Consider the following 57671-nt stretch of genomic DNA (forward strand, 5'->3'; position numbering starts at 1 on the left):
AACTTAATAAATTTAGTTGTACGATAACCACGACTAATTTTATTAAGTCCAGCAAATGCTGGTAATATATTAAAAAAAGTATTTAATGGTGTTACATTTCCTTTTAAATAATCATAAACTTGATTAATAGTAAAATCAGTTAAAAATTCTACACCAATAGCACTAATACTAGCAATTAAATCACTTGCACCTAATCCAAGTGCTAAATCTTCACTTAAACCACCAGTAAAAGGAGCAAGTGCTACTGCTATAACTTGTACACCAATCATTTCTAAAATTTCTCATCATAAACTTTTATGTTCTTGTTGTTGACTAATTCTAGTATGTTTGGGTTTATTTATTTTTAAGAGTGTGGCTGTATTTGCTGTACCAATAGGCATAATTAATGTCCTTATTATTTAAGAGTTATTTTTATAGGATTTGTTGAACCTTGATAATTTGCATCATTAATATCTGCAGTAATAATTACATATAAATCTCCTGCTTTTTGATTTTGATTACTTACATCAGTTTTGCCTTGTGCATCACTAAAATATTTAATATTTGCATGTACTAAATCTAATGCTGGATTCAAACCAGTAATTTCTCTTGCATTTTTTATTGCTGTATCTAGTAATTGATTTTTTCTATTCGTATTAGCAGTAATATCAGTTGTTAAAATTGTAAGTTTACTACTTAAATCTGTTTTAGTAATAATTCCACATAGCATTCAACGTGATGTTGTTTCTTTTTTTGACATATAAGGAATTAATTGACCTAGTACTTCACCACCAACTTTATATGCTCTACCAAGTTTGCCATCAGCAATTTCTTGAACATAAACAATTGTTTGTTGTAACATATATCTTTTCATTGCTCTTGATGTTGCTAAAATAAAAGGTATAATTTGTTTTTTATTTTCACTATCAGTAAATGTCATATAATCATCCATTACAATTTGACATAATACACCTTTTATATATAAATCATTACCATTTAATCTTAGTTGTTGAGCAATTTGGTTATCTGTAATTAAACCTTTATTATTAGCCAAATAAACAATAGTATCATAAAGATTATTTGTAATAAAGAAACGACAATTTGCACTATTTCTTAATTGAAATAAAGTATTTCAAGCAGATAACATTGCCTGTATATGCCCTGTTGGTGATGTGTCACTAATTATTACTTTAGTTCCGTTATCGCTAATTACTTGTATATCATCAGTTGCTAATTTATCTGCTAAATCATTAGCGACTTCATATTGCATACTTTCTAATAAATTTTGTCCATTTTCAGCATTTAAGTCAATTGCTGCAATAGTTTCACCAGCAACATATAATTTTTCAATTATTTTTGGAATAGTATCAGTTTGTGCATAAGTTACATCTATTCTTTGACTTTTATCATTTCATGCAATAACTTTAATTGATGGGTCTTTTGGAACTTTAATAATAAATTCTATTTTAGTAGAATTAACTATTTCAATAGGAAAAAAGTTTGCTCATGGACTATTTGATTGTTTGAAAAATTCAATAAATTCTGGTGCTTCAACTAGTTTTTCTGTATTATTTAAGTTTGTTTGAATATTAATTGCCATTTTTATTTTCCTTTCTGTTATAAATTATTTTTCTTTTTATAATCCAATAAACTACTTTTTATTGAATTCGATTGATTTGTTAATATTGTTTCTTGTTTACCACCTGTATTAATTGGTTCTTTAAATACTGGTTGTTCTTTAATCATTTTTTTAATAGTGTCTTCTACTTTTGAATTTTCTATATTACTTGTTTTAAATTTTAAAAAATCATAAAATTCTTTTTTAACTTGATATTTTTTAAATATATTAAGCATTTCTTTTTCTTTAATTTCTTCATTAAGTTTATTTAACTTATTTTCTAATTCAACAATCTTAGTTTCTTGTTCTTTTTGCAAATCATTATTTTCAGTTAAAGGTTCAGTTGTTTCTTGAACATTAGTTTCATTTTCTAACATTTACATTACACCTTTATTTATTTTCTTTATTAATTTTTTCATTTAATTTTGCTAATTTTTTTTGATGTTTTATTACTTTATTATTTGCTCGAACATGTTTTGGAGTTGTAATAAATCGTTTAAATCAAACAATTAATTCTCTGCAAATTAATGTTCCTACACTTGTTCCAATAATGATTAATTCATGCAATAATTCTTTCATTTCAATATTTTCCTTTCAATTATTTATTTTTTAATTATTCGTCAAATTGACCACCATTAATTCTTTCAACCATTGACTGATAATTACTTATAATAGTTACTAATAAAGAAATTTCTTTATTTAATTGTTCCATCCTTTCTTTATGTATTTTTATTTCGTGATTATAATATTCAATTAATTTTTCTTTATTCATAAATTACTCACCTCCTTTATAAACTGTCATAATATGTAGTTGGTCTATATACTGGTGATATTCTATCTACAACATCATTAATTAATCTTGCATTTTCACTAGTAAATGTTGTTTCTTGCATTTCTTCAACATGATTAGTTGTTTCCATTGGTAGTAAATTATGGATAATTTCAGATGCACCAGCAATAATAGTCGGAACTGCATAAGCATTCATAAAATCATTATTAATACCCATAGCAACACCACTACTAATCAAACAACCACCAGTTGCCATATTTGCTATTTTACGTATAGTTTCAAATTTACTTGGTATTAATTCTGTAATTCCAGCAACCAAATTTGCAATACCATATGAATTTAAAGATATATAAGTATCTCAATCCATTAAAGATTGGTCATTAACATTATTGTTAGTTACTGATAATGTTAATGCTGGTCATGGCGGAGTTTCTGTAGTGGTTGTAGTTGGGGTGATAGGATTTATTGTTTCAGTAAATTTACTATAATTTGCTAAACCAATTGTTCCTAATCCTAATGCTATTTTTTTACTTGAATTTAATAGTTTACTTTTTAAATTTGGCATTTGATTTAAATTTCATATATCAATTCCTAATTTTTTAGAAAATAATAAAGCATTTATACTACCTAATATTGGATTACCAATAAGTTGACCATAGTATGCAGAAGTTCCTATCATACCAAATAATGGACTTGCTCCAGTTCTTATTAATTTTAATAAAGTGTAATTACTTGATTGTACAGTTATGTCATTTGGCATTTTCTTCTACTCCTTCTACTTTCTGTTTAATAAAAACTTCTATTCAACCTTGATAATTAAAGTTATCTCCAACTAAAATTGCAGTATTAGCATGTGGTTGAGAAACAATTAAATATTTAGCAATGACATTGGGATATTTTCATAAAATCAATGCTTTTATATCATTACTATCTGTTAAATCTTTGGGATTTGGTGAAAATATTTCTATTTTATCTTCACCAAATAAATCTTTTAATTTAATCATTATCAAATTCTCCATTTTCAATTCTTTCTTTTAAAGAAAAGACATATTCTGTATAAGTTCTATGTGGATTTTTATCATTTATAATTTCTGGAATGGCAACCCTTTTTAGGACTATTTTTTGGTAGACATTTGTTTTTGATAACTAATTGGAGTTAGGTAGTTTAGAGTACTGTGAATTCTTATGTTGTTATATCAATTGATGTAATCAAATAATTCTAATTTTAATTGGATTAATGATGTAAAATTTTTATCATTAATAAATTCAATTTTGAAAGTTTTAAAAGTTGCTTCAGCAACAGCATTGTCATAAGGACATCCTTTTTTGCTTAAAGATCGAGTTATGTTGAAAGCTAATAAAAGCTTATCAATAGTTTTATTATTGAATTCATTACCGCGATCAGTATGAAATATTTCAATATCTTTTAAACAGTGATTTGATTGCATAAATGCTTGATATACTAATGATGCATCTTTTTTAACTCCAACACTATGTCCAATAATTTCGCGGTTAAATAGGTCGATTAATAGGCAAATATAGTTTCATTTACCATTAACTTGAACATAAGTTAAATCACTAACAATAACTTCATTTTTAATTCTATTATTAAAGTTTCTATTAACAAGATTGGTTATTTGACTATCATTGACTTTATTATGATAATTTTTGAATGATAATTTAGTGTATTTTGATATTAAATTATGCTTATTCATAATTTCTTTAATTTTTCTGCGTGATAAATAAATTTCTTGGTTTGCTAGTATGACTTTTAATCTTCTAGTACCATAAACTTCTTTATTTTCTTTAAAAGCACTAATAACAGCTTGTTCATAAATATTATTTTGAATTTTATTTTTTTTCTTTAAATTAAAATAATATGTTGATTTAGAGAGTTTTAAAAAATGACACATTGTGCGAATTTTATATTTAGATTTATTATTTGCAATAATCTCTACTTTCTGCCTATTATTAGTGCTGCTTGCTTTAAAATATCAATTTTCATTCGTAACTGTTTTAATTCTTTATTTGCTTGAATTAATTGTTTTTCTAAATCTGAAAGATTATCTTTAGTTTTAAAACTACCTGAATTAGTAAATTGCTTAATTCAATTGTAAGTAGCTGCTCTTGTAACATTGTATTCTTTAACAAGGCAAGATACTGATTTGCCACTTTGATATAAAGCTACTATTTGTTTTTTAAATTCATCTGAATATGAGTTAATAGTGACCATAATTATAATTCCTTTCTTTTAACTAATTTGTTCACTTGTCTATGTAATTAGTGTCCAATAAAGTGTAACCCATCCATTTCATCGATATCTAAAATTAATTTTTCTTTATATTCATTAATATATTTTTGGACAATTTTTCTTCTTATATTTTCAACTTTTATCATATGTTTATCACAAAAATATCTTACTTGAACATTATCTTTATCTAATTTTGTTGGTAAATTATTACAATTTGTTATATGTTTACCAAGTTCATTAACTTCACTAAAACAACATGGTATATTTTCTTTATTGATTATCAATGTCTCCTAAATTTCTTCAACTTCTTCTATTTCATTTATTAACTGATTCTAATCAACAACTATTACAGGTATTGGATAAAAAGTTTTCTTTTACTTTATTGCACATAGAACATTTATCTTCATATTTCATATTATTTCTCCTTATTTTTAATTTGATTAGCAATTTCACTTAATATTTTTAATACTTTATATTCATTTTTTAATTCTTTACTAATAAATATTAAAAATATTATTAGTGTTATGCTTGTTATTAATATTGGTATTATTAATAAAATTTTTCATAATATCATTTTTTACTCTTTTCATTTTTTAAATCATTTAACATTTATTGAACAAAATGCACGATTTTTAGGAATATTTAAAGTGTTAAAAATTTGACCAGTTACAATAATTTCATCGTTTTTGTTTAATAAAATACAGCGTCTATAAAATTTTGGGTTGTTAAAAATTAAAGTAACATAGTTTAATCCATTTCATTGACCTCGAACACTATAATATAATTCTTTATTACCTTTTTCGTAATATTTTGTTTCAATAGTGTTACTCAGTTTTACTGTTAATTTGACATAATTGGCTTTCTCTTTCATTTTTATAATTCCTTAAATAATATTTAATATGCTTATATGCATCTTGTTCATGTTTTGTTAATTTTATATTTCCTTTATAATTTTCTATTTTGTTTTTATTTTTTGGTTCACTTTCTAAATAATCTCAATTCATAACATCTTCTGCTAATACTATTAAAGCACCAATAATTTTAGGAGTTGCTAATGGATTTGTTAATAATTGTTTTGAATTTAAAAAGAAATTTTCTACAATAACTAATATTTTTTTATTATCAAAATGTTTTTTAATTAATAAAAAGTATTCTTTAAATAGATTTTTGCTTTTTAAAACTGTTTTAGTTTTAAATGTTTCATTAAAAACAATATTATTAGTTTCATTTGAGTATATAATAATTCCATTACTACCAATACCAGCAGGGTCAATTCCAATAATTAAGTCATATTGCATTAATCAAATTAACCTCTAACAATTGTTTTAATAATTTCTAAATCACAATTACTTCAGCAATATTTACATTCTTCGATAAACTCTTTATGTCCACAAACTAAATTATTTTTTTGTAAACTATCAATTTGTTTGATTAATCCTACTTTATATTCAATAATCTTTTTTTCCATTATGTAAATCATCCCTTTTCAATTATTTTTGCTGTTTGTTTAAGGTATTTAGGTATTTTGTTATAACAACTGTCACATATTAAATAAGGTATTGGTCAATTTTTATATTTAATAGTTTTAGTAGAATTATTAATACATTCTTTTCAAACTTTATCCATACAAACTCTTAATTCACATTTTTTATTTTTATTATTCATAGTTTTTTTCTTTATAAATAAAATATCTTTTCATTATGAGTTGAAATATGTTTATAAGAAGTGACTATATAATTAATTGACAAATCATTATGGTTATATGGATTATTTAGTTTAAAACCTTTTCTGTTTTCTTCTCATGTAACATTATATTTAAAACAAGGATTAGTAATCTTTGTTTTACTATCAGTTATTTCACCAATAAATCAACTATTATGCTGTTCATAAAATGTTAATGGTTCAAGTTTTATATCATTAAGATAATATTCTTTGGGTGTTTCTGGTTTATTAACAGTTATTTTCTGTTCAGAAATATATGGTTCTAATAATTTTGTTAATTCATCACCATTTAATTCTCTTTTAATATTTTCAGAATTAAAAACCCAATATGTGTAATTATTATCAACAATAAAAGAATTATTTTTAATCATTCATTTTGGAAGTGATAATTTATATTCAACATAATCAATAAGAATAGATTGTGGTTTATCTTTAACAATTTGTTCTTTTTTAAATTCTATTTGCATAATAATCCTTTCCTAATATGTCCTGTTGCTTCTAGCATAAAGGACATATATTTTGATTTTTAAATTATTAATAATACTATTATTAGTTTTATTCATTCCAGAAATTCTGGGCTCAAAAATAAATTGTGAAATTTTAAAAAACATTGAGGCATTCGATTCAATATTTATTTAATTTATGTTTAATAAATTAATATTTTAATTGAACCGGCACCGCTCAATTTTTTTTACAAGTTTGAAATTTATTTTCTCGCCCAAAAAAATTTTTCAAAAAAAATAAAAAATAAAACCAACACTTGCTCACTGGGGAGTGGCAAGGTTGGTTAAATAAAGAATAGAATTAATACAATAGGTCCCTACAACAGGTCTATATATACTAGTTTCCAATTCGCTCCCACCCCAAGAATTACCATTAAATGGTTAGTATATTTTATTAGGTATCACTCCACTTTTTATTTATCCATGCAAGTCCACATGTTCTAGCTACTATTTTTAACAACTGTGTTGTAGTTCACTTTTTTAGTTCCCTAACACGTGTTGATAATAGCGTTAAAGAAGATTATTAATTATTAACTTTCTCCTACTTGGTCACTGCGTGTAGTAGATATTTAAAGGATGTTAATAATAAAAATTTTAAAATTTTACAATTACAAAAAAAAGACAAGAATTTTATTCTCGTCTTTTGTCATTTATTTTTAATTCAAGGATTTAAAAAAGAAAGGAGCTATTTTTAAAACTTTTTAGTTATCGACATCTTCGACACGCTCCCAAAATCTTATAAAGTTATTTATAATTAATTATTAAATTAAATAATAAAAAAAGCACAATTGTGCATTTAATTTATGGTGGAGATGGCGGGGATCGAACCCGCGTCCAAAAGTTAACTGACTAACTGTATCTACAGTTTAGTATAATTTAGAAAAATCACTATTTAATAATAAATTATACGAAATTATGAATAGCTAGTTAATGGAAATTCGAAAAAATTTATTAACATCATTTTTTCTAGTTTATCCTTATGATACGTTACTAATATTGATAAACTTGCTATTAGCAACGGTAGTATTTACTTCTTAAGTAATTAAGCAGGTAAAACTGCTTGATTTCCTAAACCAAATCCAAAGTTGTTTAACTTTGTTGTGAATCAGTTAGGTACTACGGTTTTAGTTTGTTTTCCGGTTATGAAACCTCGTAGTATTATGGTCTACCAAACCACTGCCACAATTAGTTGTTCACTCCTGTCGAAACCAGAACATCCCCGTTAATATTATACATTACTTTCTAATATAAAGCAATTTTTGGTTTTCTTAAAAATTACTAATAATTCTTTCAAATTTTCATCATAAATTATAAAATCTAAAAATTAAAATTTGGCAATTTATCAATGCTATTATTAATTCGAGAATTAATAGCAAAATTATCATGAATTATTACTTTTGAAACATTTCATTGTGATAAATTTTGATCAAACGTTATTGCACCAGCAAACATAGAATGATGCATAGTTATTACATTTGAAACATCTCAACCCGAAATATCTTGATTAAATGATGAAGCACTTTGAAACATCTGTTTTGTACTTGTTATTTCTGATGGTAACTGATCTGGTACTTTTTGAATTGTTTTTGGCATTCTGACAACTTGAATTTCTTTTTTCTCATTTTTATAAAATCCAATTTGAATGATTTCAGTAGTTTGGATGGGTTACACTTTATTGGACACTAATTACATAGACAAGTGAACAAATTAGTTAAAAGAAAGGAATTATAATTATGGTCACTATTAACTCATATTCAGATGAATTTAAAAAACAAATAGTAGCTTTATATCAAAGTGGCAAATCAGTATCTTTCCTTGTTAAAGAATACAATGTTACAAGAGCAGCTACTTACAATTGAATTAAGCAATTTACTAATTCAAGTAGTTTTAAAACTAAAGATAATCTTTCAGATTTAGAAAAACAATTAATTCAAGCAAATAAAGAATTAAAACAGTTACGAATGGAAATTGATATTTTAAAGCAAGCAGCACTAATAATAGGCAGAAAGTAGAGATTATTGCAAATAATAAATCTAAATATAAAATTCGCACAATGTGTCATTTTTTAAAACTCTCTAAATCAACATATTATTTTAATTTAAAGAAAAAAAATAAAATTCAAAATAATATTTATGAACAAGCTGTTATTAGTGCTTTTAAAGAAAATAAAGAAGTTTATGGTACTAGAAGATTAAAAGTCATACTAGCAAACCAAGAAATTTATTTATCACGCAGAAAAATTAAAGAAATTATGAATAAGCATAATTTAATATCAAAATACACTAAATTATCATTCAAAAATTATCATAATAAAGTCAATGATAGTCAAATAACCAATCTTGTTAATAGAAACTTTAATAATAGAATTAAAAATGAAGTTATTGTTAGTGATTTAACTTATGTTCAAGTTAATGGTAAATGAAACTATATTTGCCTATTAATCGACCTATTTAATCGCGAAATTATTGGAAATAGTGTTGGAGTTAAAAAAGATGCATCATTAGTATATCAAGCATTTATGCAATCAAATCACTGTTTAAAAGATATTGAAATATTTCATACTGATCGCGGTAATGAATTCAATAATAAAACTATTGATAAACTTTTATTAGCTTTCAACATAACTCGATCTTTAAGCAAAAAAGGATGTCCTTATGACAATGCTGTTGCTGAAGCAACTTTTAAAACTTTCAAAATTGAATTTATTAATGATAAAAATTTTACATCATTAATCCAATTAAAATTAGAATTATTTGATTACATCAATTGATATAACAACATAAGAATTCACAGTACTCTAAACTACCTAACTCCAATTAGTTATCAAAAACAAATGTCTACCAAAAAATAGTCCTAAAAAGGGTTGCCATTCCATTTTTATATCTGATAAGTCTATTTTACTAGTTGTTTGCTCTTCTCCATTACTATCAACGTAAATTGTATCTTGTTGTTGTACTATTGTATATTTATAACGATTTGATTGTCTATTTGAATTTGGTGGTTTAGGTAATAAAATCTTTGGATTAAATTGTGATTTTATTTTTTTTCTTTTTCATTTTCTTCCTCGTTTTTTGCTTCTATATCAGAAGTATACAAAATACCAGCAGTGGCTCCACCAACTAAAGTAGTACCACCAACAATGGCAGTAATAATTTTCTTTTTTTTACTTTTTCAGACATAAAAAACCTCTCTTAAATTCTTAATTTTTTTATAATGGCATGACCATATTTTATATAATTTTATGTAATAAATTATTTAATATGCTTAAATTTTATTTCAATAGTGATTTGTTAAAACATTTTGAAAATATTAAAAAAAATAAAAATCCCACTTCATAATTACATTTTATTTATGGTCTAAAAAATAATCATGAAATAGGTTATTTTATTATTTATTATAATAAATTCAATATTAAATCATATATAAATAGTTTTCTATAAAACCAAGAAATATTTTTATATATTAATATTTTAATTAAAATTTCAGGCTTTATATAAAATTCCTTGAGAACCACCAGCATAAATTGAACCATCTGGACCAACAGTTAATGCAAAAATATGATCATTAGTATTTTTTATTCCAGATAATTCAGAAAATGAATCTTGCTGTGCTAATTTTTTATATACTTTATTTGAATCAATACTAGCATATAAATCATTATTTTTATCTAAGAGTAAACGTTTAATCTCATGATTTGGATTCGTTTCTAAAATTGCATTATACGTTCTATTTTTAATTTTATATACATTGCCAATTCAAGAACCAGCATAAACAATAATTTCATTATCAACTACTAAACTACTTATCTGATTAGCATCTGATCTTTGCTCAAAAATACTAAATTGACCACTAATTCCATCGGTTTTATAAATCTTACCACCATAATTAACACCAGCATAAATTGAACCATCTGGACCAATTGCTAAACTTCTAATATAATCTCCATTTGTCCCAAAAATCAAACTAACATTACCAGTTTGACCAATACTATATACACCAATGTCATTACCAGCATAAACAATACCAGTTGTTTTATTAATTGTTAAGCATGAAATTCAACGTGGTGAATTTTCTGATAATATAATTTTTGAAAAATTATGGATAACATCACTTTTATAAACTGCACCATTATCACTACCAACATAAACATTATCTTCGGCATCAACCACTAAATTTCTAAGAGTTGAACCTCTTTCTATTTCTAACATTAACTCCAATCCCGTTGGTGTAAGCTTATAAACTTTATCTTCTTGTGTCCTAAAAATATTACCTTGTGAATCAACACCCAAATCATAAATATTTTCATCTGCTAATTTTTGAGGAACAAAATTAATAATATTATATTGTAAAGTTACTTCACCTACATAGTTATTCTTACCAATGATCGTAACAGAACTTACACTATATTTTTTAATATCAAAATTTTCAATAGTTAGTAATGCAGCTTTTTTATTTACTTCTTTAATTCCTATTAATAAACTCATTTTAGATGGCATTAGATCTTTTCCACTATTAACTTTTCCCAAATTATATTCAGTAATGATATCAGCTAAGTCAATTGCACTATATTGTTTTTCTAAAATTGTTTTATTTTTAATATTATTATTTTCAAATTTAGTTTTTTGTGAAGTTGTTTTTAAAACATCCTCAGTTAAATTTCCTATGGTTGTTGATAATGTTAAAGCACCTACTGCTGCTAATAATGTTTTCATATTAAAAACCTCCTTTTTATTTTTATAATTAATTTATAGAAACATTAAATTAATTATAAAAATAAAAAATAATTATAAATTAAATTTTAATTTATACATATACAATATGTATAATTAATATTTTAAAACTTTAAAAAGAAACTACAATTATTTTAATAATTAACACTTTAAATATAATATCTAAAAATAAAATTATTTTGTAATTAAAACATGATGCTTTTCTGTCACTCAATAATTTGAAGAAAATAACGTAATAAATATTAAACTAATAACAGTTAATAACGCAATACTATTACCAATATAAAACATTATTTCGTTATTTAAAGTAATTAAATTATAATTAATAAAACTATCGAGTAAATCAACACTACAAGTTAAAATAGCTATACATGATGCATAAATTCCTGTGATAGGCATTAATTGTCGATAATTTCAATCTAAAACCAAACTATATACAACAAAACTACAAATACCAAAAGCAATATTGGATAAAATTTGTGAAATCAAAACTGCGTAAATATTATTAGTTACTAAACTAACCATAATACTTACTATATAAATCCCAAAACCAAAATATAAAGCAATATTAGTACTGAAAAAATAATATAATCATCATCCCAATAAAAAAACACTAATTACTTGTGGCAAAGTAGTAAATAAAGTTTTATAAACATGCCATCTTTGATCAATATTACTTATTCTATAATTAAAAAATTGAGAATTCATTAAATAATAAATTAAATAAATAGTTAATCCAAACATAATTAAAATTATTATTTTTCATTGAGAAAAAGTTTTAATTTTTTTTAAAACTATTTCATTGTGCATACCCATATTTTTTGGATCTTCTCGTAAAAGAAAAGACATGAAAAAAGTCAAAATGAAAAAACACAAAGCAGCAATAATGAAATAACTGATTTTTGAAATTGTAATAGTTGAAATATTAAATGTGAGCATATTAATTGGTATAATAATTAAACTTGCCAATAATCCCGGAACAATAAGTATAGTAAAAGTTAAAAAAGCATGTGATTTTACAAAATATTGTTCATTGAACATTAATTCATGAACTCCCAATGATGCAGTACTCATTCCTAACGCAATATTTAACAAAATCAAAGATCATAAATTTGGTACAATTAAAACTAAACAGCAAGTAACCAAAAGTCAACTATGCATTCATCAAATATACAACTTTCTTTTTTTAAATTTTGCAGTAAAAAAAGTAGCTGGTATAGCAAAAATAATTACAGTAAGCGAAATAATCACTGTAATACTAATTGCTTCAGTTACTAAATTAGTTAATGATAAAACTAAAAAATTATTAATAGCTTTTAAACTATTAATACCAAGATAAAGAAAAAAATAATAACTAATAAATAATCATTGTCACTTATTTATCTTTTGCTTAAAAAGAAAAAATAAATAAAAACTTGTAAATAAACAAAAGATTATTAAGAAAGGTAATCATATTATCATAGTTTTTTCCTTTCTTAATTAAATTATTATTTTTTGATTTGTCTTACTGCATCACGATTTTTAATCGTCTCTCTTTTATCATAATTTTTTTTACCACGAGCCAATGCTATTTCTAACTTTGCTATACTTTTACTATTTAAATATATCATTGTTGGAACAACAGTTAAGTTTTTTTGCTTTTGTTCTTGTTGAATTTTTTTAATTTCACGAGCATTTAAAAGTAATTTTCTTTTTCTTAATGGATCAAGTATATAACTAGTAGTAAATTTATAAGTATTAATGTTCATATTAATAATATAAGCTTCATTATTACTAAAAGTTACATAACTATCCTGTAAAGATACATTACCTAAACGAATTGATTTAATTTCAGAACCAGTCAAAACAATTCCCACTTCTAATTTTTCTAATAATTCATAATTAAAGTACGCTTTTTTATTTTTTGCAATTATTTTCATTGTTTCCACCATTATTTTCATAAACTTTATAATTAGATTATATAATAATAATTTCATAAATACCGAAATACTTACTTAAATTTGTTTTTTATTAAGAACATGCTATAATCTAATGAAGGTTAGATTAATCAATAGTTTTTCTAGCAATGATTAATGTAAAATTAAACATAAAATTAATATTTGTTGTATAGCGACCCAAGAAATAGATTTTATATTTGTTTTACGGGTTTTTGTTAATTTTATATATTAATAAACAACTGAAAGGAGTCTAAGGACATGGCAGGAGAGTTAAATACTAAAGCAACAACAGTAAAAAATAGTCAATTTTATCAAGGCGATTTGGGTTTTGATAAAAATAATAATGATAAAGTAATTATTTATAAAATTTTAACTGGTAAAAAACTTGAGGTTTGTAAAATTATTATTGATGAACAAAATCATATTTTAAAAATTTCTACTAAAACGGAAATTATTAATGAAGATGAATTTGAAATTTACACATTTGCTTTAGAAGCAGATACTGCTGATTTTATCTTAAAACTTATTGCTAAAAATCAAATTAATGCTGAAATTAATTATGCATTTATAAATAATATTGAAGATTCTTATAATATATCTGAATCAGACTCATTAGAAGAAAAAAAGAGAAAAATTAGGAAACTCTTTTAACTATTTATAAATTTCTTCTCAATTATAAACTGAACCATAACACAAAGCTTTAATTTTAAAATCATTGTTATTATTGATAATTTCTAAAATAGTTTGGGCAATAGAAATCCCTGAGGCAACTATATCATCAATAATAATAATGTTTTTTTTATTAAAAAAATTAATATATTTAGGTAATAAATGAATCTTATTAGTAATTTCCATTTGTCTTTCGCTAACTTTTAATTTATTTTCTCAAAATTTACGGTAGTTATCAACTTGGAAAATATTATTAATAAATAATATTTTATAATTTAATTTTTTTTTAATAATTTTAACTAATTCAATTATTACTAATTCTAAACTACTAACTGAAGTAGGTTTTTTTGACATCATAATAAAATAATCTAAATTTTCAAACAAATTAAATTTTTGACCAACTTCAAATAAATTAGTTGCTAATCTTATTACAATATTTTGTTCAATATTTACTTGCTTAATTAAGTTATAATCTTCATTAACTCATAATAAATCCGGATATTGTTTTAAACCTGGTGATTTAAAATAATTATAATAATAGCATTCAATGTTAAGATTGCTTTGTTGAATTAATCTTTTTTGCCCTTGCATTTTCATTTTTTTACTCCATTTTTCTTTTCACTTTTATTTTTTTTAACTTTACCATTTAGTTTTATCTTTTTTCTATATTTAAAATTATTTGCTTTATACATTTTTGATGATTGATTATTATTATTTTTATCACGGTTTTTATTTTGCTGACCATTTTCTTCTAAAATAAAATCAATAGTTCTAGCAACTTTATTTGCACTTTTTACAAGAACACTGACCTTTTGACCAAGAGCATACTGTTTTCGTTTTCTTTCACCAAACAAAATCATTGCTTTTTCATTAAAAATATAATAATCATCAGTCATGTCTGCAATTCTAATTAAACCCTCAATTGTATTATCTAACTCAACAAATAATCCAAAACCAGTTACACTAGAAATTATACCTTCAAATTTATGACCAATAAATTGCATCATGTATTCTGCTTTTTTCATTTGATCTACAGCTCGTTCACACTCTAATGCTTTTAATTCCATATTACTAGATTGCTCAGCAGCTCAATTAGTAAAACTTTGATATTTCTCAATTATTTTAGCATTTATTTCTCTTTTAACTATATATTGACGCAATAAACGATGAACTATTAAATCGGGATAACGTCTAATTGGCGAAGTAAAATGTGTATAATAATCACTAGCAAGTCCAAAATGGCCAATACATTTATTAGTATACTGTGCTTTTTCCATACTTCTTAATAATAAAGTTGATAAAACTTGAAATGTTGGTAATTGTTTTAAAGAATTTAATAATAATTGTAAATCTTTTGAACTAATATTTGTGATTTTTGGATTTAATTTAATACCCATTAATTTCAGAATTGTAACCATTTGATGCATTTTTTTAGAACGAGGATGTTCATGAACACGATAAATAAAAGGTAATTTCATATCAAATACAGTTTTAGCAACTACTTCATTAGCTCTAATCATAAAACTTTCAATTAATTTTTCAGCGATATCACGAGTTCTTAAAATAATATCAGTTACTTCTCCATTATCGTTAATAATTGTTTTTGCTTCATTAATTTCAAAATCAATTACTCCAGCATCTTGTTTAAACTTTCATAAAATTTGGTGCAATTCTTTTGCTTTTAGTAACATTTCTCAAATTTGTGGATGTGTTTTAATAAAATTTGGATTTTTACCATTATATCCATCATTTACTTCCTCATAATTCATTCTTCTTGCTGATTTCATAAATGCCTGATAAATTTTATGTTTTACTGTTAAACCATTCTTATCAATTTCCATATCACAAACCATACATAAACGTTCTACTTGTTCATTTAAAGAACAAATACCATTTGATAACTGCGTTGGTAACATAGGAATAACACGATCTGCTAAGTAAACAGATGTACCACGAGTAAATGCCTCTTCATCTAAAGGACTATTTTCTGTTACATAATGACTAACATCAGCAATAGCTACAATTAAACGATAATTACCATTAACTAGTTTAGTAACACAAATAGCATCATCAAAATCTTTAGCATCTTTACCATCAATTGTAACTAATAACTCTTTAGTCAAATCAATACGACCAATTTTATCTGATTCTAAAACTGTTAATGGCACCTTATCTGTTGCTGTTAATGTTTCAACATCAAATTGTGCTTTAATACCAATTTCATAAATAACAGCTAAAATATCAACACCAGGATCATTAATATTACCCAAGATTTTAGTAATAGTAACATTAAAAATATTTTGTTCAAAATTTTTAATTTTTGCAACAACAATATTATTTTCTAACGCTTTATCGGGGTTTAAAATATTAACTTCATACTGTTGTAACTTTGCATTTTGAATTAATAATGTTTTTACTTTCGTATCTGCATTAACAATAACAGTACCAACAAGAAGATTAGTATCACGTTTAATAATTTTTAATACTACAGCCTCATCATTCTGATTATTAATTTTTACTAACTTACATAATACTTCATCATTATTTAACGCATTATTTATGTTTTTTATATTAACGTAATATTCTTCTTCACTATTTAATAATTTAACAAATCCAAATCCTTTTTTAGTAATTTGAATTTTGCCAATAAATAAATTATTATTTTTTAGCATATAAAATTGTTGTTCTTTATTTTCCAAAATAATTTCACTATTTTTCAATTCTTCTAAATCAGCAATAAGTTCTTGCTGTTGATGATGATTAGTAATATTAAGTTTCACTGTTAAATCAACCGTTGATAAAGGTGTAATACTATTTTGTAACTCATTAATAACCTCTTGCTTCATTTCAATCAATCCCAACTTTATCCTAATTATATAATTAATTATAATCTATCTTTTAAAATTTATAAAAAGGCACATTTTAGTGTACCTTTTTATAAAATAATTATCATTAATTTATAACTCCAATAGTATTAATAATAATTCTTACTATTATTGCCATAGTAAATAACGATATACCTAATACTAAAGTGGCAATAGAAAATAACTTACTTCAACCACGTTCTTTAGTACTAGCAAATAATTCTTGATTACCCCCACTTAAAGCACCAAGTCCATTATGATTTTTTTTACCTTGTAATAAACCTAAAATTACTAATAATATAGCGATAATTAAGGCAATAATTTCAAAAGCAAAAATAATGTTTTGACTCATTTTGTCACTTCCACTTCTTTATAATATTATTAATTTTACACTTAATTTTACTAAAAATAAAAAAAATTTCATAATTATTATTATGACTTATTCCAAAATTAAAATTTTAATTATGAAATAAGCCTAATATGTTATGTTTTATAATTCTTTTATAGGAAAAATTTATTAACTTTATTCTGGTTCAATTTCTAAGTAATTTCCAACAGCATTTGTTACAATCTTTCATCCATGTTGATTTGTCATCATATAAAAAATGTTTATTTCTGAAAAATTATTATACATAACTTTAACTAAATTTTTTAAATTACTATCACTTAAACTATTTGCTAAGGTTCCTATAAATTGCGGAAATTTAGTAATTTCACTTAAAATTTTTTTTTCAAAAAGTTGATAGTTATCTTTATTATCTTGATAAATTTCTGCTAATCTTATTCACATATCATTACTAATACCTAATTTAATTTTGCTTGATTCTGTATATTGTGGAGTGGATGGGTTACACTTTATTGGACACTAATTACATAGACAAGTGAACAAATTAGTTAAAAGAAAGGAATTATAATTATGGTCACTATTAACTCATATTCAGATGAATTTAAAAAACAAATAGTAGCTTTATATCAAAGTGGCAAATCAGTATCTTGCCTTGTTAAAGAATACAATGTTACAAGAGCAGCTACTTACAATTGAATTAAGCAATTTACTAATTCAGGTAGTTTTAAAACTAAAGATAATCTTTCAGATTTAGAAAAACAATTAATTCAAGCAAATAAAGAATTAAAACAGTTACGAATGGAAATTGATATTTTAAAGCAAGCAGCACTAATAATAGGCAGAAAGTAGAGATTATTGCAAATAATAAATCTAAATATAAAATGCGCACAATGTGTCATTTTTTAAAACTCTCTAAATCAACATATTATTTTAATTTAAAGAAAAAAAATAAAATTCAAAATAATATTTATGAACAAGCTGTTATTAGTGCTTTTAAAGAAAATAAAGAAGTTTATGGTACTAGAAGATTAAAAGTCATACTAGCAAACCAAGAAATTTATTTATCACGCAGAAAAATTAAAGAAATTATGAATAAGCATAATTTAATATCAAAATACACTAAATTATCATTCAAAAATTATCATAATAAAGTCAATGATAGTCAAATAACCAATCTTGTTAATAGAAACTTTAATAATAGAATTAAAAATGAAGTTATTGTTAGTGATTTAACTTATGTTCAAGTTAATGGTAAATGAAACTATATTTGCCTATTAATCGACCTATTTAACCGCGAAATTATTGGACATAGTGTTGGAGTTAAAAAAGATGCATCATTAGTATATCAAGCATTTATGCAATCAAATCACTGTTTAAAAGATATTGAAATATTTCATACTGATCGTGGTAATGAATTCAATAATAAAACTATTGATAAACTTTTATTAGCTTTCAACATAACTCGATCTTTAAGCAAAAAAGGATGTTCTTATGACAATGCTGTTGCTGAAGCAACTTTTAAAACTTTCAAAATTGAATTTATTAATGATAAAAATTTTACATCATTAATCCAATTAAAATTAGAATTATTTGATTACATCAATTGATATAACAACATAAGAATTCACAGTACTCTAAACTACCTAACTCCAATTAGTTATCAAAAACAAATGTCTACCAAAAAATAGTCCTAAAAAGGGTTGCCATTCCAATATATTTTGTTAGATATTTAATTATTTTTTTCCGTCATTAATAATTTTTAATTTTGAAAAAATATTTAATTTATTAATAAAATCCTTTCATGTCAAAACTAGTGTTAATTATATAACCAATTGTTTTTAGAATACATTCAGTTTTTTTAAAATTAATGTTCTGGTAAAAAATCTAAGAAACAAGAATAAATTATTCCAAAAACAACATATTAACTATTTTATATATCTTTCAACGATGAAAGTCCATTTTTAAGTAAAAAATATATGTTATAATTTAATAAATAAGTAAAAAATATTATAGTTAGGGTGAGAAAATTGAAAAAAAAAATTGGTATTGTTGCTGATTCCTCTTCAGGATTTTCAATTAAAGATTTAAAAGAAATGAATATTGGATTTTGTCCATTATTAATCACTTTTAGTGATGATACAACTATTACTGATGACCCTAACATTCTAAAGGATGAAGAATTCTATAATAGAATAGTTCATGAAAAACAATCTGCCAAAACTTCGCAAACACCACTTGGTCAAATGAGTATAATTTGAGAAGATGCTTTAACTAAATTTGAAAAGATTATTTTTATTCCTTTATCAAAAGGGTTATCAGGTCAATATAACACTGCTACTATGTTATCAAAAGAATCTAATTTTAAAGATAAAGTTTTTGTTTTTGATAGTAATGGTGTTTCAGTTATTAACTGACTATTAGTTAAAAAAGCATATCAAATGTCACTTAACGAAAAAAATAATGTTAATGATATTATAGAAGCACTAAAATTAATAAGAGATAACTATATAGCATTTATTTTACCTTATGATTTAAATTATTTAGTTCGTGGTGGTAGAATTTCAAAATCAGCAGCAGCCTTAGCTACTATGTTAAAAATAACTCCAATTTTATCTTTTGACGGAACCATTGATAAATTTGATAAAACAAGAACATGAGATAAAGCTATTAAAAATACTCTTAAAGAAATTAATAAAAATAAAAAAATAGAAAGTATTACTCTTTTTTACATTATTCATGCTTTTGCTGAGGCAAAAGAAATAGAAAAAGTTACAAAATTTGTTAAAGATTATGGCATTAAAAACGTCAAAACTATTAATTTAGCAAATGTAATTTGTGCTCATACAGGAATTGGAACCTTCAGTTTTGTTGCTTTTAATTTAGATAAAGATAAATTACCAAAATTATAATAATAAAAAATTCACTTTTATGAGAAACATTTAAAAGTGATTTTTAATAATGGCAGGGGTGGCAGGACTCGAACCCACAACACTCGGATCTGAAGGCCGATGTTCTACCATTGAACTACACCCCTAAAATATTTAATTTAAATAGTACATGTTCAATTTTACGCGAAAGAAGTTTTAAGTTCAATTAAAATTTCATTTTTTTTATTTTTAATTCACATTTATCACAAATTCCATGAATTTCTAACTTATAATGTGAAAAATAAAAATTATTTTTAATCGCTAATTTTTCAATTTTTTCTTCTTGTAATGGTGAAATTTGTTGTTTATCTTCGAAAGAGGCATGAATAATTTTATTACAAAAATTACAAATAATATGAACGGTATTTTCTGATAGTTCATAAATTATTTGTTTTCCTTCAAAAACATTAGCATGAATAATATGTTCTGTCATTAATAAATCAATAGTATTATAAATACTCATAATATTAATATTATCATTACCTTCTTTTGTTAAAAAACTAATAATATCATTAATACTAACATGTTGCTTAAGCGTTAATACTTTAATAACTGCTTTACGAACATCAGTTAAACGATAGTCTTTATCTTTCAACTTTTGGATAATATTTTCAAAATTTTTATTCATACTAATCTCCTGATAAAATATAATATTACTTTTTTTTATTTTCTGCTGATTCTAATCTCTCAATTTCATTTATTAAATCTTGAACTGTTTTTGTTTGTAAATCCAGTAATTTATTATCATCAATTTTTACATGATGCTCTTCTTCTAATTTAAGAACAATCATTACTAATCCAAGAGAGTCAATTTTTACATCTTTAAATTTAGTTTTCGGTGTAATTTTTTCTTTAATCTCTGGATAATCCTCTTTAACAATTTTATGAATTTCACTTAAAATATTCATAAATTCACTCCTAATTTAAATCATTTTTATTAATAGTTATACTTAGTATAACATAGAGCATTAAATTTTATTTGTTATTTTAAAATATCATTCTAAATAATCTAGTTTTAAATTAGTATTATATTCAACTCATACAGCATTATTTAAAATATTAAAATGAAAAATAAAATTATTAATTTTTCATTGTGGAAATGTTTTAATAATTAACTTTAAAAATATGTATTGAAATAAATCTTGATTAAATTGTATTTTATATATAATCTGTGACTGATTTGCTAAGATAGTACTATTTTTATCTAAAATAATTGTAATACTTTCATTTAATTTTTTAATATCAATAGCTTCTACAACTATCTCTGGATTTAAATTTTCTTTTTTATCATCTACGGTCTCTAATTCTACATCATATTCTTTTACCATTTCATTTAAATTTTTATTAGTTGAAAAATTTTTGATAATAAAAAATAATATAATACTTAATGTAATAGTGATAGTAATAATTAAAATGCTAATTTGTAACTTACGTATAAACATTTTATACATTTATTTGACTATGTATTAAATACTTATAATCAATAAAACTAAAGTTATCACTACTATAAAATTTTAATATTTCATTGTAAGTTAAACTAAAATTAGTAGCTGCCACTCAATTTTCACTATTATTTCTTATTAATTTTTTAATAAAAATAGAATGATATGGACCACCAATAATTGGTTCACTACTTTCTTCAATAAATTTTAAATTAATATCATATTTAAAAAAGGTTTGAAAATAAAATGGAATATTTATATTAAAGTGAAAATCTTCAAATCTTGGTAAGTCAAATTGATTTTTTCCTATTTCATCATTCAATACTATTTTATTTACAATGCTATTATAAATAGTGCTATAAAATTAGAAATGTTTAGTAATCTGTGTAACTTACAAAAATAACTATGTTTAATTAATTCTAGTAAATATAATTAAATGACTAGAAAGAGTGAGTACAGATGGCTAAAAAAGATAACTTTAATAATAATGATCCAATATCAAAAGCAGTAGATTTATTACTAGAAAATACTGAAGATTTAACAACAGTTTTTAAACCTGGCGGTTTATATAAAGAATTAACAAAAAGATTAGTTGAAAAAATGTTGAATTCTGAAATGCAAAATTATTTAGGATATGAAAAAAATCAACATAGTACTACTGAAAATGCTCGTAATGGTACAAGTTCAAAAAAATTAATAACTCAACAAGGTAAAATTGAAATTGATGTACCAAGAGATCGCAATAGTAATTTTACTCCTGTAATAGTTCCTAAAAGGCAAAGAAGATTTGATGGTTTTGATCAACAAGTTCTTTCCTTGTATGCAAAAGGAATGACATTATCTGACATTAGAATGCAGTTGCAAGAGTTATATCATGGTGCTGATATTAGTGAAAGTGTTATTAGTCAAATTACTGATGATGTTATTGATGATGTTAAAGCATGACAAAATCGACCATTAGAAAGTATTTATCCTATTGTTTATTTTGATTGTATAGTAGTTAAAGTACGACAAGATAAACGGATTATTAACAAATCAGTTTATATAGCATTAGGAGTTGATTTAGAAGGCAAAAAAGATGTTTTAGGATTATGAATTAGTGAAAATGAAGGTTCTAAGTTTTGATTATCTAATTTCACAGAAATGAAAAATCGTGGCTTAAATGATATTCTTATTGCTTGTAGTGATAATTTAACAGGCATGTCAGAAGCAATACAATCAGTTTATCCTAAAACAGAACATCAATTATGCATTGTTCATCAAATTAGAAATAGTTTAAAATATGTTTCATACAAACATCGAAAAGGTCTAGTTGCAGATTTAAAACCAATTTATAGTGCATGTAGTGAAGAACAAGCAATGCAAGCTTTAGAATCGTTTGAAAGTAAATGAAATAAACAATATCCTCAAATTACTAAATCTTGATATAAAAATTGAGATAATTTAATGGTTTTTATTAGTTATCCAGTAGAAATCAAAAGAGTGATTTATACTACAAATGCTATTGAATCTGTTAATAGTCAATTACGAAAAATCATCAGAAATAAAAAAGTTTTTCCTAATGATATGGCAGTTTTCAAAATATTTTACTTGGCAATTGAAAATATAACAAAAAAATGAACATTGCCTATTCAAAATTGAAATACAGCAATTGCTCATTTTATGATAAAATTTGAAGACAGAATTAATCTAAATTAGTAACTTTGTAAAACAAAGATACACAGATTATTAAAAAGCCTCAACAATGCTTCTTCACAAGAAATAGAAAATAAAGTTAATGAAGCAGAAAATAAGTTAAATAAACTTAATCAAGAAATTAAAGAAAAAGAAATAATTAATATATTTAAAAAATATCAAGTTAAAACTGAATTTTATGATTTTTTAAAATTTAAAACTAATAATTTAGAAAATTCAAAAATTGAAGAAACTATTAAAAAAATTATTAAAGAACAACCAGTATTTAAAGAAATAATTAATACAGGTGATAAACCACAAACAATAATAACAAATCAGCCAATTTCAATAAAAAGTACTTTATTGGATTATAAAAAGAAAAATAATTTATAACAGAAAGGAAATAAAAAAAATGTCAGTACCGTTCAATCAAAATTTAGATAATACCGAAAAATTAGTAGAAGCACCGGAGTTTATAGAATTTTGGATGGGTTACACTTTATTGGACACTAATTACATAGACAAGTGAACAAATTAGTTAAAAGAAAGGAATTATAATTATGGTCACTATTAACTCATATTCAGATGAATTTAAAAAACAAATAGTAGCTTTATATCAAAGTGGCAAATCAGTATCTTGCCTTGTTAAAGAATACAATGTTACAAGAGCAGCTACTTACAATTGAATTAAGCAATTTACTAATTCAAGTAGTTTTAAAACTAAAGATAATCTTTCAGATTTAGAAAAACAATTAATTCAAGCAAATAAAGAATTAAAACAGTTACGAATGGAAATTGATATTTTAAAGCAAGCAGCACTAATAATAGGCAGAAAGTAGAGATTATTGCAAATAATAAATCTAAATATAAAATTCGCACAATGTGTCATTTTTTAAAACTCTCTAAATCAACATATTATTTTAATTTAAAGAAAAAAAATAAAATTCAAAATAATATTTATGAACAAGCTGTTATTAGTGCTTTTAAAGAAAATAAAGAAGTTTATGGTACTAGAAGATTAAAAGTCATACTAGCAAACCAAGAAATTTATTTATCACGCAGAAAAATTAAAGAAATTATGAATAAGCATAATTTAATATCAAAATACACTAAATTATCATTCAAAAATTATCATAATAAAGTCAATGATAGTCAAATAACCAATCTTGTTAATAGAAACTTTAATAATAGAATTAAAAATGAAGTTATTGTTAGTGATTTAACTTATGTTCAAGTTAATGGTAAATGAAACTATATTTGCTTATTAATCGACCTATTTAACCGCGAAATTATTGGAAATAGTGTTGGAGTTAAAAAAGATGCATCATTAGTATATCAAGCATTTATGCAATCAAATCACTGTTTAAAAGATATTGAAATATTTCATACTGATCGCGGTAATGAATTCAATAATAAAACTATTGATAAACTTTTATTAGCTTTCAACATAACTCGATCTTTAAGCAAAAAAGGATGTCCTTATGACAATGCTGTTGCTGAAGCAACTTTTAAAACTTTCAAAATTGAATTTATTAATGATAAAAATTTTACATCATTAATCCAATTAAAATTAGAATTATTTGATTACATCAATTGATATAACAACATAAGAATTCACAGTACTCTAAACTACCTAACTCCAATTAGTTATCAAAAACAAATGTCTACCAAAAAATAGTCCTAAAAAGGGTTGCCATTCCAATTTAAACGTTGTGGTATTCATATACCAAGTCAAAAGAAATCTGCACAACAATCAGTTCCCGAAAGTACAGCAGTAAATATTTCAACTATTAATTACATTGAACAAAAATTATGACAATTTAATATTGATATTCTTAAATTTATTCAAATATTAGTTAGAATTGATAAAGATTTATTAAATAGTAAAACATTTAATATTAATGATGAACAAGAAATTAATAATTTAACTGTTAGATTAAAATTATTTAATCCCGAAAATAACCAATTAATAGGAGAGAACAATGGAAAACAACAACAAACCACAAACGAAGTTTCCACAGAAACAGAAACAAACTAAACTTAATCAAGCAGAATTAGAAAATGATTATTTAATTGATAATATTCCTTATGACTTTACTAATATGATGCGTGCTACTAGTGACCCAGATATTAATAGAGCATACGATGAATTTAAAAAAAGAACAATTTATATTTATGAAATTGAACGTTTATTTAAAAATAATGAAAATAATAGTTTAAGATTTTCAGCAAATACTATTAAAATAGGTTTTATTGATATTGAAAAAGTATTAAAAACTACTGCTGTTGAAACATCAGACTTTACTATGCAATTAAATCAAAGAGCAAGTACTAATATTAATGATAATACTATTGAATATAGTATGACTGATATTAAAAATTTAATATTTCAAGAAATAAATTTATTAAATCAATTTAAATTGTATGCTGTGTCTATTAATGAACCATTAACTGAAAATAATATTGATAATTTATATATTATTAATAATTATTCACAACCTTATCAAAATCCAAAAACAAGAAGTACTAAAAGTATAACTATTATTAAAATTAAAGATTTTAAAACAAGAGATGGTTATCCAATTATTATTAAATTACAAAAACCATTAGATAAAGATACAAAAGTTACTGGTTTAAAAATTAAAGCCCCTAGAAGCATGATTTTTGGCAATATAAAGGTACTTGGTGAAGTTGACAATATGGAAGTATACCCAAAGTTATTTGTCAAGGATAAGATAGCATTTCCGTTGTTATCAATGCCTATTGAAACTCAACCAAAAGTTAGAATATTACAACAATGATTTAGTGAACAAATTTTACCTTGAAATTTATCAAAACAATTTATTGGACAAGAAAAATCAGTTTTAGATTTAATTGCTATTGGTGGTGGAACTGAAACAAGAAAAGAAATTATTAATAATGCAAAAATAACATATGCTAAAATTGGTAAATATGATGGACCATCCCCAATACCGAAAAAATTAGCTGATTTTGAAATGAAAAAGAATAAACAATATATATTATATAGTCATAGAGAACCAACCCCACCATATCCTAGTAAATATATTGCTATTGAGTTATCACAGAACTTTAATTCAATTGAAATTGAAGTAAATGATAAACCACCAATTGATAGTTTACAAAAAGTATTATTAGATATACTAACTTATACATATACTTATAGTAGAAACTTTGATGGTGCATCATTAACTAATGACCCAACTAAAATTAATGATTTAGATAAAATGCGTGCTAAATTTGAAGGTCAAAAACCAAGTTATGTTATTACTAATTTATTTAAACAGTGAGAATTAGATTATCCAAATTACATAAATTTAGCGCAAATTAAAGTATTAAAACAAATAGTTACAATGTTATCAAAAAATATTTATTCAACAATGTCAATTAATAATGGTCTAAACGATGATTATAAATTATTATTGCCTTATTATTTTGAGTTAAAGTCAAATCCTATTCATTCTACATCTGATAAAGTTTGAGAATTTAAAGATGTAAAAGTGATATTAAAATCTGAATATTTTGATTTTATAGATATTAATAACATTAAATTAAAAAATAATGACATTAGTCAAAATGAATTATTTAAACTTGATGATAATCAATTCAACTGATTATCTATTACAAACGAATTAGAAAGTAATAACATACCTTCATTAATTCCAGCAGATTGAACATTAGGAAATGGTGAATATGGAAAATACTTTACAAGGATACTAATTAATAAGAATAAAATCAAAAATGCTTTAAATTTATATGGTTCAAATAAATCTCAATTATTTTCTAAATTAGAATTTTATGAAGAAATTTCGCAAATTGACAATGATAATGACTTTGAATTACAAATTAAAAATCCGATTAATAACTTAAATCGGATTGAAATTAGTGGAATATTTGGTGCCGGTAATTATGATTTAATTTTAATAACGGATAAAAATATTGATATCACTTTAAACAATATTAGTTTATTTGAAAAATATAATGAAAATATTTCTTATATTAATTTAGAAATTTAAATTATTTATTAAAATATCCATCAGGGTATGTACCATCTCATTTTATGGCATCATCTGTAAATTTATTAATAGCAAAATATAAATCCATTATATCTTTACTATGATTTTTTCTTTCTCATATTGTTGAAGTACCAAAAACCATTTGTTTATTGTGGTCTAAATAATGTTTAACATTAGTACCTATATTATGGGTAAGCACCCCCCCATGATTAATCCAATTATTGCTAAAAATAATGCTAAAATTGATGTTATTTTATAAAAATTTGTTTTTATTCATGTTTTCATATTAAATTACTCCTTTTTTCCTTGATTTTACTTATAAATTGTACTATTTTTGATTATTTTTACAAGTATGCTTTTAAATGTGTCATTATTTAGTGATAATTTCCTATTAGTTATCGAGTGAAAATTTCTCAAAAAGTGAAGTTAAATATACTTGGTGATAAAAATGGAAAGAAGCATGACTATGAAAGAAAAATATAAATACAAAATTATAAATGACATTGTTATTAATAAATTATCTAAACATCAAGCCAAAAATAAACTTAACCTAACTATTAGAAGAATTAACCAATTAATTCAAATTTTTAATAAAGAAGGTAAAGTTGGTTTTATTCATAAATCTCGCAATAAAATTTCTAATAAGGCAACAAAAATAGAAATTAAAAATAAAATTATAAACTTATATAAAACAAAATATTATAATTTTAATTTTCAACATTTTCAGGAAAAATTAATTAATGAAGAAAACACTAAAATTGCATATAGTACAGTTTATAATCTATTAATTCAAGAAAAAATCACTTCACCAAAAAGACATAAGAATAAAAAAAATAACTTGCATCCCACAAGAAATCGTAGAACAAATTTTGGTGAATTAATTCAAATGGATGCAAGTAATCATCATTGATTTGGTAACGATAAACCAAAAGCATTTTTACATGCTGCAATTGATGATGCTACAGGAAATATTATTGGACTATGATTTGATCACCAAGAGACATTAGATGGTTATTATAATGTTTTTTATCAAATTTTAACTAAATATGGCATACCAAAGATATTTTATACTGATAATAGAACAGTTTTTGGATATAAGAAAAAAATTGATTCAGGTAAAATAAACACAGAAAATGACACTTATACTCAATTTCAAAAATGCTGTAATGATTTAGGTGTTGAAGTAATTAGAACCTCAATTCCACAAGCTAAAGGCAGAATTGAACGATTATTTGGAACACTTCAAAGTCGTTTAATTAGTGAATTACGACTTAATAAAATTAAAAATTTAGAAGATGGTAATAAATTTCTTAAAACATATATAAACATTTTTAATAATCAGTTTGCTTTTCCTATTGATGATAATAAATCTGCTATGGTTAAAGCTCCTACACAAAATGAAATAAATGTTTATCTTTCAAGATTTTGTAAAAGAAAAACAGATAGTGGTTCAACTATAACATATTATGGTAAAAAATATTTTCCTTATAAAAATAACAAAGTTCAATATATACAACCTAGAACTGATGTAATTGTACTTAAATCATTTATTAATGAATTCTATCTTAGTTATAATAATAAAATATATGAACTAAAAGAAATAGCATTAAAACCAATTATTAAAGAAGATTTGATAAAAACTAAAAAAGTTTATATACCAAATAAAGACCATCCTTGAAGATATGGATATCAATAATTTTTAATTAAAAGTAAAAAAACATATTTTAGAAGAGATTTATTTTATTAATACTAAACCATATAAAATTTTAAAACATTTGTATATGAGCAAATTTGGTGTCTTAAAATCAATTTTAAAGATATAAAGATATTGCAAATGCAATATCTTCCCCTTTTACATCTGTGGTGAGCTTGGTTTATATCCACTTGTTAAAGGTTGATTTTCACTGTTTGCACTGCGTTTTCATTGTTCAAAAATTGAATCAAAATCATAATCTAAACTTGATTTTAATTTTAAATATTTTCCTACATTATCAACCCTTTTTTGTCCTTTTGATTCGATTTTATCTTCTAAATCATATATATTTAATTTTTCAATATATGGAATTATTTTATATTTCTTTTTTAAATTTTCATTTAATGTTTTTAGATATATTTCTAGTTTTTCTATTTCTTCTTTAAGATTTTTTTCAGTATTTATTATATTATCTAATTCTTTATTATCTTTAATTTTACCCTCTAATTTTTTTATTTCAGAATAATAAAATTCATAAACTGGTGAATTAGGTTTAACTTTAAACATTTTTTATTTTCTCCTTTGAATAAATAATAAAAAAACTCATTTATTTTATCTTAAAATAAATGAGTTAAAAACTTATATAATTTTTTGTATAAATTAATTATACAAAAAATTTTAAAAAATTAAAAAACTTTATTTCTATTTTTATCTAGAAAAGAATTTATTTGGAATTTATGTTTATTTAACAGTATAACTTTTCAAAATAATTTATTTTTTAAAAAATATTTTTGGGAAATTTTCACTCGATATTGACATAATTTTTTAATATAAATAAGCATATTTTATTTAAATTAATATTTATTTAATTTATGAAAAATATCTATTGTCAGTAAGTATTATTAAACATAATAACTAAGCTTTTAATTATTTTAATTTATGGATATTTTTGAATTTATAAATGTTATTTAATTTTTCTGAATAACCTTTAATTTCAATATATTTCTTTTTAAAATAAAATAATAAATTTAGAACTATATTAAATTTTATTTCATAAGTTTTTATCTAAAATTAAATAATGAGATTTAAATTTTCGGATTTCTTGATTTATGTTTGTTTATTTGTTTTTCTTCTTCAATTTTTTTTAATGTCTCTTCTTGTTTCTTAGCTTTTACAAGTAATAAATCAAGTCTTCTACTTTCTTGTCCTGCATCATGTAATAATTTTGCTGCTTTTTCTTTTTCATTCATAATATTTTTTCTCCCTTTCTTTTAAATATTTATTTTTAAAAATATCCAAAATACAGTATAAAATTTTTCATAAAAATTAAAAGATAAAATAAATATTTTTAAATAAAATTATGATTTATTAACTCAAAAGTAAGGATGTTATTTTTTTAATTATTGTGCTTAAAAATTGAAAATATGTTATACTAACAACATAATAAACTAAATTATTAAAGACCATTAGGTTCGACTTATTCTTTTTTATTAGATAAGTGGAACCTAATTATTTTTAAATAAAAAAGGATGTGAAAAATTATGTCAGCACAACAACAGCAACAACCAAATAAAGAAATTTTTGATAAATTACAAGGTGAAAAAGATAAAAAAGAAAAAGCAAATACTTCTTCTGGTGGTAGTAGTAGAAATTGAAAAGTAAAATTTGAAAAAGATGTCGCTTATATTTCTTTTTTTCCATACATATGATTAAAAAAACTTTTAGTTTCACTATTTAATAATCGAACTAAAAAACCTAAACTAAATCAGTCAGTTAATATTATTAAAAATAAAGATAATGTTAATCAAAACAATAATGTTATTGCTCGTAGTAATGGACAAGTTAGTTTTAAAGAAGTAGATGCACTAGATCCAGAAAATGAATCAGTAGCAGAAACAACAGCAGAAGCACTAAAATTAAACGGTAATACTACTAATCCATTCCAAAATGTTGCACATAGTTGTAATCGTGAAGAAATTCCAGTAGTTTCAACAACAACTTCTGGAAAAAAATTAACTACTTAAATTATTTAAAATATTTATTAGTTCGTTCTAAATCAATAATATTATCAACATCCCAATGACAATCAAATGATAAAACATAAGGTTTTAATTCAAAATTATGTTTAATACTATTACTAATTAAATATTTACCAACCATTGTTGTTTGCAATACAAGTTCTTGTTGTGGATTTATTAAATCTTCACCAAGAACTTTTGCTCATTTTTTAGTAATATAACTTCATTCTCCTGCCAAGAAACTATCCTTTTTTTTACTTTTAATAATATCAATAATATTACCATTCTTGTTTAATTTATAACTTCAATCTTCTTTGATATTATCATGATCACGATTAATAGCGGCCATCATATTAGTTGAAAAATTATTTAAAAAAATATTTTTTGTACTAATCATATCACCAGAAATAATAAAAATATCATCTTGACCATTAAAATATGATGATACTAATGTCAAAGCATAACCACTATTATAATCAAGGAAATGTTGATTATTTATTAAAATTAATTTTGAATATTTATGAGTAAGAAAATTAAATTCATCTTTTAAATGACCAATAATGACAATAATTTTTTTTAAATCATGTATTTCAATTAAATGATTAATTATATGTTCAATTAAAGTTAAACCTTTAAATTTAATTAACGATTTATGAACATTATTTGAGATAGGTTGTAATCTACTGCCAATTCCTGCTGCAAAAATAATAGCAACTTTCATTATTCCTCCTTTACTTAACAACAAAATTAACAATCTTATTTGGTATACAAATTGTCTTAATAATTGTTTTATCTTGCAATCAATATTTTACTTTTTCTTCATTATTAACTACTTTTAAAAGTTCTTGATTATTTAAATTTTCTTTTACTACTAAAGTTATTTTCGTTTTACCATTAATCTGAATAGCAATAGTAACTTCACTAGTAATCAAAAATTTTTCATCATAACTTGGAAACTGACTTTTATTAATACTTTCTTTATTACCAAATTGAAATCATAATTCTTCAGCAATATGTGGAGCAAATGGATTTAATAATTTTAAAAAATTAACTAAATATTGTTGATAAATAGTTGGTGCTTTATAACAAGCATTGATAAAAATCATAAGTTGTGCAATAGCAGTATTAAAATTTAAATCGTTAATATCATTAGTTACTTTTTTTACAATTTGATGATAAATTGTATCTAATGATTTATCATTCTTAGTAGTAATTTTTATTTTATACTCATCTTTATTAACAAGACGATAAATACGCATTAAAAACTTATAACAACCAACTAAACCACTATTTAATCACGGTAAAGATGCTGTTAATGGTCCCATAAACATTTCATATATTCGTAAAGTATCAGCACCATACTCATTAATAATATCATCTGGATTAACAACATTACCGCGTGATTTAGACATTTTTTCATTATTTTCACCAAGAATCATACCTTGATTTACCAATTTTAAAAATGGCTCTTTAACACTAACTAATTTTAAATCATATAGTACTAAATGTCAGAAACGAGCATACAATAAATGTAAAACAGCATGTTCTTGACCGCCAATATATAAATCAACTGGTAATCAATAGTTAAAACGTTTTTGCGCAATAGCACTATTAAAATCACAATAAGTACCATCATCATTTTTTAAAATATATGCTAAATAATATCAACAGCTACCTGCTCATTGTGGCATTGTATTAATTTCTCTTTTTCCTTTTACACCATCTTTTCTAGTTACATGTAATCAGGAATTTGGTGCATTAGTTAAAGGTGCATTCCCCGAATTAGATGGCTTAATATTAGTCATTTTTGGTAATAATACTGGTAATTGTTGTTCATCTACTGTTGAGATTGTACCATCTTCTCAATAAATTATCGGAAAAGGTTCACCTCAATAACGTTGACGAGAAAAAAGTCAATCTCGTAACTTATATGCAGTATGTACTTTTCCTTGTTTTAAAGTTAGTAATTTTTTAACAATTAAATTAGTAGCTGTTTCTAAATCCTTACCATTAATAAAATCAGAGTTAATATATTCACTAGTACCCAAAAATGGTTCATTTTTATTATTAGTTTTCATAATAAAATTGATTGGTAAATTTTTATTTTTAGCAAAAATAAAATCACGACTATCATGTGCAGGAACACCCATAATTGCTCCTGTCCCATAATGATTTAAAACATAATCACCAACTCAAATTGGTAATTTACTTTTAGTAAAAGGATGAATAGCATAACTTCCAGTAAAAACACCAGATTTTAAAGTATCATCTCCTTGACGCATTAAATCTGTTTTAGTTTTAGCATCTAAACAGTATTGAGTAATTGCTTGCGAATATTCACTAGTTGTTAAATCATGAATTAATGGATGTTCAGGAGCAAGTACTAAAAATGAAACACCAAAAATAGTATCAACCCTTGAAGTAAAAATAGGAACCTTACATTTATTATTTTCAACTACAAAATCAACTAATGTTCCAACACTTTTACCAATTCAATTACGTTGTAATTCCTTAACACTATTTGGTCAGTCTAAATCATCTAATCCTTTTAATAATTTTTCAGCATACTTAGTAATTTTTAAAACCCACTGACGCATTGGTTTTTTAATAACTGGGAAATTACCACGTTCAGAAACCATATGACCATTAATGTTAATTATTTCTTCATTAGCTAAAACAGTTCCTAACTGTTCACAAAAATTAACTTCAACATCTTTAATTTCAGCTAACCCTTGTTCATAAAGTTTAATGAAAATTCATTGTGTTCACTTATAATATTGAGGGTCTGTAGTATTAACTTCTTTATTATAATCAAAACTTAGACCAATACTTTGTAATTGTTTACGAAAATTATTAATGTTTTGTTTAGTAAATGTCTCTGGATTATTACCTGTATTTAAGGCATATTGCTCAGCTGGTAAACCAAAAGCATCTCAACCAATTGGATGCAAAACATTAAAACCATTCATTATTTTAACTCGAGAAATAACATCAGTAGCACAATAACCTTTAGGATGGCCAACATGTAAACCTGATCCTGAAGGATAAGGGAACATATCAAGAATATATGATTTTGGTTTTTTATTATCATCAATGTTTGTTTTAAAAGTTTCATTTTTTAATCAATACTGCTGTCATTTTTTTTCTATTTGTTGGTGATTATAACTCATGTTTTTCTCCTTTAATATGTTCAGGTAAAGTAATCATAAAACCATAATATCATAATCATTTAACAAGTTGCAATGTTTACTTATTGATTAAATTATATTTTAAATATTTTGTTAATTATCAATCAATGTTATTAAACCATTTGCTAATATTTATTTTCTACAAAAAAGAAATAGTTTTTATTGTATTTCAAATAAAATATACTATATAATTATCGTTAATATTAAATAAATTCAAAGGAGGATTCTATGAACACACAAAAAGTTTTAAATAAGTCTTTAAAACAAAAAACAAAGCAGCAAAAAATAGGCTTAGGAGAACTGGTGTGACTTTGGATTTAATTATACTTGCACAATAGCTTTTCCTATGTCTTTTATAGGAATATATTATTGAAATAATGGCGGAGTTGGATTACATCTAATCTGAATTATGATTTTAGGCGCTATAATGGCTAGTATTAGTGCATGTGCTTTTTTAAAATGTAGTAAAGTTTATGCTGGTAATAATGGTTGGAGCATATATTTATGTTAGAGCAACTTTTGGTCGTTTTTGAGGATGAATAACCGGCTTTATGCAATATATCATTTTACCATCTACTGTTATTGGTGGTATTATTTCAATGTTTAGAATTAACTTAAACCAATTATCATTTTTTTCTTGATTACCTGATAGATGATCTAATTTATTTATTGATAGTTTAGGAATTATAGTTTATTGTTTGGTTACAAGTTGTATCTATTTTGGATTAAGAGGTTTTCGTTGATTTGTTAATATTTCAGGAATCATTAAATGACTGTCAACTTGTTTTTTGATTATTTGTGCCATTATTCTGGTAATCAAAAACGGCACTATAGTTTATCAACAAGCATTTGTTGGTACTAAACATCTTCATTTTACAATTAATATTTTTAATAATGCTTTTAGTAATTTTTTCTACTTTTTCCTTGGTTTTGAGACCTTTACTGTTATTGGAAAAAATGTTAAAAATCCTAATAAAAATTTAGGTAGGGGAACAATTATTGTCTTATTTTTGACAACTATTTTTTATTTAATGATTACAATTTTAATTATTGGTGCCATCAGTTCGCAGGGACCTAATGGTAATAACGGATGAGCAAATGGTGGTAATAATTATAACCCAAATAATGTTATTGCTGGCATTGCTGGTACAACGGGTATCATTTTACTAGTTATTTGTACTTTATCAATTAAATTGAATGGTGTAATACAAGTAGCGCTATATTCTGGAGCTATGCTACAACCATTAGCCAAAGAAGGATACATTAGTGAAAAAATAGCCAAATTAAATAAAGAAAATAATGCAATGTATGGTAATACTATTAATTTTATAATTACAATTATAGTTTGTATTATTATGCTAATAATTCCGGATTTAATTGGAATTAGTTTTAATTATAACCAAATGTTGGGATTTACAACTAATATAACAATCTTTGTTTATCTTTTTGTTATAGCTGCAACTTGTGTTATGGGTTATTATAAAAAAATAAAAATAAAAGTTATTGAATGAATTATGTTTATTATCTGTTTATTATTTTTAATTAGTCAATTCATTATTTTTAATTATAATATGATTCATGATTTAGTAAGCAACAAAGGAATCATATTAATTGCAATTGCGATTAAGTTTTTAATGTTTTGAGTATTTATTATAATTGCTACTATTATTTATTTTACTTATTATAAACCAAAACTAAAACAAAGATTAATAACAAATCCAGAATATCAAAATCAATTAGATAAAGAATTTATTTTTAATTCTCATCTAGTAGTTAATTAAATTACTTAAAAATTATATTATCTTATTATCGCCAAAAATAAACTAAATGAGTTGCTGGTTTTTTACAAAAACAAGTACCAGTAGTAGTTGTACTTTTTAATTTAGCATATGCTTGAAAATGTTCAGATCAACCAATATCAATTGTATGTTGAGCATGTTTTCCTAATTCAATTGCTGCTAATACAACCTTTTTCTCATTTAATGCTTTATTCATTAATTTAATATCACCATCCATAATAATAATATCTTCTTTGATTATTTCATCATTTTTCATTATAATCACCCTTTCTATCAATTAATATTATAACGCTATTTAAAAAAGAAATAGTAATTACAATTACTATTCTAACGATATCTTTCTACATAGTGACTAACTAAACCACGATAAATAAAAGGTATTGTTAATTGCATAATTGGATAAGTAAACAAAAAAATATGAATAAAATTGTAAACTAATGAGTAAAAAAGAGGATTAAATCCTGATCAAATATTTTTACTTCCGTCAGCATTAGTAATTTGTGATCAAATAAAATATCCTGCTATTGTTTGTCAAAAATAAATAATTAAACAAACTAAAAAACAATGTAAAAAATAATTAATATAAGTAAAAATTGATTTATCAGCTTTTAAATTAAAACGTAATAATGAAATAATAGCGGGCGTTGTCATTGGCAAAAAATAATCTAATAAATAACTTCAAGCATTAATAACATAACCACCACCAATAAATAATAATGACATTAAAGCACTAATCATACCCGTTAATCATCCACCTGTAAAGCCAATAATATAACTAATAACCATTAAAGGTATATATTTAATAGCAATATCGCCGCCGTATGGCATTTTTGGTAATAAATTTTGTTCAATAAAAGCACAAGCAATAGTTACACCAGTAAATAAACCAATAATTGTATAATCAATAACTAATCATCGTTTAATACCAAATGCAAATTTAAAATTAGTTCATCATCTTGTTTTTAAAATGGCAAAAGTTTCTTCTTTTTGTCATTGATAATGTTTAATTCAATTAAAAATTAATGCAATGGGATTGATACTAAAAATTGATAGTAATGTAACAATAACAATATTTTTATGCATGTCTTCTATTTTAACTGTTCATGTAATAACAGATAATAAAATTGCTGAAATTAATAATAAACAAAGAATTAATATTAAATAAATTTTACTGCTATAAAATTGTCAACCAATAATAGTAGTAACTTTAAAAAAGTGATTAATACTACTAGCAGGTAAAATACTAATAATAACTGTTAATGTTAAAAGAGTAATTAAACTAAAAATGGCTGATGCTTTAATTAACATTCCTACCCCCAGTTTGCTTTTAATTTTATTATAATTGATAGTTGTTAATAGTTGTTCTTTAAACATAATAAAATGATAACTCCTTTAATTTATCTTACATAACAAAAAGGAGTTATCATTTTTTAAAATATAAAAAATAAAGTCTCCCTCCGCTAGTACTAACTAGATCAGGTTATAGGGTATTTCTCAGGCAATGCCACCCCTGCTTTATATAATATATGCAAATTAATCCATATTTACTAGTATTATAACATTCAAAATATTTTTTTAAATATAAAATATATTTTTTTATGATTTTTAGTTTAAATTAAAATTTGTTCTATTTTTATTTGAAATTTATTTGAAAAAAAATAAAATATATTCACTTCTTAAAAATAAGAAGTTATTGGGAAAAAATAAAAAGGAGTTTTTTAAATATGAAAAAGATATCAACACTAATTACAACAACAATTTTAGCAATAGCAAGTACAAACAGTTTAAATACCTTATTTATCAATAACACAAATAATAAAATTAAAACAAGTATTAAAAATGAAAATAATAATTGAAAAATAAATGAAATTAAGTCTTTAACAACTGATAGAAATAGAAATATTTATGCACTTGCTAATAATACTGTTTATAAATGTTTAGCAGAACAAACAGAATTCGAAAAAATGATAGTACCTAAAGAATTTGTTAATGGTAAATTTATAAAAACTGATAAAGATAAAAATACTTATGTAGCAACTAATAATAATATTTATAAATGTCTTGCAACACAAACATATTTTCAACAAATGATAGTACCTAAAGAATTAGAAAATATTAGATTTTTAAAAATTAATGAGAGAGATGGAAATGTTTTTATAATAGCTAATAATAGTATTTATAAATGTTTAGCGGGAGAATGAGAATTTAAAAAAATGACATTACCAACTAACATTAATTTTCTGAGTCACATAAGTATTGATAAATATGGAAATATTTATATCACTGCTAATAATAATTTTCATGTTCCTTTTGCGAATAGTATTTATAAGTGTTTAGAAAATGACAACGAATTTAAACAATTGGAATGGCAACCCTTTTTAGGACTATTTTTTGGTAGACATTTGTTTTTGATAACTAATTGGAGTTAGGTAGTTTAGAGTACTGTGAATTCTTATGTTGTTATATCAATTGATGTAATCAAATAATTCTAATTTTAATTGGATTAATGATGTAAAATTTTTATCATTAATAAATTCAATTTTGAAAGTTTTAAAGGTTGCTTCAGCAACAGCATTGTCATAAGGACATCCTTTTTTGCTTAAAGATCGAGTTATGTTGAAAGCTAATAAAAGTTTATCAATAGTTTTATTATTGAATTCATTACCGCGATCAGTATGAAATATTTCAATATCTTTTAAACAGTGATTTGATTGCATAAATGCTTGATATACTAATGATGCATCTTTTTTAACTCCAACACTATGTCCAATAATTTCGCGGTTAAATAGGTCGATTAATAGGCAAATATAGTTTCATTTACCATTAACTTGAACATAAGTTAAATCACTAACAATAACTTCATTTTTAATTCTATTATTAAAGTTTCTATTAACAAGATTGGTTATTTGACTATCATTGACTTTATTATGATAATTTTTGAATGATAATTTAGTGTATTTTGATATTAAATTATGCTTATTCATAATTTCTTTAATTTTTCTGCGTGATAAATAAATTTCTTGGTTTGCTAGTATGACTTTTAATCTTCTAGTACCATAAACTTCTTTATTTTCTTTAAAAGCACTAATAACAGCTTGTTCATAAATATTATTTTGAATTTTATTTTTTTTCTTTAAATTAAAATAATATGTTGATTTAGAGAGTTTTAAAAAATGACACATTGTGCGCATTTTATATTTAGATTTATTATTTGCAATAATCTCTATTTTCTGCCTATTATTAGTGCTGCTTGCTTTAAAATATCAATTTCCATTCGTAACTGTTTTAATTCTTTATTTGCTTGAATTAATTGTTTTTCTAAATCTGAAAGATTATCTTTAGTTTTAAAACTACCTGAATTAGTAAATTGCTTAATTCAATTGTAAGTAGCTGCTCTTGTAACATTGTATTCTTTAACAAGGCAAGATACTGATTTGCCACTTTGATATAAAGCTACTATTTGTTTTTTAAATTCATCTGAATATGAGTTAATAGTGACCATAATTATAATTCCTTTCTTTTAACTAATTTGTTCACTTGTCTATGTAATTAGTGTCCAATAAAGTGTAACCCATCCAAACAGAATTTATAATAATAAGTGAACATTGAGGAGTACCTATTAATGCTATTTTAGTAACAGATGAAAATGGAACTATCTATATTGCAGATAATAATAATATTTATAAGTATTCAGTAAAAGAAAAATACTTTAAGAAAATAAATAATTCAGCAATAGATGGAATAATCAAAAAAATAATAATAAGTAATAAAAATATTTATATAATAACTAATAATAACTCTGCAATAAATAAAGTTTATAAATTTGATTTTTTACAATCAAATTTTATTGAAATGAAAGTGATTGATAATGATACATATGATGTTAGTAATATTACTTTTGATAGTAATAAAAATATTTATGTTTTAACTATTAATGGCATTTATAAATGTCCAGCAAAACAAACAGAATTTAAAAAAATGACAAAAATATGATGAAAAACAACAGAATTTCATTTTAATAACAGAAGACTAATTGATATAAGTTATTGAAAACAGACTAGAAATAATTCATTTATCCATACATTTGAATGAAATACAGAATATGGTTTACCAATTGATTATCGATATATTACTTTTTTTAATGAAAATGGTACAGAAGATTATGTAGATTCATCTTATAGCTGAGGCGATACAGGATATCCAACTATTAACATTAATCAAGTTGTTAAAAATCTAAATTTTCAAAAATATTTAATAAATGCAAAAGTAACAAAAAATGGACCTATTAACCCAGCAAATTTTTGTAATATTATCATATGTAATAATAAAGAAAATTTCTTACTTGCCAGTTTATTAATAACTATTAAATTAGGATTAACTTTTTATGAAGAAAATGGAAAATGATTTTTTCAAATCATCATTGCTCATTATGGTGAAACATGAGGATCTGAAAGTGGAGGACAAATTAAAACAATTTTAGGGAACGGTTTTCGATTATACTCATAATTTATTTTTTAAATATTCATACTCCTTTAAAAATAAATTTAAAGGAGTATTTTAATAAACCTATTATTTCAAAATATTGTTAATATATAAAAATCTAATTATTTATAAAAAATAATTAGACTATAAATTAATAAAAATAAGTAAGTTATTATATTAAAACATTTTCAATTTTTGATTTAAATTTGAAACATTTTCCAAATATTTATTTTCTAATTGATTTATTACTTTAGTATTTAACTTATCACTTTGTTTTAAATAGTTTTGTTGAGATGCAACTTCTGATAATAGTTCTAAATTTTCAAATTTATTTTGATTATCTAATCATGCTTTAACTTTATCAAAATAATTAATTGGTTGTTCATCAATAACATATTTTCTTATATTTTTAGGCATTGTATATTTTCACTCCTTTGTTATTTTATAATTCATTACATACTTTTATAAAAATTAATCAAATCATTTAAATAGTTTTCAAGTTAAATAATAAATGCCACAACTAATAAGATTTAAGGCAATAAATATACCCACTAAAATACCAACAACAGCACCAGCACCAATACTTGAAACTAATCCTTCACCAATAAGACTAGCTAAAAAGTAAGTTAAAATAATTAATGGCGCAACAATTAATAAACTAGTAAATAAACTAACAATTGCTTGTCCAGTACGACTTTTAATAATAACTGACATTAGCAAAGCAATACTAGTAATAGTAATAGAAAAAAATAATGTAAATAAAATAATAATTAATAATTGTCAATTAAAAATGGAACTAATCATTCCAGATAAAGGAACAACATAACCAATAATAATAACATCAATAAAAATAATAATATCAGAAATTAAAACTAAAGCTAAATTAAATATTGATGTTATAATAATAAACTTGGTTTTGCTAATTCTTGTTAAACCAATGCGTCGATAAACTACGCTTTGTTTTAAATCTAGTAAAATAGCTAAAAAAGTTTGAATTGAAAAGGAAGCAGTTTGTGTCAATCAAATAATCATCAAAATAAATCGTCCAATATTTTTACCAGCAGGTGATGATAATATTTGATTATTTCCACCAATTGATGCACCAATAAAAATCAATGGTGAAACGAAAAGTGAAAAAATAATAATTGAACGATTACGTTTTAAATAACTTCAAAATAAATTAAGAAGAGATCAATCATTATTTTTGTTTTTTAAGGTGTTTTTTTCAAGACTTAGCTCATTTTTCATTATTTTCCCCTCCTAATCTTTTTAATAACGCTTCGCTATCATACATACCTATTTTATATTCTTTAAATTTAGTTTTAACATATTCTTCAATACTTCCATATTCTTTAACAACAGTTTTAACATCATTTATACTAATAATTGAACCTTCAAACATGAAAATAATTTGTTGACAAAAACGTTCAATTTCTTGCATATTATGTGAAACAATCAATACTGAAAGATTAGGTTTAATAAAAACTTCTTTTTCTAGTAATTCATAAATTCGCTCACGTACCTCTAAATCTAATCCCGTAGCTAATTCATCTAAAATTAATAAATCTGGTTCAACAATTAATGCTAATAAAATATTAATTTTTTGTTGTTGACCGCCCGATAAAGTAATAATAGGTTTATTAATAAATGCTTCAGCGTCCAAATAGTACAATAACTTTTGAATGTCTTCAACAGACTTATTTAAACGATAAGCTCTCATATAATATTGGGCCATATCTCAACCAGTTAGACCACGAGGAAATTTAGTTTCTTGTAATTGCATGCCTATTTTTAAATCAGGTTTAATATTAATAGTACCTGTTGTTGGTTTACGAAGTTGGGAAATCATTTCACATAATGTTGTTTTTCCAGTACCATTGGGGCCAACAATACCAATTTTGGCACCAATAGCAATATTCAGACTAACATTTTTAATGACTTCATTACTATCATAGTTTTTACTGACATTAATGATTTCAACATTATTTTTTTTATCTTTAATCATAATTACTTCCTTCCTATAACTTTATAATTTTATCATAATTACTACATAAATATTACTTGTTTTTTAAGTTATAAAAATTAAAATATTATATAATATATTGTAAACTTTATTAGGTTTTTACTCATTAATTTCATAAAAAGTAAATGAGTTTTTATTTTTAAAAGGAGAAAATTATGAAAAAAAATGCACAAAAAAAGAAATAAAAAAATTAAAAAAAGAGAAAAAAGAATTAGAAAAAAGTTTGAATCCATTTAACAAAAATTTTAGTCTTAATAATAAAGAAAAGATATTAAAAGAAATTGCTTTAATCAATGAAAAAGTTGTTAACTTAAAACAAAAATTATTAGTAGATTATGAAGAACATTTAGATGAAATTGAAAATGGAAATCTAGAATTTAATTTTAACCTCCAACAGTTAAATAATGAAGATCAATATTTAAAAGATAGTACTTTTCTAATAACTAATGATGATATAAATAGTATAAATTCAGAAGAATTAATTAATATGCAATATGGTAAAAAATGTTGTCCACCATGCACAATTTTTTAATTTTAAATATTTTTATATAAAAATATAAAAAAATATTAATAACAACACTTTTACTATTTATAATTTAATTTTTCAATTATAAAATTAAAATAATATATAATATAAAAACAAACTTGATCAAAGTTTTAACCCATTACTTTATTTTAAAAGTAAAGGGTTTTTTTATTTTTTAAAAGATAGGAGACATTAAAAAATGGATATTAATGATTTAGAAAGAGAAGTTAACTTTATAGCAAATAATTATCATATTATTAATCTTTATTTACATTTTCCGATTGAAACTTATAGTAAAGATTACAATGATATTTTTGACTTTTGAGAAAATAATAAAAAAAATACTCAAAATCATTATCAATTTTTAAATAAAAAAATAAAAACTTTAGAATCCTTAAAAAAATTAGAAAATAATTTTATAAATTCAATAAATAACCTATCAAAAAAATTAAAATAATAAAAAAATAAATAAAATAATGAAAATACTTACTATTGGATTATTTAATTGAAATAAAAAAATAGAAACAAAAATAACTATTTTAACAAAAATCAAAGAAATTAAACAACAAAATTTAGTAAAAATAAATGAACTAATATTACGAATTAACAAAAAAAATATAATTAAAAGTGTAAATTCGGAAATTAATTTTTCTGTAACAAATAAAAGCAAATCAAATTTATCACAAATATAAAAAAATTTTATATAAAAAAAGTAAATACTTGTTTTTAGTATTTACTTTTTTAAAGTTATAGTTATTAATAATTTAATTAGATTTTAACCTTCATCAATAATACTTGAAGTTGGTTTAATATTATTAATAGGTGAGTGAATTTTTGCTTTATGTTTATTAAAAATAAAATCATATACTTCAGAATAAAATTCAACTGAAACAATATTTAATTTTTTCTTTACTTCTTCTGGAATATCTTCTAAGTCTTTTATATTAGCTTTTGGAATTAAAATTGTTTTTAGTCCACTACGATGAGCAGAAATTGATTTTTCTTTTAATCCACCAATTGGTAATATATGACCACGAAGTGTAATTTCACCTGTCATACCAATATCTTTTGATACAGGTCTACTTGTCAGAGTAGAAATAATTGCAGTTGTTAAAGTAATACCAGCACTTGGACCATCCTTTGGCACTGCTCCTTCAGGAACATGGATATGAATATCATGTTCTGCAAAGAAAGTATCAGGAATATTGAAAGTAATAGCATTTGCTTTAATATAATCTAAAGCAATAGTAGCAGATTCTTTCATAACTTCACCTAATTTACCAGTTAATACTAAATTACCTTTTCCTTTAAAGTAGTTTACTTCAATTGGTAAGATATCACCACCATATTGAGTATAAGCAAGACCAGTTACCACTCCAATTTGTGATTCATTTTCTTTTTTAGTATAATCGAAAATTTGTTTTCCTAAATAATCTTTAACATTATCAGCAACAATTTCTTCAGTACTAATTTTTTTATTCAAAAGTTTAACAATAAATTTACGAGCAATTTTATTTAATAATCTTTCTAATTGTCGAACACCTGATTCTCTTGTATAATATTTAATTATTTCTTCAATTGAATTTGGTTTAAATTTTAACATTTTATTATTTAAACCAGTAATTTCAATAACACGAGGAATTAAATATTTTTTTGCAATTTCAAGTTTTTCTAATTCTGTATATGAAGAAAGCTCAATAATTTCCATTCGATCTTTTAATGGTTCAGGGATACCTTCCATATAATTAGCTGTTGCTAGAAACATAACTTGTGATAAATCATAATTTTCTTCAATATAATGATCTGAAAAATTAGCATTTTGTTCAGGATCTAATACTTCTAACATAGCACTAGCTGGATCACCACGATAATCAGATGACATTTTATCAATTTCATCTAATAAAAATAATGGATTAATAACTTTAGCACGTTTCATACCTTGGATAATTCTTCCTGGCATCGCACCAATATAAGTTTTACGATGACCACGAATTTCAGATTCATCTTTAACTCCACCAAGTGAAACTTTAACGAAAGTACGCCCCATCGCTTCAGCAATTGATTTAGCTAAAGAAGTCTTACCAACACCAGGAGGACCAACTAAACAAATAATTTGCCCTGGCATTGCCTTAGCCATTTTTTTAACAGCAAGATATTCAATAATTCTTTCTTTAACTTTTTCTAAACCATAGTGATATTTATCAAGAATTTTTTTTGCATTAATTAAATCAAATTTTTCTTCACTTTTTTGAAATCAAGGTAAAGTCATCATTCAATCAATGTATGTACGAATTATATTTGATTCACTTGAAGCTTGTGGCATATCTTCATAACGACTAATTTCTTCTTTAACACGAGTTTTGATTGCTTCAGGAAACTCTTCTGTTTCTAAACGTTCTAAATAACGTTTCATTTCATTAGACTTACCATCAATTTCGCCTAATTCTTCTTTAATAGCACGCAATCTTTCTCGTAAATAATATTCACGTTGTTGTTCATCAATACGATCTTTAATTTTAGCTGTTAAATCCTTTTCAATAGCACCAACTTGTTTTTGACCACCAACATCTTTCAATAATAAATCTAAACGTTTATTAATATCAATTTCTTGTAAAATTTCTTGGCGTTTATTGATAGTTAAAAATGGTAAAAATTGAGCCATTTTATCAATAATTTCACTAGCTTTCATTCCATCGGTGATTTGACTAATTACACCTTGTGGAATTGAACCATGAACATCTAAAATCTGTTGTAAATTATTTACAATTCTTTGGATCAACTCTTCTTCTAATGATTTTGAAACATTAGGACTAACTAAAGTTTCAGCATCTCCTGTATAAAATTTATCATCATAAAACTTAGAAACTTTAACTCTTTGTTGTCCATAAAAAAATACGGTAAGTGTACCATCATTATGACTTTTTTGAATTTGCACTTTACACAAAGTACCATGATTGTAGACTTCACTTAATTGAGGATTATCTACTTTTGGATCCTTTTGCGAAACTAAAATAATTTCTGAATTAAACTTAGCTACCGATTCATTAATTGCCGCTACTGATTTATGTCTGCCAACTTCTAGTTCTATTTCAACTGTTGGGAAAACAAAACTTCCTCTTGTTACTAGTACTGGAATATTAGTAATATTTTTTATCTTCATTGTCTCACCTCAAATAATGTATTAACTGGATTATAATATAAAACATTAGCACTTGCAATACTTAATTGCTAAAATATCTAATTTTTGATTTATACTATACTATTACAGCAGCACTTATTAATTCATATTTAATTTATACTAGTAGTATTTTATTACATTTATTTTTTTTTTGATAATTTTTACTTTTTGAAAAAAAATAAACGATAAAATAACCTAATTATTAAATTGGTAATTAGGTTATATAATAATTATCAAATTAAATTAATTAAGCACTTGTTGTTTGCTTTTGGTTTTTACCGTTACTTTCTCATAATAAATCAAAGGCTTTATTACGTTTTAGGGTAGTAGTCACTAAACTTAAATCTTTAATATTTGCTTTAACTTCTTCAATGCTTATTTTAAATTGGTCGGCAAATGTTGTTAATTGTTTTTGAACTTCTTCTTCGGTAATTTCTATTTTTTCTTGTTTAATAATTTCTTCAATAACTAAAAAATTCTGAAGTTGCATAATTGCATCCTTTTTTATTTCATTAATAATTTCTTCATGAGATAAACCGGTTGCTGCCATATAGTTTTCAATTGTAAAGTTTTGATTAGCTAATTGTTTTTTAAATTCATTTTCTAAACGTTCAGTTTCATTTTTAACAGCAAAATTTGGAATTATTATTTTTGAATCTTTAACAATTTTAGCAATAAGTTCTTCCATAAATTGTTCCTTAATTGTCATTGTTTTTTGTACTTCAATTTGTTTTTTAATATTTTCTAATAATTGTTCAGTAGTAGTAACATCTGGAATGTTAACATCTTTTACTAATTCTTCTAAATCTTCATTAATAACTTTTGTTTTTATTTCGTTTAATTCAATTTCAAATTGTACTAATTGACCTTTTAAATTTGGAACATGATAATCTTCTGGGAAAGTTACTTCAATAGTTTTTTTAGATTTAGGTTCCATACCGATCATTCCTTCTTCAAAACCAGGAATAAATTTACCAGAACCAATTTCTAATTCCATGTTTTTAGCTTCACCGCCAGGGAATTTTTTACCTTCTAAAAAACCAGTAAAATTAAAAACCGCAGTATCACCTTTTTCTAATTTTCCTTTTTCTTTTGGATTAAAAATAGCAAAACGATCTTGTAATAGTTTAATTTGAGTATCAATTTCTTCTTGATTAACAGTTGCTACAGGTTTTACTATATCAATACCACGATATTTACCAATAGTAATTTCTGCTGGTAAATCAAATACAAACATTATTTCACACTCTTTAATAGTAGATTTTTCCACATTAACTTCGGGTTGATTAGTAGGCATTAAGTTAGGTTTTTTTTTTAAGGCAAAATCATAAGCAATAGTAATAACTGCTTTAGTTGCTGTTTGTAAAGTTTGTTCTTCAGTTACATGTTTTTTAGCCATTTTAGTAGGAACTTTTCCTTTACGAAATCCAGGAATTTCTACTTGTGCAATCAATTTATTTTCAGCTTTTGCCAATTGATCTTTTCAAGTTTTAGCATCAATGGTAACATGTCATTTTCCAAGACCATTTTTTTCATCTTTTATAATATTTAATGTCATTTTTCAAATCTCTCCTTATGTAATTTGTTGTTGAATCATAATACTTAAGTATTTTTTTATTAAAGTAGTAGTAGTTTTAAATTTTTTAGCACTTTCTACCAATTTTACACTAATAAATTGGAAACTACAAGCACAAATATACAAAGCAGCTGCTAATGCTGCTGCTTGATTTTTATTAGGTAATGTTGGAAACAAATTCTCAAAATAACTATCCAATAAAAACAAGCAAATACCATAAATACCTGGATCATCAATATGAACTTCATCTTCAAATATTTTTGTAATCTTTAAATAAACGAGTGATTCTTGTCATTGTGTTATTTTTTTTGGATTAATTTTAAATGTATCATGACCTTTTATTAATTCTATTTCTTCATCAATACCTTGATTATTTAATATAAATAATAGTTGTGTTTTATTTATATTATTTATATTTTTATTTGTAAGATAAATCTTAATTGTTGGCAAAATTAACCTAGCATTATGACTTTGTAAATAATAAAATGCCACCGGATGAAGATCTTCATCAAATGGATTCATTAATACATGACTTATTCTCTCTAAATTTCACTCATGACTTTCATTTTTATTATTTAATCTAATATGAGTAGTAATATTATGATGTAACTCTTGTAATGTAACTTCATGATGAATAGGAATATAAGGCATCTCTAATTCATGTTTGACCAACTTCATTGCTTGATCTCATTTATTTTCACTAATGAGGTGGTTAATTTTACCAATAATGTCTTGATAATAATTGTCATGATTTATCATTATTTAGTTAAACCTTCTTAGTATTTTAAAATTTAATGGCGCCCACGAGAAGATTCGAACTTCTGACCCCCGCCTTAGAAGGGCGGTGCTCTATCCACTGAGCTACGTGGGCATAACATTTACCATAAGTAATCTTAACTTGTTTGATTAAAAAATGCAATTATTAATTGGCTACTTTTCAATAAAATAATAATAATAATAATATATTTAATATTATTTTGATATTTCATTATGTACCTTTAAGTAATATTTTTTTAAAAAAAATAAAATATTTTCATTTTTTTATATTATAATATTTTTTGTAATTTAATAATTGTTCATTACTAATATAGAAATTATTTCTATATTAGGATTTTTATTAAATTAAATATTGAAAAAGAAAAGGAAGAAAAGTATTATGCCTAGTGAAATAAGTACAAAAAGAAAAGTAATTGCTGGTGTCACAATAACTACAGGAACATTAACAACAACTGCAGGAATAACAACAGCTTGTGTTGCTGCAGCACCTATGACTGGTGGTGCTTCATTATTACCAGTTGCTATTGGTACAACTTTAATAGCTGGTGGAATGGCTACTACTACAAATTTTGGAAGAAAAGAATCAAGAATTAACAAATTTTTAAGAACAAATCCTACTATCCCCACAGTAAGAGTATCAAAAGAAAATGTTAATCCTAATGACATTAAAGAATCACGATTTAACGAATTTTTAAGATTAAGTGGTTTTGTTTCTACAAAAAAAGTATCAAAAGCAAATATTACTCTTGATTACATTAGAGTATCTAATGAACTAGCAAATTCATCAAAAGAACCAGTTATGACAACCAGAAGTTTAATAGTAACTTCTGTCTAAAAAAACAAATTACATATTCATTTAAAAAATATTAAATTATAATTCATAAAATGCATAATATAACAAAAATAATTAATTTATATTATAATTATTTTATAATTTAATAAATGTTCATACCTAATATAGAAATTATTTCTATATTAGGATTTTTATTAAATTAAATTTAAATGAAAAGGACAAAGATTAAAAGATATGCCTACAGAAAATCAAATATTATTTAGCAAAGCAGAACTTAAAGGACTTACTAAAACACAAATACAATCATTTACAAACACTGTCAATAAACAAGAAATTGATAAATTTATTTTAAGTATCATTAAAGCAAATGTTAATAATGGGTTACCAATTTGAAGACAATTATTGCAACTATTAAGCCCATATCAAGTTTCAACAATTAATTCCAACTTAATTCCCTTATTTACAAAAAATAATTTACTGCTTTATGCTTTTTCAAAAAAACAAATGAAAGCACTTACAAAAATACAAATACAAGCATTTACAACAGAACAAATAAAAAATTTCAGTTATAATAAGTTTTCACTACTAGAAAAAGGAATAAGAAAAGCATTAAAAACAATTAATAATCAATTAACAATAGAATATGATTTTTATGAATTTAAATTTCAAATTGAATTATTAACTCCAAAACAATTAGAATGATTTACTTCTAATCAAAAGGCAGCATTTACCAAAGAACAAATACAAGTGTTTACAAAAGAACAAAAAAATCTTTTAATAAACCATCTATACAAACAAGAAATCAACAATTAAATTCAAATTTTAATGTGAATAATATAAATGCTATTTTTGAAACCGAAACATTACCTAAAACAAATAATCCAATAACACCTTCATGATAAAAAGTAATGCCTAATATTTAGGCATTACTTTTTATTGTAATTAAATTATTTTGTTTTTATTTTTTTTTATAACTAAAATTTCATACTTTTTTTATATAAGAATAAGAATAAGAATTTTAATTAAGTTATAATTAAAATATGAAATTTGATTAAACATTAGAATAATGATTTAATATATTTTAATTAAAATATAGTTATTATTGTTAATTATTTAGTATTAAGAGAGGGAAAAATATATGAACCAAGATTTGCAAAAACTTTTCCATGAAATGGATTTTAATGATGTTAATAATGAATTTAATCATGCCACTATTAAAAAAGTACAATATTTTCATCATAATCAACAAGTAATAATTACCATCAATTTACCTAATTTTCTAACAACTACTACTTTAAAAAGTTTTGAACAACATTTTGAAAAATTACCTGTTTCGAATATTAGTGTCGATTTTAATGTTTCTCTTACTGCTGATGAATCAACTGTATTAACATATTTTCATTATATTAAAACTCATAAATTGCAACTATTAGCTGGTATTTATTATTCTTTACCCGACTCAGCAATTAATTATAAAAATAATATTATTACCATTACTATTCATAATAGTATTGAAGAGAAATTAATAACTAATGAATTTTTACAATTTATTAATTACTTTCAACAATATGGTTTTAAAAAAATTCAATTAAAAACTAAAATAAATAAAGCAGAGCAACCATTTATTAGTTATGAAAATGAATCTAAAACAGAAATTAGCAAAATTACCAACAATTTAAAAACTAAAATTACTAAAAATAATGTAAGTAAAAATTTTAGTACCACTACTTATAGCAAAAAAGCAAAAGTTAATTTAGAAATAACAGACCCAACTCATAGCATTAAAGATATCATTGGCGACGAACCCAATATTATTATTAGTGGTAAAGTTTTTAAAATTAATAAATTTTTAACCAAAACTCAAAAATGATTTTATTCATTTTGAATTACTGATTATAGCGATGCAATTACTTGCAAAGCATTTATTAATAGCGATCAACCAGATGAGAAATTTGATAATATTAAAGTTGATGATTGAATAAAAATTAATGCTAATAGTCGTTATGATAATTATAGTAAAGAACAAGTACTATGAATTGATGATTTAATTATCGATTTAAATAATAAAAATGCTAACAATAATGATGATGCTAAAACTAAAAGAATTGAATTTCATACTCATACTAAAATGAGTGCTATGGATGGTATTACTTCAGCAAGTGATTATATCAATCAAGTAGCTAAATGAGGACACCAAGCAATTGGTTTTACTGATCACTTAAATGTACAAGCATACCCAGATATTGCTAATGCTGCTAAAAAACATCCAAACTTAAAAGTAATGTATGGTGTTGAAATGGATTTAATCCCCGATAATATTAGTATTACTAAAAATAATATTAATACATCATTATTAGATTTAGAATACATTGTTCTTGACTTAGAAACAACTGGTTTATCAACCAATTATCACGAAATTATTGAATTTGGTTATACAATTGTTAAAGACAATATGATTTTAAAACAAGATACAATTTTAATTAAACCAAATAATCCCATACCTGAACATATTACTGAACTTACTAGTATTACCAATGTTATGCTAAAAGATAAACAAACATTACAACAAATATTGCCAACAATTATTGAAATAATTGGTAATAAAACAATAGTTGCTCATAATGCTAACTTTGACTTTGGTTTTTTACAAGCAGCAATGAAACAATTGGGTTTCATGCCTTTAAATAATCCTGTCATTGATACTTTGCAATTATCTAGAGCAATTCTACCACAACTAAAATATTATCGATTAGGTACTATTTGTCGTACTTATGGCATTAAATATGATGATGAAATTGCTCACCGTGCTGATTATGATGCTAATGTATTAGCACAAGTATTTTTAAAAATGTTACAACAATTAAAAACAGAATTTAATTGTATTAATTTACAAGAAATTAATAACTTAATTAATGAACAAATTAATTATAAACTTCGTGGTGAACATATTACTATTTTTGCAAAAAATCAATTAGGTTTAAAAGATTTATATCAATTAGTTTCACTATCTCATACAAAGTATTTTTATAAAACACCAAAAATCATATCAGAAGCAATTAATGAAAATAGAAAAGAATTATTAATTGGTAGTAGTTGTATAAATGGTGCTGTTTTTGAAACAGCATTAAATAAAAGTGAAGAAGAACTAATTAAAATAATGAAGTGATTTGATTTTATTGAAATCCAACCACCTGCTGTTTATAAACACTTAATACAGTTAGGAAATATTACTAAAGAACAATTACATGATACTATTAAAAAAATTATTAATAATGCCCTTAAATTAAATAAATTAGTAATTGCTACTAGCGATGCCCACTATTTACATCCCCATGAAAAAATATATCGTGATGTTATTATTAATAGCAAAGCAATTGGTGGTTTATTGCACCCATTATTTGATCGTAAAGGTAAAGTTACATCATATCCTGATCAACATTTAAGAACTACTAATCAAATGTTAACAGAATTTAATTTTTTAGATGACCCTAATTTAATTAATGATATTGTTATTAATAATCCTTTGCAATTAGCTAAACAATTTGAAATGATTAAACCAATCAAAGATGGCTTATTTACACCAAGTATTATTAATGTTGATACTAAATTACGTAATCTTTGTTATGAACAAGCATGAAATCGTTACGGTAATCCATTACCAACATATGTAGAAAAACGTTTAACTCGTGAATTAGATGCAATTATTACTCATGGTTTTGCTGTTGTTTATTGAATTGCACACAAATTAGTAGAAAAATCTTTACAAGATGGTTATCTTGTTGGTAGTCGTGGCTCAGTTGGTTCATCTTTAGTAGCTACTTTTGCTAACATTACTGAGGTTAACCCACTACAACCACACTATTTATGTCCACAATGTAAAACTAGTGAATTTATTAGTAATGGTTCTTATAAGTGTGGTTATGATTTACCAAAAAAAATGTGTTCACAATGCAATATTGATTTAATTACTGATGGTCATGATATTCCTTTTGAAACATTCTTAGGATTTGATGGTGATAAAACACCTGATATTGATTTAAACTTTTCTGGTGAATATCAAAATAAAGCTCATGATTTTACTAAAGAAATGTTTGGTGAAGAAAATGTTTTTCGTGCCGGAACAATTTCAACAATTGCCAATAAAACAGCTTATGGTTATGTTAAAGCTTATGCAGAAAAAATTGGTCAATCAGATATGCGTGCAGCAAAACTAGAGTTACTAAGTCAAGGATGTGTTGGAATTAAAAGAACAACTGGTCAACATCCTGGTGGTATTATTGTTGTACCAAAAGAATATAATATTAATGATTTTACACCAATTAATTTTCCAGCTGATGATACTAGTTCTACATGAAAAACTACCCACTTTGATTTTAATGCTATTCATGATAATTTATTAAAATTAGATATTCTAGGTCATGTTGATCCAACAGCATTAAAAATGTTAGAAAATTTAACTGGTATTGATCCAAAAACAATTCCTAATCAAGATGAAAAAGTTTTATCATTATTTTCTAATTTAAGTTCCTTAAATATTACTAGTGATGATTTACTTGGCGAAAAAACAGGAGCAATTGGTATCCCTGAATTTGGTACTGGTTTTGTTCGTAAAATGTTAAGTGATACATTACCTACTTCATTTTCTGAATTAGTACAAATATCTGGTTTATCACATGGTACTGACGTTTGATTAAATAATGCTGATGAATTAATTTCACAACAAGGTTTAAAACTAAAAGATGTAATTGGTTGTCGTGATGATATTATGACTTATTTAGTATATCAAGGCTTACCAGCAAAAATTGCTTTTAATATTATGGAAGATGTCCGTAAAGGAAAAGGCATTAAACAAGAATATGAAAAGTTAATGCAAGAAAAGAAAGTTCCTAATTGATACATTCAATCTTGCAAAAAAATTAAATATATGTTTCCTAAAGCACACGCTACTGCTTATGTATTAATGGCATGAAGAGTAGCTTGATTTAAAGTTTATTATCCACATGAATATTATGCTACTTATTTTACAACAAGATGTGAAATTTTTGATATTAAAACTATGTTACAAGGTATTGGTGCTATTACTAATAAATTAAAAGATATTAATAACAGATTAAGAAAAAATGATGGTCAAAAAAATACAGTTACTACTAAAGAAAAAGATTTAATCCCATTATTAGAAGTGGCATTAGAAATGAATGCTAGAAATATTAAATTTAGCAATATTAGTTTAGAACATTCTGATGCTAAACTTTTTCAAGTTAAAGTAATAAATGGTGAAAAACAAATTTTACCACCATTTATTACTTTAGATGGATTGGGTGAAATTGTGGCTAATTCAATTGTTAAAGCAAGGAGTGAACAAGCAATTACTTCAAAAAATGATTTACAACTACGAACTAATATTACTAAAACTAATTATCAACTATTAAATAAGTTAGGAGTATTAGAACATTTAGAAGAAAATACACAATTAATGTTAGAATTATAATACAAAGAAAAAAGAAAAGATGTGGGATTATTATGTATAAATTAAGTAACAAAGCCAACTTTTATATACGTTTATCTGCATTAATAATGATAATTTTATTTTTAATTATTGATTTAATTAGTGCAATATATTATCCAATGGAAAAATTTGAACATTTAGGATATGGTGAACGAGTAAGTAACTACTATGCTTTTTTTACTACTGAGAGTAATTATATGGTTGTTATTTATTTTTGTGTTTATTTATTTGATTCTTATTTTCGTGGTACTAAACCAAGTTTTCAAACTCGATTAGCAGTAACTGTTTATATTACTATTACGATGTTAGTATTTTGAATAGGTATTTTCACTGCTGAGCAAGATCCAAAACAATACAGTGCTTATAATTGAATTACAACATTAATTTTACACTTATTAATGCCAATAATTATGATTACTAGTTTTATTGTTACGTCAGGTCATCAATATATTAATATGAAACAACAACATAAAATATATTTATGATTAATTGTTATTTATCCAGCAATTTATTGTATTGTTATTCTAATTAGAGGTCATTTACGTTATTTAGATTTTATAGAAACTGGTCATCCACCAAGAGATACATGATATCCATATTTTTTCTTTGATTATTCAAATGGCGAATATGGATGATTAATCGCTGCTAGTGCTGTTGTTTTTGTTTTTGGTTTAGTTTTCAGTTTACAATATTTTTATATTTGAATTAATAACTTAATGTTCAAACGTTATCAAACTTCTGAACATCGTTTATATGATTTTTATCAAAAAATATTACGTCAACTTAATAAAAAAAAGAAAAGTTAGGTGATTGTAATTGAAAATTAACTTGAAAACAATGTTAAAACATGCACAAATTAACAAATACGCAATCCCAAGTTTTAACTTTGATAATTTAGAAATGTTAATTGCAATTACTAATGCAGCCGAAAAACAAAAAGCACCAATATGTTTAATGATAACACCTAACACTATTAATTGTATTGATTTAAAATATGTACTTGCTATTATTAATAATGTTATTAATCGTGCAAAAGTACCAATTTTTTTACAACTAGACCACTGTCTTGATCCACACTTTATTAAAACTAAAATTACATCTGATTTTAGTTCAGTTATGTTAAATTACAGTAACTATCCAATTAAAGAAAATATTGAAAAAACTAAAGATATTGTTCATTTTGCTGCTCCTTTGGGTATTATTGTTGAATCAGAAATTTTTTACAATAATACAAAAGGAGATATTACTAATGATATTAATTTAATTGAACAAGCAATATTATTTAGAAATAAAACTAATATTAATTGTCTTGTATTTACTGCTATCAATAGTCATCATCAAGATAATAGACAAGATTTAAAAATTTCTCTAATTAAAGAAATTGCTATTAAAATGCCTGAAATTTTTTTAGTATTACATGATAATATTACTATTAATGATGAACAATTAACTCTAGCAATTAAAGCTGGTATTACTAAAGTTAATATTAGTAGTGATTTAAGAAAGATTTACGTTGAAAGTCTAAAAAAAAGTTTGCAAACTAATTCTAATTTGTCTAATCTTAATACATTAACAGAAAATGCAATGATAGCTATTCAGAAATTTGTTGAAGAAAAAATAATTCTCTTAGGAGCAAATAATCGATATAAATTTTAGTTTTTATACTTATAAAGTATATTTCAAAATAAAATAAAAAGTGAACAATATTGTTCACTTAAAATAGTAACTATTTTATTTTTTTAAAATATAAATAATTAAGAAAATTACTCAAAACTTTTTCATTCAAATTTATTATCCTATTTATAATAAGATTTTATTATAAAGTAAAGATTAAAAAAATATATCTTTAATAGTAATAGCAATAAAGATAACTAAAAATAATATAGCTCCAGCAATACTGACAATAATTTTATATTTTTCATTTAATTTTTTTCTTGTTACCGCTTCAACTGCATTTTCAACAAATTTATAACCATCCAATGGCGGAATTGGTAACATATTTAATAAAAATAAATTAGATGATAATAATGCTGCTCAACGAAAATATGTACTTGCTGCTTGTGTTGATGATAAATCAGGATTTAAAAAACTATTAGTTGATTTAACAATACCAACAGGTCCTGATAAATTTTGTCAATGAAAAGTAACTAATTGTCCTAATGCTTGTAAAAGACTGTAACTATCTTTAAAAGTATCAATGATACCATTACTAATAACTTGCCCTGCATTTAAATAATAACTACCTTGACTAACACCAATGAATAGTACACCTTTTTGTTCTACTGGTTTAAAAGTAACAGTTTTATCATTTTTATTATCAAAAGTAATTTCGTAATCAGCAATAACTGTACCATTAGTAGTCTTTTTATTATATTTACTTAATCATGCTTCTAAATCATAATATGATTTAATTGATTGTTTAGATTCAATATCACCAGTATTATAAATACTAGTAATAACATCAGTATCTAAAATTTTAAAAGTTGGATTATGTTCATTATATTCTTTAACTGCTTCATATAATGGTCCTGTTGTTGCATAAGTTGGTGGCAAGTTAGGATCATATTTATGTGGATAAATTCCATATCCAATCATTAATAAAATAAAAGCTAATAATAAATTCATT

At 23.6% G+C, this 57671-nt stretch carries 64 protein-coding genes, 2 tRNA genes, 1 other RNA gene and 1 riboswitch (1 of these 68 running past the window's edge); of the genes, 22 read left to right on the plus strand and 45 right to left on the minus strand.

All coding sequences use genetic code 4. From position 1 onward, the window contains the following. The 17 genes from AAHM95_RS07625 to AAHM95_RS07705 all read right to left on the minus strand — a co-directional run. Positions 1–380 (minus strand): hypothetical protein (locus AAHM95_RS07625; protein WP_342274560.1); only part of this gene is annotated, 380 nt, incomplete at its 3' end. Between the two features lie 14 nt (positions 381–394). Continuing rightward, complete coding sequence (locus AAHM95_RS07630) at positions 395–1579, minus strand: hypothetical protein (RefSeq protein WP_342273892.1); 1185 nt, start codon at positions 1577–1579, stop codon at positions 395–397. A 17-nt stretch (positions 1580–1596) separates the two neighbouring features. After that, complete coding sequence (locus AAHM95_RS07635; protein ID WP_338975557.1) at positions 1597–1974, minus strand: hypothetical protein; 378 nt, start codon at positions 1972–1974, stop codon at positions 1597–1599. Positions 1975–1987: 13 nt separating this feature from the next. Further along, positions 1988–2176 (minus strand): hypothetical protein, encoded by a 189-nt coding sequence (locus tag AAHM95_RS07640; protein WP_338975562.1) that lies wholly within the window; start codon positions 2174–2176, stop codon positions 1988–1990. Positions 2177–2210: 34 nt separating this feature from the next. After that, a complete protein-coding gene (locus tag AAHM95_RS07645; RefSeq protein ID WP_174480523.1) occupies positions 2211–2369 on the minus strand; it encodes a hypothetical protein in 159 nt (52 codons plus the stop codon). A gap of 16 nt (positions 2370–2385) precedes the next feature. Then, on the minus strand, positions 2386–3147 hold the full coding sequence (locus AAHM95_RS07650; RefSeq protein ID WP_342273891.1) for a hypothetical protein: 762 nt from the start codon (positions 3145–3147) through the stop codon (positions 2386–2388). Further along, positions 3116–3391 carry a hypothetical protein gene (locus tag AAHM95_RS07655; RefSeq protein WP_342273890.1) on the minus strand — a complete coding sequence of 92 codons (276 nt, stop codon included), beginning with the start codon at positions 3389–3391 and terminating at the stop codon, positions 3116–3118. Before AAHM95_RS07655 ends, AAHM95_RS07650 begins: the two co-directional genes overlap by 32 nt. A 111-nt stretch (positions 3392–3502) precedes the next feature. After that, positions 3503–4620 (minus strand): IS3 family transposase gene (locus AAHM95_RS07660; RefSeq protein ID WP_342273950.1). Its coding sequence is split into 2 segments (ribosomal slippage): positions 3503–4350 and positions 4350–4620, totalling 1119 coding nucleotides; the frame shifts between segments, so codons are not numbered across the junction. A gap of 47 nt (positions 4621–4667) precedes the next feature. After that, on the minus strand, positions 4668–4922 hold the full coding sequence (locus AAHM95_RS07665; protein WP_342273951.1) for a hypothetical protein: 255 nt from the start codon (positions 4920–4922) through the stop codon (positions 4668–4670). After that, the gene (locus AAHM95_RS07670; protein WP_342273888.1) at positions 4909–5052 is read right to left on the minus strand and encodes a hypothetical protein; all 144 of its coding nucleotides are present in this window, start codon (positions 5050–5052) and stop codon (positions 4909–4911) included. Before AAHM95_RS07670 ends, AAHM95_RS07665 begins: the two co-directional genes overlap by 14 nt. Before the next feature lies 1 nt (position 5053). After that, positions 5054–5212, minus strand: a complete 159-nt coding sequence (locus AAHM95_RS07675; protein WP_342273952.1) for a hypothetical protein — start codon at positions 5210–5212, stop codon at positions 5054–5056. Between the two features lie 3 nt (positions 5213–5215). Continuing rightward, on the minus strand, positions 5216–5509 hold the full coding sequence (locus AAHM95_RS07680) for a hypothetical protein (protein ID WP_338975222.1): 294 nt from the start codon (positions 5507–5509) through the stop codon (positions 5216–5218). Further along, a complete protein-coding gene (locus tag AAHM95_RS07685) occupies positions 5463–5936 on the minus strand; it encodes a hypothetical protein (protein ID WP_338975223.1) in 474 nt (157 codons plus the stop codon). Before AAHM95_RS07685 ends, AAHM95_RS07680 begins: the two co-directional genes overlap by 47 nt. A gap of 8 nt (positions 5937–5944) precedes the next feature. Further along, a complete protein-coding gene (locus tag AAHM95_RS07690) occupies positions 5945–6106 on the minus strand; it encodes a hypothetical protein (protein ID WP_338975224.1) in 162 nt (53 codons plus the stop codon). 208 nt (positions 6107–6314) lie between these two features. Then, on the minus strand, positions 6315–6827 hold the full coding sequence (locus AAHM95_RS07695; protein WP_338979028.1) for a hypothetical protein: 513 nt from the start codon (positions 6825–6827) through the stop codon (positions 6315–6317). Positions 6828–7667: 840 nt separating this feature from the next. Then, positions 7668–8084: a transfer-messenger RNA gene (gene ssrA / locus AAHM95_RS07700) on the minus strand. 96 nt (positions 8085–8180) lie between these two features. After that, positions 8181–8456 (minus strand): BspA family leucine-rich repeat surface protein, encoded by a 276-nt coding sequence (locus AAHM95_RS07705; RefSeq protein ID WP_342274561.1) that lies wholly within the window; start codon positions 8454–8456, stop codon positions 8181–8183. A 140-nt stretch (positions 8457–8596) separates the two neighbouring features. Between AAHM95_RS07705 and AAHM95_RS07710 the strand changes: the two genes are divergently transcribed. Then, positions 8597–9714, plus strand: a protein-coding gene (locus AAHM95_RS07710; protein WP_342274562.1) for an IS3 family transposase whose coding sequence is annotated in 2 segments (ribosomal slippage) — positions 8597–8867 and positions 8867–9714 — 1119 coding nt in all. Because the reading frame shifts where the segments join, the coding sequence is not laid out codon by codon here. A 619-nt stretch (positions 9715–10333) separates the two neighbouring features. Here AAHM95_RS07710 and AAHM95_RS07715 read toward each other — a convergent pair. The 3 genes from AAHM95_RS07715 to smpB all read right to left on the minus strand — a co-directional run bounded on the left by AAHM95_RS07715 (position 10334) and on the right by smpB (position 13512). Then, on the minus strand, positions 10334–11575 hold the full coding sequence (locus AAHM95_RS07715; protein WP_342274563.1) for a ligand-binding sensor domain-containing protein: 1242 nt from the start codon (positions 11573–11575) through the stop codon (positions 10334–10336). A 192-nt stretch (positions 11576–11767) separates the two neighbouring features. After that, positions 11768–13054 carry a hypothetical protein gene (locus tag AAHM95_RS07720; RefSeq protein WP_342274564.1) on the minus strand — a complete coding sequence of 429 codons (1287 nt, stop codon included), beginning with the start codon at positions 13052–13054 and terminating at the stop codon, positions 11768–11770. Between the two features lie 26 nt (positions 13055–13080). Continuing rightward, complete coding sequence (gene smpB, locus AAHM95_RS07725) at positions 13081–13512, minus strand: SsrA-binding protein (RefSeq protein WP_342274565.1); 432 nt, start codon at positions 13510–13512, stop codon at positions 13081–13083. Positions 13513–13788: 276 nt separating this feature from the next. Between smpB and AAHM95_RS07730 the strand changes: the two genes are divergently transcribed. Next, positions 13789–14181: a hypothetical protein gene (locus AAHM95_RS07730; protein ID WP_338974053.1), complete on the plus strand. Its 393-nt coding sequence runs from the start codon at positions 13789–13791 to the stop codon at positions 14179–14181. On the opposite strand, the gene AAHM95_RS07735 is transcribed toward AAHM95_RS07730, so the two are convergent. The 4 genes from AAHM95_RS07735 to AAHM95_RS07750 form a co-directional block, all read right to left on the minus strand. After that, positions 14182–14796, minus strand: coding sequence for a hypothetical protein (locus AAHM95_RS07735; RefSeq protein ID WP_342274566.1), 615 nt, complete (start codon positions 14794–14796; stop codon positions 14182–14184). After that, positions 14769–17045 carry a ribonuclease R gene (rnr, locus tag AAHM95_RS07740; protein WP_342274567.1) on the minus strand — a complete coding sequence of 759 codons (2277 nt, stop codon included), beginning with the start codon at positions 17043–17045 and terminating at the stop codon, positions 14769–14771. Before rnr ends, AAHM95_RS07735 begins: the two co-directional genes overlap by 28 nt. Before the next feature lie 106 nt (positions 17046–17151). Next, positions 17152–17415 (minus strand): preprotein translocase subunit SecG, encoded by a 264-nt coding sequence (secG, locus tag AAHM95_RS07745; protein ID WP_338961056.1) that lies wholly within the window; start codon positions 17413–17415, stop codon positions 17152–17154. 171 nt (positions 17416–17586) lie between these two features. Then, positions 17587–17853, minus strand: a complete 267-nt coding sequence (locus AAHM95_RS07750) for a hypothetical protein (RefSeq protein ID WP_342274568.1) — start codon at positions 17851–17853, stop codon at positions 17587–17589. Between the two features lie 126 nt (positions 17854–17979). Here AAHM95_RS07750 and AAHM95_RS07755 point away from each other — a divergent pair. Beyond that, positions 17980–19097 (plus strand): IS3 family transposase gene (locus tag AAHM95_RS07755; RefSeq protein WP_342274569.1). Its coding sequence is split into 2 segments (ribosomal slippage): positions 17980–18250 and positions 18250–19097, totalling 1119 coding nucleotides; the frame shifts between segments, so codons are not numbered across the junction. A gap of 339 nt (positions 19098–19436) precedes the next feature. Further along, positions 19437–20318 (plus strand): DegV family protein, encoded by an 882-nt coding sequence (locus AAHM95_RS07760; protein ID WP_338974073.1) that lies wholly within the window; start codon positions 19437–19439, stop codon positions 20316–20318. A 50-nt stretch (positions 20319–20368) separates the two neighbouring features. Here the strand turns inward: AAHM95_RS07760 and AAHM95_RS07765 are convergent. From AAHM95_RS07765 to AAHM95_RS07785, 5 genes are all read right to left on the minus strand, one after another. After that, positions 20369–20443, minus strand: a tRNA-Trp gene (locus AAHM95_RS07765). Positions 20444–20502: 59 nt separating this feature from the next. After that, a complete protein-coding gene (locus AAHM95_RS07770; protein WP_342274570.1) occupies positions 20503–20964 on the minus strand; it encodes a Fur family transcriptional regulator in 462 nt (153 codons plus the stop codon). Positions 20965–20989: 25 nt separating this feature from the next. Continuing rightward, entirely contained in the window at positions 20990–21244 is a 255-nt protein-coding gene (locus AAHM95_RS07775) for an acyl carrier protein (protein ID WP_281748951.1), read from the minus strand. Positions 21245–21304: 60 nt separating this feature from the next. Next, positions 21305–21778 (minus strand): hypothetical protein, encoded by a 474-nt coding sequence (locus AAHM95_RS07780; RefSeq protein ID WP_338961065.1) that lies wholly within the window; start codon positions 21776–21778, stop codon positions 21305–21307. 1 nt (position 21779) lies between these two features. After that, positions 21780–22100 carry a hypothetical protein gene (locus AAHM95_RS07785; protein WP_342274571.1) on the minus strand — a complete coding sequence of 107 codons (321 nt, stop codon included), beginning with the start codon at positions 22098–22100 and terminating at the stop codon, positions 21780–21782. Positions 22101–22237: 137 nt separating this feature from the next. Between AAHM95_RS07785 and AAHM95_RS07790 the strand changes: the two genes are divergently transcribed. The 5 genes from AAHM95_RS07790 (at position 22238) to AAHM95_RS07810 (ending at position 27486) form a co-directional block, all read left to right on the plus strand. Continuing rightward, positions 22238–23476: an IS256 family transposase gene (locus AAHM95_RS07790; protein WP_281749630.1), complete on the plus strand. Its 1239-nt coding sequence runs from the start codon at positions 22238–22240 to the stop codon at positions 23474–23476. Between the two features lie 388 nt (positions 23477–23864). Continuing rightward, the gene (locus tag AAHM95_RS07795) at positions 23865–23990 is read left to right on the plus strand and encodes a hypothetical protein (RefSeq protein ID WP_342274572.1); all 126 of its coding nucleotides are present in this window, start codon (positions 23865–23867) and stop codon (positions 23988–23990) included. 22 nt (positions 23991–24012) lie between these two features. Further along, a protein-coding gene (locus tag AAHM95_RS07800) for an IS3 family transposase (protein ID WP_342274253.1) occupies positions 24013–25130 on the plus strand; the annotation gives its coding sequence in 2 pieces (ribosomal slippage) (positions 24013–24283 and positions 24283–25130; 1119 coding nt in all). Positions 25131–25142: 12 nt separating this feature from the next. Beyond that, the gene (locus AAHM95_RS07805) at positions 25143–25490 is read left to right on the plus strand and encodes a hypothetical protein (RefSeq protein ID WP_342274573.1); all 348 of its coding nucleotides are present in this window, start codon (positions 25143–25145) and stop codon (positions 25488–25490) included. After that, positions 25435–27486, plus strand: a complete 2052-nt coding sequence (locus tag AAHM95_RS07810) for a hypothetical protein (protein ID WP_342274574.1) — start codon at positions 25435–25437, stop codon at positions 27484–27486. The genes AAHM95_RS07805 and AAHM95_RS07810 overlap by 56 nt, the downstream gene beginning before the upstream one ends. 1 nt (position 27487) lies before the next feature. Here the strand turns inward: AAHM95_RS07810 and AAHM95_RS07815 are convergent, their stop codons facing one another. Further along, entirely contained in the window at positions 27488–27685 is a 198-nt protein-coding gene (locus AAHM95_RS07815; RefSeq protein WP_338988138.1) for a hypothetical protein, read from the minus strand. 249 nt (positions 27686–27934) lie between these two features. Here AAHM95_RS07815 and AAHM95_RS07820 point away from each other — a divergent pair, with 249 nt between their 5' ends. Beyond that, on the plus strand, positions 27935–29182 hold the full coding sequence (locus tag AAHM95_RS07820; protein ID WP_342274575.1) for an ISNCY family transposase: 1248 nt from the start codon (positions 27935–27937) through the stop codon (positions 29180–29182). Positions 29183–29338: 156 nt separating this feature from the next. Here AAHM95_RS07820 and AAHM95_RS07825 read toward each other — a convergent pair whose 3' ends face one another. Both AAHM95_RS07825 and AAHM95_RS07830 read right to left on the minus strand, forming a co-directional pair. After that, positions 29339–29746, minus strand: a complete 408-nt coding sequence (locus AAHM95_RS07825; protein WP_342273977.1) for a hypothetical protein — start codon at positions 29744–29746, stop codon at positions 29339–29341. A gap of 518 nt (positions 29747–30264) precedes the next feature. Continuing rightward, on the minus strand, positions 30265–30429 hold the full coding sequence (locus AAHM95_RS07830; RefSeq protein ID WP_342273613.1) for a hypothetical protein: 165 nt from the start codon (positions 30427–30429) through the stop codon (positions 30265–30267). Between the two features lie 291 nt (positions 30430–30720). On the opposite strand from AAHM95_RS07830, the gene AAHM95_RS07835 reads away from it, so the two are divergent. Next, positions 30721–31203, plus strand: a complete 483-nt coding sequence (locus tag AAHM95_RS07835; protein WP_342274576.1) for a hypothetical protein — start codon at positions 30721–30723, stop codon at positions 31201–31203. A gap of 1 nt (position 31204) precedes the next feature. Here AAHM95_RS07835 and AAHM95_RS07840 read toward each other — a convergent pair whose 3' ends face one another. Continuing rightward, positions 31205–31918 (minus strand): sugar phosphate nucleotidyltransferase, encoded by a 714-nt coding sequence (locus tag AAHM95_RS07840; RefSeq protein ID WP_342274577.1) that lies wholly within the window; start codon positions 31916–31918, stop codon positions 31205–31207. A 10-nt stretch (positions 31919–31928) separates the two neighbouring features. Then, complete coding sequence (gene leuS, locus AAHM95_RS07845) at positions 31929–34367, minus strand: leucine--tRNA ligase (RefSeq protein ID WP_342274578.1); 2439 nt, start codon at positions 34365–34367, stop codon at positions 31929–31931. Between the two features lie 491 nt (positions 34368–34858). On the opposite strand from leuS, the gene AAHM95_RS07850 reads away from it, so the two are divergent. After that, a complete protein-coding gene (locus AAHM95_RS07850) occupies positions 34859–36166 on the plus strand; it encodes an APC family permease (RefSeq protein WP_342274579.1) in 1308 nt (435 codons plus the stop codon). Positions 36167–36191: 25 nt separating this feature from the next. On the opposite strand, the gene AAHM95_RS07855 is transcribed toward AAHM95_RS07850, so the two are convergent. Next, a complete protein-coding gene (locus tag AAHM95_RS07855; RefSeq protein WP_338975120.1) occupies positions 36192–36440 on the minus strand; it encodes a hypothetical protein in 249 nt (82 codons plus the stop codon). A 71-nt stretch (positions 36441–36511) separates the two neighbouring features. Continuing rightward, complete coding sequence (locus tag AAHM95_RS07860; protein ID WP_342274580.1) at positions 36512–37558, minus strand: energy-coupled thiamine transporter ThiT; 1047 nt, start codon at positions 37556–37558, stop codon at positions 36512–36514. A 60-nt stretch (positions 37559–37618) separates the two neighbouring features. Next, a riboswitch (TPP riboswitch) is annotated at positions 37619–37706 on the minus strand. A 202-nt stretch (positions 37707–37908) separates the two neighbouring features. On the opposite strand from AAHM95_RS07860, the gene AAHM95_RS07865 reads away from it, so the two are divergent. Continuing rightward, positions 37909–38613 carry a hypothetical protein gene (locus AAHM95_RS07865; protein ID WP_342274581.1) on the plus strand — a complete coding sequence of 235 codons (705 nt, stop codon included), beginning with the start codon at positions 37909–37911 and terminating at the stop codon, positions 38611–38613. On the opposite strand, the gene AAHM95_RS07870 is transcribed toward AAHM95_RS07865, so the two are convergent. Further along, positions 38569–39686, minus strand: a protein-coding gene (locus tag AAHM95_RS07870; protein ID WP_342273898.1) for an IS3 family transposase whose coding sequence is annotated in 2 segments (ribosomal slippage) — positions 38569–39416 and positions 39416–39686 — 1119 coding nt in all. Because the reading frame shifts where the segments join, the coding sequence is not laid out codon by codon here. The two genes, AAHM95_RS07865 and AAHM95_RS07870, sit on opposite strands and share 45 nt — an antisense overlap. 350 nt (positions 39687–40036) lie before the next feature. Between AAHM95_RS07870 and AAHM95_RS07875 the strand changes: the two genes are divergently transcribed. Next, on the plus strand, positions 40037–40690 hold the full coding sequence (locus AAHM95_RS07875; RefSeq protein WP_342274582.1) for a hypothetical protein: 654 nt from the start codon (positions 40037–40039) through the stop codon (positions 40688–40690). Between the two features lie 153 nt (positions 40691–40843). Here AAHM95_RS07875 and AAHM95_RS07880 read toward each other — a convergent pair whose 3' ends face one another. Genes AAHM95_RS07880 through AAHM95_RS07890 form a run of 3 tightly spaced genes read right to left on the minus strand, consistent with a single transcriptional unit; the run spans position 40844 to position 42671 of the window. Continuing rightward, a complete protein-coding gene (locus AAHM95_RS07880) occupies positions 40844–41083 on the minus strand; it encodes a hypothetical protein (protein WP_338960177.1) in 240 nt (79 codons plus the stop codon). Positions 41084–41137: 54 nt separating this feature from the next. Next, the gene (locus AAHM95_RS07885) at positions 41138–41914 is read right to left on the minus strand and encodes a hypothetical protein (protein ID WP_342274583.1); all 777 of its coding nucleotides are present in this window, start codon (positions 41912–41914) and stop codon (positions 41138–41140) included. After that, positions 41865–42671 (minus strand): ABC transporter ATP-binding protein, encoded by an 807-nt coding sequence (locus AAHM95_RS07890; protein ID WP_338976285.1) that lies wholly within the window; start codon positions 42669–42671, stop codon positions 41865–41867. Before AAHM95_RS07890 ends, AAHM95_RS07885 begins: the two co-directional genes overlap by 50 nt. Before the next feature lie 241 nt (positions 42672–42912). Between AAHM95_RS07890 and AAHM95_RS07895 the strand changes: the two genes are divergently transcribed. From AAHM95_RS07895 to AAHM95_RS07905, 3 genes are all read left to right on the plus strand, one after another. Further along, complete coding sequence (locus tag AAHM95_RS07895) at positions 42913–43221, plus strand: hypothetical protein (RefSeq protein WP_342274584.1); 309 nt, start codon at positions 42913–42915, stop codon at positions 43219–43221. 193 nt (positions 43222–43414) lie between these two features. Next, positions 43415–43672 carry a hypothetical protein gene (locus AAHM95_RS07900; protein ID WP_342274585.1) on the plus strand — a complete coding sequence of 86 codons (258 nt, stop codon included), beginning with the start codon at positions 43415–43417 and terminating at the stop codon, positions 43670–43672. Positions 43673–43691: 19 nt separating this feature from the next. Next, positions 43692–43907 carry a hypothetical protein gene (locus AAHM95_RS07905; RefSeq protein WP_338960186.1) on the plus strand — a complete coding sequence of 72 codons (216 nt, stop codon included), beginning with the start codon at positions 43692–43694 and terminating at the stop codon, positions 43905–43907. A gap of 83 nt (positions 43908–43990) precedes the next feature. On the opposite strand, the gene lon is transcribed toward AAHM95_RS07905, so the two are convergent. The 4 genes from lon to AAHM95_RS07925 form a co-directional block, all read right to left on the minus strand. Then, positions 43991–46375, minus strand: coding sequence for an endopeptidase La (gene lon / locus AAHM95_RS07910; protein WP_342274586.1), 2385 nt, complete (start codon positions 46373–46375; stop codon positions 43991–43993). Between the two features lie 265 nt (positions 46376–46640). Continuing rightward, positions 46641–47951: a trigger factor gene (gene tig / locus AAHM95_RS07915; protein WP_342274587.1), complete on the minus strand. Its 1311-nt coding sequence runs from the start codon at positions 47949–47951 to the stop codon at positions 46641–46643. Between the two features lie 15 nt (positions 47952–47966). After that, a complete protein-coding gene (locus tag AAHM95_RS07920) occupies positions 47967–48728 on the minus strand; it encodes a DUF3196 family protein (RefSeq protein WP_342274588.1) in 762 nt (253 codons plus the stop codon). A gap of 36 nt (positions 48729–48764) precedes the next feature. After that, positions 48765–48840, minus strand: a tRNA-Arg gene (locus tag AAHM95_RS07925). A 285-nt stretch (positions 48841–49125) separates the two neighbouring features. Between AAHM95_RS07925 and AAHM95_RS07930 the strand changes: the two genes are divergently transcribed. The 5 genes from AAHM95_RS07930 (at position 49126) to AAHM95_RS07950 (ending at position 56701) form a co-directional block, all read left to right on the plus strand. After that, positions 49126–49581: a hypothetical protein gene (locus AAHM95_RS07930; protein ID WP_342274589.1), complete on the plus strand. Its 456-nt coding sequence runs from the start codon at positions 49126–49128 to the stop codon at positions 49579–49581. A gap of 192 nt (positions 49582–49773) precedes the next feature. After that, positions 49774–50352, plus strand: coding sequence for a hypothetical protein (locus AAHM95_RS07935; RefSeq protein WP_342274590.1), 579 nt, complete (start codon positions 49774–49776; stop codon positions 50350–50352). Between the two features lie 325 nt (positions 50353–50677). Continuing rightward, a complete protein-coding gene (locus AAHM95_RS07940) occupies positions 50678–55027 on the plus strand; it encodes a PolC-type DNA polymerase III (RefSeq protein ID WP_342274591.1) in 4350 nt (1449 codons plus the stop codon). Between the two features lie 137 nt (positions 55028–55164). Beyond that, positions 55165–55851: a Pr6Pr family membrane protein gene (locus tag AAHM95_RS07945; protein ID WP_342274592.1), complete on the plus strand. Its 687-nt coding sequence runs from the start codon at positions 55165–55167 to the stop codon at positions 55849–55851. Positions 55852–55861: 10 nt separating this feature from the next. After that, positions 55862–56701, plus strand: coding sequence for a class II fructose-bisphosphate aldolase (locus AAHM95_RS07950; RefSeq protein WP_338976269.1), 840 nt, complete (start codon positions 55862–55864; stop codon positions 56699–56701). 174 nt (positions 56702–56875) lie between these two features. Here the strand turns inward: AAHM95_RS07950 and AAHM95_RS07955 are convergent, their stop codons facing one another. After that, positions 56876–57671, minus strand: the 3' portion of a protein-coding gene (locus AAHM95_RS07955) for a site-2 protease family protein (RefSeq protein WP_342274593.1). Its footprint extends 326 nt past the window's final position; only the last 796 of its 1122 coding nucleotides appear in the window; its start codon lies beyond the right edge, outside the window; it ends in the stop codon at positions 56876–56878.

It is taken from the genome of Spiroplasma endosymbiont of Phycita roborella (genome assembly GCF_964031195.1).
GTDB classification, from domain to species: domain Bacteria; phylum Bacillota_I; class Bacilli_A; order Mycoplasmatales; family VBWQ01; genus Spiroplasma_E; species Spiroplasma_E ixodetis_A.